Annotated in this window: 57 protein-coding genes (1 of these 57 cut by a window edge); 13 read left to right on the top strand and 44 right to left on the bottom strand. The window is 71.2% G+C overall.

Annotated features, from left to right (window positions below; all coding sequences use genetic code 11):
• From nuoH to ACZ4TR_RS37865, 12 genes are all read right to left on the bottom strand, one after another.
• Positions 1-1,006: the 5' portion of an NADH-quinone oxidoreductase subunit NuoH gene (nuoH, locus tag ACZ4TR_RS37920; protein ID WP_465292954.1), read on the bottom strand. It extends 344 nt beyond the left edge of the window; the window shows 1,006 of its 1,350 coding nt (coding positions 1-1,006); its start codon is at positions 1,004-1,006; the stop codon falls past the left edge of the window.
• On the bottom strand, positions 1,003-3,477 hold the full coding sequence (locus ACZ4TR_RS37915; RefSeq protein ID WP_465292952.1) for an NADH-quinone oxidoreductase subunit G: 2,475 nt from the start codon (positions 3,475-3,477) through the stop codon (positions 1,003-1,005). The genes nuoH and ACZ4TR_RS37915 overlap by 4 nt, the downstream gene beginning before the upstream one ends.
• Positions 3,474-4,769, bottom strand: coding sequence for an NADH-quinone oxidoreductase subunit NuoF (gene nuoF / locus ACZ4TR_RS37910; protein WP_465292950.1), 1,296 nt, complete (start codon positions 4,767-4,769; stop codon positions 3,474-3,476). The genes ACZ4TR_RS37915 and nuoF overlap by 4 nt, the downstream gene beginning before the upstream one ends.
• A complete protein-coding gene (gene nuoE, locus ACZ4TR_RS37905) occupies positions 4,769-5,626 on the bottom strand; it encodes an NADH-quinone oxidoreductase subunit NuoE (RefSeq protein WP_465292948.1) in 858 nt (285 codons plus the stop codon). The genes nuoF and nuoE overlap by 1 nt, the downstream gene beginning before the upstream one ends.
• Positions 5,623-7,005, bottom strand: a complete 1,383-nt coding sequence (locus tag ACZ4TR_RS37900; RefSeq protein WP_364514200.1) for an NADH-quinone oxidoreductase subunit D — start codon at positions 7,003-7,005, stop codon at positions 5,623-5,625. The genes nuoE and ACZ4TR_RS37900 overlap by 4 nt, the downstream gene beginning before the upstream one ends.
• On the bottom strand, positions 7,002-7,751 hold the full coding sequence (locus ACZ4TR_RS37895) for an NADH-quinone oxidoreductase subunit C (protein WP_465292946.1): 750 nt from the start codon (positions 7,749-7,751) through the stop codon (positions 7,002-7,004). Before ACZ4TR_RS37895 ends, ACZ4TR_RS37900 begins: the two co-directional genes overlap by 4 nt.
• A gap of 4 nt (positions 7,752-7,755) precedes the next feature.
• Positions 7,756-8,304, bottom strand: coding sequence for a NuoB/complex I 20 kDa subunit family protein (locus ACZ4TR_RS37890; RefSeq protein WP_155548771.1), 549 nt, complete (start codon positions 8,302-8,304; stop codon positions 7,756-7,758).
• Between the two features lie 4 nt (positions 8,305-8,308).
• Positions 8,309-8,728, bottom strand: a complete 420-nt coding sequence (locus ACZ4TR_RS37885; RefSeq protein WP_364514196.1) for an NADH-quinone oxidoreductase subunit A — start codon at positions 8,726-8,728, stop codon at positions 8,309-8,311.
• 505 nt (positions 8,729-9,233) lie between these two features.
• Positions 9,234-10,520: a geranylgeranyl reductase family protein gene (locus tag ACZ4TR_RS37880; RefSeq protein WP_465292944.1), complete on the bottom strand. Its 1,287-nt coding sequence runs from the start codon at positions 10,518-10,520 to the stop codon at positions 9,234-9,236.
• Between the two features lie 9 nt (positions 10,521-10,529).
• Complete coding sequence (locus ACZ4TR_RS37875) at positions 10,530-11,219, bottom strand: demethylmenaquinone methyltransferase (protein ID WP_465292942.1); 690 nt, start codon at positions 11,217-11,219, stop codon at positions 10,530-10,532.
• 20 nt (positions 11,220-11,239) lie between these two features.
• The gene (locus ACZ4TR_RS37870; protein ID WP_465292941.1) at positions 11,240-12,343 is read right to left on the bottom strand and encodes a glycosyltransferase family 4 protein; all 1,104 of its coding nucleotides are present in this window, start codon (positions 12,341-12,343) and stop codon (positions 11,240-11,242) included.
• A 1-nt stretch (position 12,344) separates the two neighbouring features.
• A complete protein-coding gene (locus ACZ4TR_RS37865) occupies positions 12,345-13,415 on the bottom strand; it encodes a glycosyltransferase family 4 protein (protein ID WP_465292939.1) in 1,071 nt (356 codons plus the stop codon).
• 177 nt (positions 13,416-13,592) lie between these two features.
• On the opposite strand from ACZ4TR_RS37865, the gene ACZ4TR_RS37860 reads away from it, so the two are divergent.
• Both ACZ4TR_RS37860 and ACZ4TR_RS37855 read left to right on the top strand, forming a co-directional pair.
• The gene (locus ACZ4TR_RS37860) at positions 13,593-14,429 is read left to right on the top strand and encodes an inositol monophosphatase family protein (protein WP_465292937.1); all 837 of its coding nucleotides are present in this window, start codon (positions 13,593-13,595) and stop codon (positions 14,427-14,429) included.
• Positions 14,430-14,459: 30 nt separating this feature from the next.
• Positions 14,460-15,017, top strand: coding sequence for a GNAT family N-acetyltransferase (locus ACZ4TR_RS37855; RefSeq protein ID WP_465292935.1), 558 nt, complete (start codon positions 14,460-14,462; stop codon positions 15,015-15,017).
• Here ACZ4TR_RS37855 and ACZ4TR_RS37850 read toward each other — a convergent pair.
• From ACZ4TR_RS37850 to menD, 3 genes are all read right to left on the bottom strand, one after another.
• Complete coding sequence (locus tag ACZ4TR_RS37850; RefSeq protein ID WP_465292933.1) at positions 14,983-15,438, bottom strand: DUF3592 domain-containing protein; 456 nt, start codon at positions 15,436-15,438, stop codon at positions 14,983-14,985. The two genes, ACZ4TR_RS37855 and ACZ4TR_RS37850, sit on opposite strands and share 35 nt — an antisense overlap.
• Before the next feature lie 22 nt (positions 15,439-15,460).
• The gene (locus ACZ4TR_RS37845) at positions 15,461-16,978 is read right to left on the bottom strand and encodes a M1 family metallopeptidase (RefSeq protein ID WP_465292931.1); all 1,518 of its coding nucleotides are present in this window, start codon (positions 16,976-16,978) and stop codon (positions 15,461-15,463) included.
• 210 nt (positions 16,979-17,188) lie between these two features.
• Entirely contained in the window at positions 17,189-18,874 is a 1,686-nt protein-coding gene (gene menD / locus ACZ4TR_RS37840; protein ID WP_465292929.1) for a 2-succinyl-5-enolpyruvyl-6-hydroxy-3-cyclohexene-1-carboxylic-acid synthase, read from the bottom strand.
• 90 nt (positions 18,875-18,964) lie between these two features.
• Here menD and ACZ4TR_RS37835 point away from each other — a divergent pair, with 90 nt between their 5' ends.
• Genes ACZ4TR_RS37835 through ACZ4TR_RS37820 form a run of 4 tightly spaced genes read left to right on the top strand, consistent with a single transcriptional unit; the run spans position 18,965 to position 22,137 of the window.
• Positions 18,965-19,888 (top strand): 1,4-dihydroxy-2-naphthoyl-CoA synthase, encoded by a 924-nt coding sequence (locus tag ACZ4TR_RS37835; RefSeq protein ID WP_329052659.1) that lies wholly within the window; start codon positions 18,965-18,967, stop codon positions 19,886-19,888.
• 1 nt (position 19,889) lies between these two features.
• Entirely contained in the window at positions 19,890-21,023 is a 1,134-nt protein-coding gene (gene menE / locus ACZ4TR_RS37830) for an o-succinylbenzoate--CoA ligase (protein WP_465293111.1), read from the top strand.
• A gap of 51 nt (positions 21,024-21,074) precedes the next feature.
• Positions 21,075-21,218 carry a hypothetical protein gene (locus tag ACZ4TR_RS37825; RefSeq protein WP_364514166.1) on the top strand — a complete coding sequence of 48 codons (144 nt, stop codon included), beginning with the start codon at positions 21,075-21,077 and terminating at the stop codon, positions 21,216-21,218.
• Positions 21,219-21,267: 49 nt separating this feature from the next.
• The gene (locus tag ACZ4TR_RS37820; protein WP_465292927.1) at positions 21,268-22,137 is read left to right on the top strand and encodes a 1,4-dihydroxy-2-naphthoate polyprenyltransferase; all 870 of its coding nucleotides are present in this window, start codon (positions 21,268-21,270) and stop codon (positions 22,135-22,137) included.
• Here the strand turns inward: ACZ4TR_RS37820 and cds1 are convergent.
• The 3 genes from cds1 to ACZ4TR_RS37805 are packed head-to-tail and all read right to left on the bottom strand — an operon-like array spanning position 22,134 to position 23,985.
• Positions 22,134-23,216 carry an L-cysteine desulfhydrase Cds1 gene (gene cds1 / locus ACZ4TR_RS37815; RefSeq protein ID WP_364514160.1) on the bottom strand — a complete coding sequence of 361 codons (1,083 nt, stop codon included), beginning with the start codon at positions 23,214-23,216 and terminating at the stop codon, positions 22,134-22,136. The genes ACZ4TR_RS37820 and cds1 overlap by 4 nt on opposite strands.
• Positions 23,213-23,500, bottom strand: coding sequence for a DUF4229 domain-containing protein (locus ACZ4TR_RS37810; protein ID WP_465292925.1), 288 nt, complete (start codon positions 23,498-23,500; stop codon positions 23,213-23,215). The genes cds1 and ACZ4TR_RS37810 overlap by 4 nt, the downstream gene beginning before the upstream one ends.
• An 11-nt stretch (positions 23,501-23,511) precedes the next feature.
• The gene (locus tag ACZ4TR_RS37805; protein ID WP_364514155.1) at positions 23,512-23,985 is read right to left on the bottom strand and encodes an Lrp/AsnC family transcriptional regulator; all 474 of its coding nucleotides are present in this window, start codon (positions 23,983-23,985) and stop codon (positions 23,512-23,514) included.
• Positions 23,986-24,266: 281 nt separating this feature from the next.
• Here ACZ4TR_RS37805 and ACZ4TR_RS37800 point away from each other — a divergent pair, with 281 nt between their 5' ends.
• Together ACZ4TR_RS37800 and ACZ4TR_RS37795 are read left to right on the top strand one after the other, a co-directional pair.
• On the top strand, positions 24,267-24,479 hold the full coding sequence (locus tag ACZ4TR_RS37800; RefSeq protein ID WP_072474890.1) for a BldC family transcriptional regulator: 213 nt from the start codon (positions 24,267-24,269) through the stop codon (positions 24,477-24,479).
• Between the two features lie 153 nt (positions 24,480-24,632).
• On the top strand, positions 24,633-24,818 hold the full coding sequence (locus tag ACZ4TR_RS37795) for a hypothetical protein (protein WP_284748096.1): 186 nt from the start codon (positions 24,633-24,635) through the stop codon (positions 24,816-24,818).
• 34 nt (positions 24,819-24,852) lie between these two features.
• Here the strand turns inward: ACZ4TR_RS37795 and ACZ4TR_RS37790 are convergent, their stop codons facing one another.
• From ACZ4TR_RS37790 to hemL, 7 genes are all read right to left on the bottom strand, one after another.
• Positions 24,853-26,241 carry a MinD/ParA family ATP-binding protein gene (locus tag ACZ4TR_RS37790; RefSeq protein WP_364514152.1) on the bottom strand — a complete coding sequence of 463 codons (1,389 nt, stop codon included), beginning with the start codon at positions 26,239-26,241 and terminating at the stop codon, positions 24,853-24,855.
• A 75-nt stretch (positions 26,242-26,316) separates the two neighbouring features.
• Positions 26,317-27,285 carry a c-type cytochrome biogenesis protein CcsB gene (gene ccsB, locus ACZ4TR_RS37785; protein WP_465292923.1) on the bottom strand — a complete coding sequence of 323 codons (969 nt, stop codon included), beginning with the start codon at positions 27,283-27,285 and terminating at the stop codon, positions 26,317-26,319.
• Positions 27,286-27,288: 3 nt separating this feature from the next.
• Positions 27,289-28,884 carry a cytochrome c biogenesis protein ResB gene (gene resB / locus ACZ4TR_RS37780; protein ID WP_465292922.1) on the bottom strand — a complete coding sequence of 532 codons (1,596 nt, stop codon included), beginning with the start codon at positions 28,882-28,884 and terminating at the stop codon, positions 27,289-27,291.
• Positions 28,881-29,654, bottom strand: coding sequence for a cytochrome c biogenesis CcdA family protein (locus tag ACZ4TR_RS37775; RefSeq protein WP_465292920.1), 774 nt, complete (start codon positions 29,652-29,654; stop codon positions 28,881-28,883). The genes resB and ACZ4TR_RS37775 overlap by 4 nt, the downstream gene beginning before the upstream one ends.
• 287 nt (positions 29,655-29,941) lie before the next feature.
• Positions 29,942-30,514, bottom strand: a complete 573-nt coding sequence (locus ACZ4TR_RS37770) for a TlpA family protein disulfide reductase (protein WP_465292918.1) — start codon at positions 30,512-30,514, stop codon at positions 29,942-29,944.
• Complete coding sequence (locus ACZ4TR_RS37765) at positions 30,511-31,137, bottom strand: histidine phosphatase family protein (RefSeq protein ID WP_364514140.1); 627 nt, start codon at positions 31,135-31,137, stop codon at positions 30,511-30,513. The genes ACZ4TR_RS37770 and ACZ4TR_RS37765 overlap by 4 nt, the downstream gene beginning before the upstream one ends.
• Positions 31,134-32,435 carry a glutamate-1-semialdehyde 2,1-aminomutase gene (hemL, locus tag ACZ4TR_RS37760; RefSeq protein WP_465292916.1) on the bottom strand — a complete coding sequence of 434 codons (1,302 nt, stop codon included), beginning with the start codon at positions 32,433-32,435 and terminating at the stop codon, positions 31,134-31,136. The genes ACZ4TR_RS37765 and hemL overlap by 4 nt, the downstream gene beginning before the upstream one ends.
• 61 nt (positions 32,436-32,496) lie before the next feature.
• On the opposite strand from hemL, the gene ACZ4TR_RS37755 reads away from it, so the two are divergent.
• Positions 32,497-32,973, top strand: a complete 477-nt coding sequence (locus ACZ4TR_RS37755) for a TspO/MBR family protein (protein WP_465292914.1) — start codon at positions 32,497-32,499, stop codon at positions 32,971-32,973.
• Here ACZ4TR_RS37755 and ACZ4TR_RS37750 read toward each other — a convergent pair.
• The 6 genes from ACZ4TR_RS37750 to ACZ4TR_RS37725 form a co-directional block, all read right to left on the bottom strand.
• Positions 32,970-33,464 (bottom strand): hypothetical protein, encoded by a 495-nt coding sequence (locus tag ACZ4TR_RS37750; RefSeq protein WP_465292913.1) that lies wholly within the window; start codon positions 33,462-33,464, stop codon positions 32,970-32,972. The two genes, ACZ4TR_RS37755 and ACZ4TR_RS37750, sit on opposite strands and share 4 nt — an antisense overlap.
• Before the next feature lie 87 nt (positions 33,465-33,551).
• Positions 33,552-34,754 (bottom strand): ABC transporter permease, encoded by a 1,203-nt coding sequence (locus tag ACZ4TR_RS37745; protein ID WP_465292911.1) that lies wholly within the window; start codon positions 34,752-34,754, stop codon positions 33,552-33,554.
• Entirely contained in the window at positions 34,751-35,455 is a 705-nt protein-coding gene (locus tag ACZ4TR_RS37740) for an ABC transporter ATP-binding protein (protein ID WP_465292909.1), read from the bottom strand. Before ACZ4TR_RS37740 ends, ACZ4TR_RS37745 begins: the two co-directional genes overlap by 4 nt.
• On the bottom strand, positions 35,452-36,741 hold the full coding sequence (locus ACZ4TR_RS37735) for an efflux RND transporter periplasmic adaptor subunit (RefSeq protein ID WP_465292908.1): 1,290 nt from the start codon (positions 36,739-36,741) through the stop codon (positions 35,452-35,454). Before ACZ4TR_RS37735 ends, ACZ4TR_RS37740 begins: the two co-directional genes overlap by 4 nt.
• An 82-nt stretch (positions 36,742-36,823) precedes the next feature.
• A complete protein-coding gene (locus ACZ4TR_RS37730; RefSeq protein WP_465292906.1) occupies positions 36,824-37,276 on the bottom strand; it encodes a nitroreductase/quinone reductase family protein in 453 nt (150 codons plus the stop codon).
• Positions 37,273-38,052 carry an SDR family oxidoreductase gene (locus ACZ4TR_RS37725; RefSeq protein WP_465292904.1) on the bottom strand — a complete coding sequence of 260 codons (780 nt, stop codon included), beginning with the start codon at positions 38,050-38,052 and terminating at the stop codon, positions 37,273-37,275. Before ACZ4TR_RS37725 ends, ACZ4TR_RS37730 begins: the two co-directional genes overlap by 4 nt.
• Before the next feature lie 108 nt (positions 38,053-38,160).
• Between ACZ4TR_RS37725 and ACZ4TR_RS37720 the strand changes: the two genes are divergently transcribed.
• On the top strand, positions 38,161-38,805 hold the full coding sequence (locus ACZ4TR_RS37720; protein ID WP_465292902.1) for a TetR/AcrR family transcriptional regulator: 645 nt from the start codon (positions 38,161-38,163) through the stop codon (positions 38,803-38,805).
• Positions 38,806-38,841: 36 nt separating this feature from the next.
• Here the strand turns inward: ACZ4TR_RS37720 and ACZ4TR_RS37715 are convergent, their stop codons facing one another.
• The 11 genes from ACZ4TR_RS37715 to ACZ4TR_RS37665 all read right to left on the bottom strand — a co-directional run bounded on the left by ACZ4TR_RS37715 (position 38,842) and on the right by ACZ4TR_RS37665 (position 49,880).
• The gene (locus ACZ4TR_RS37715; protein WP_465292900.1) at positions 38,842-39,186 is read right to left on the bottom strand and encodes a hypothetical protein; all 345 of its coding nucleotides are present in this window, start codon (positions 39,184-39,186) and stop codon (positions 38,842-38,844) included.
• Between the two features lie 13 nt (positions 39,187-39,199).
• A complete protein-coding gene (locus tag ACZ4TR_RS37710; protein WP_465292898.1) occupies positions 39,200-39,646 on the bottom strand; it encodes a hypothetical protein in 447 nt (148 codons plus the stop codon).
• Positions 39,643-40,200, bottom strand: a complete 558-nt coding sequence (locus tag ACZ4TR_RS37705; protein WP_364514105.1) for a hypothetical protein — start codon at positions 40,198-40,200, stop codon at positions 39,643-39,645. The genes ACZ4TR_RS37710 and ACZ4TR_RS37705 overlap by 4 nt, the downstream gene beginning before the upstream one ends.
• Positions 40,201-40,218: 18 nt before the next feature.
• Complete coding sequence (hemB, locus tag ACZ4TR_RS37700; RefSeq protein ID WP_465292896.1) at positions 40,219-41,190, bottom strand: porphobilinogen synthase; 972 nt, start codon at positions 41,188-41,190, stop codon at positions 40,219-40,221.
• A gap of 145 nt (positions 41,191-41,335) precedes the next feature.
• On the bottom strand, positions 41,336-42,868 hold the full coding sequence (locus tag ACZ4TR_RS37695; protein WP_465292894.1) for a bifunctional uroporphyrinogen-III C-methyltransferase/uroporphyrinogen-III synthase: 1,533 nt from the start codon (positions 42,866-42,868) through the stop codon (positions 41,336-41,338).
• Positions 42,869-42,951: 83 nt separating this feature from the next.
• Complete coding sequence (gene hemC / locus ACZ4TR_RS37690) at positions 42,952-43,881, bottom strand: hydroxymethylbilane synthase (RefSeq protein ID WP_465293110.1); 930 nt, start codon at positions 43,879-43,881, stop codon at positions 42,952-42,954.
• Between the two features lie 20 nt (positions 43,882-43,901).
• Positions 43,902-45,209 (bottom strand): glutamyl-tRNA reductase, encoded by a 1,308-nt coding sequence (locus ACZ4TR_RS37685; protein ID WP_465292893.1) that lies wholly within the window; start codon positions 45,207-45,209, stop codon positions 43,902-43,904.
• On the bottom strand, positions 45,206-46,132 hold the full coding sequence (locus ACZ4TR_RS37680) for a redox-sensing transcriptional repressor Rex (protein ID WP_465292891.1): 927 nt from the start codon (positions 46,130-46,132) through the stop codon (positions 45,206-45,208). The genes ACZ4TR_RS37685 and ACZ4TR_RS37680 overlap by 4 nt, the downstream gene beginning before the upstream one ends.
• Before the next feature lie 329 nt (positions 46,133-46,461).
• The gene (locus ACZ4TR_RS37675; RefSeq protein ID WP_465292889.1) at positions 46,462-48,048 is read right to left on the bottom strand and encodes a molybdopterin-dependent oxidoreductase; all 1,587 of its coding nucleotides are present in this window, start codon (positions 48,046-48,048) and stop codon (positions 46,462-46,464) included.
• A gap of 46 nt (positions 48,049-48,094) precedes the next feature.
• The gene (locus tag ACZ4TR_RS37670; RefSeq protein ID WP_465292887.1) at positions 48,095-48,349 is read right to left on the bottom strand and encodes a glutaredoxin family protein; all 255 of its coding nucleotides are present in this window, start codon (positions 48,347-48,349) and stop codon (positions 48,095-48,097) included.
• 19 nt (positions 48,350-48,368) lie between these two features.
• Positions 48,369-49,880, bottom strand: coding sequence for an AMP-binding protein (locus tag ACZ4TR_RS37665; protein ID WP_465292885.1), 1,512 nt, complete (start codon positions 49,878-49,880; stop codon positions 48,369-48,371).
• Positions 49,881-50,194: 314 nt separating this feature from the next.
• On the opposite strand from ACZ4TR_RS37665, the gene ACZ4TR_RS37660 reads away from it, so the two are divergent.
• The 3 genes from ACZ4TR_RS37660 to ACZ4TR_RS37650 all read left to right on the top strand — a co-directional run bounded on the left by ACZ4TR_RS37660 (position 50,195) and on the right by ACZ4TR_RS37650 (position 53,077).
• A complete protein-coding gene (locus tag ACZ4TR_RS37660; protein WP_284748123.1) occupies positions 50,195-50,887 on the top strand; it encodes a sigma-70 family RNA polymerase sigma factor in 693 nt (230 codons plus the stop codon).
• Between the two features lie 112 nt (positions 50,888-50,999).
• Complete coding sequence (locus ACZ4TR_RS37655) at positions 51,000-52,073, top strand: DUF5667 domain-containing protein (protein ID WP_465292883.1); 1,074 nt, start codon at positions 51,000-51,002, stop codon at positions 52,071-52,073.
• Between the two features lie 95 nt (positions 52,074-52,168).
• Positions 52,169-53,077 carry an HAD family hydrolase gene (locus tag ACZ4TR_RS37650; RefSeq protein WP_465292881.1) on the top strand — a complete coding sequence of 303 codons (909 nt, stop codon included), beginning with the start codon at positions 52,169-52,171 and terminating at the stop codon, positions 53,075-53,077.
• Positions 53,078-53,080: 3 nt separating this feature from the next.
• On the opposite strand, the gene ACZ4TR_RS37645 is transcribed toward ACZ4TR_RS37650, so the two are convergent.
• Both ACZ4TR_RS37645 and ACZ4TR_RS37640 read right to left on the bottom strand, forming a co-directional pair.
• A complete protein-coding gene (locus ACZ4TR_RS37645) occupies positions 53,081-54,115 on the bottom strand; it encodes a lysophospholipid acyltransferase family protein (protein ID WP_465292879.1) in 1,035 nt (344 codons plus the stop codon).
• Positions 54,112-55,158: an NAD-dependent epimerase/dehydratase family protein gene (locus ACZ4TR_RS37640; protein ID WP_364525722.1), complete on the bottom strand. Its 1,047-nt coding sequence runs from the start codon at positions 55,156-55,158 to the stop codon at positions 54,112-54,114. The genes ACZ4TR_RS37645 and ACZ4TR_RS37640 overlap by 4 nt, the downstream gene beginning before the upstream one ends.
• Positions 55,159-55,474 lie beyond the last annotated feature (316 nt).

Raw genomic sequence — 55,474 nt, 5'->3', positions numbered from 1 at the left:
TGAACTGGTCGTAGCGCAGGCGGGGCAGCGTGCCGCGCAGCCAGATGAACCCGAACAGCAGGACGAACATCTTGGCGAAGAACCACAGCACCGGCCACCAGCCGGTGTTGAGCACGTTGTTCCCGATCAGCGACAGCGGCCACGGGGCCATCCAGCCGCCGAGGAACAGCGTCGTCGCGAACGCCGAGACGATCACCATGTTGACGTACTCGGCGAGGAAGAACATCGCGAACTTCATCGAGCTGTACTCGGTGTGGAAGCCGCCGACCAGCTCCGACTCGGCCTCGGGGAGGTCGAACGGGGCGCGGTTGGTCTCGCCGACCATCGAGATCAGGTAGATCACGAAGCTGGGGACCAGGTAGAGGAACCACGCCTTGTGCTGCGCGCCGACGATGTCGGCCAGGTTCAGCGACCCGGCCTGCAGGATCACCGCGACGATCGAGAGACCCATCGCGATCTCGTAGGAGATCACCTGCGCCGCGCTGCGCATGCCGCCGAGCAGCGGGTACGGCGAGCCGGACGACCAGCCGGCGAGCACGATGCCGTACACGCCGATCGAGGAGCAGGCCAGGATCACCAGCGCGCTGACCGGCAGGTCGAGCAGCTGCAGGACGGTCCGCTCGCCGAAGATCGACACGACCGGGCCGAACGGGATGGCCGAGAGCGCGATCAGCGAGGGCACCACGCACATGACCGGCGCGAGGAAGTACACCTTGCGGTCGGCGGTGTCCGGGATGATCTGTTCCTTGAACGGCAGCTTGATCGCGTCCGCCAGGGACTGCAGGTAGCCGCCGGGGCCGACGCGGTTGGGGCCGGGCCGGTTCTGCATCCGGCCGACCGCCTTGCGCTCCCAGACGATCAGGAAGATCGTCAGGATCGGGCCGATCAGCAGGATGACCACGCACTTGAGCAGGATCAGCCACAACGGATCGTCCGCCAGCAGCGCAGCCCGCGTCGCCGCGTCCGGAACACTTCCGACGGCAGCTTCGCTCAGCAACGGTGTCACTGTTCACCCCCAGCGAGGTTCACCACGGCGCCGTGCCCGGCGCCGAGCGTCTTGAACACGGCGGAGCCGTCGGAGTTGCCCGGCAGCCACACGACGCCGTCGGGCAGGTCCGCGATCTCCACCGGCAGCGTGATCGCACCGCGTTCGGTGCTCACCTTCACGGTGGTGCCCAGCCCTTCGGCGGTCTTCGCGGACAGCCGCGCGACCGGCGTGCGCTGGGTGCCCTTGAGGTGCGGCTCGCCGTCCTGCAGGGACCCGTTGTCGATCAGCTGGCGCCAGCTCGACAGGACCGCCTGACCGGCACCCGGGGCTGCCGTGGCCCCGCCGGTTTCGGCGGCGACGTTGCCCCAGCGCAGCGCCGAGGCCGGGGCGAGCTTCTCGAAGTCGCCGCGGGCGGCGGCCGGCGTCTGCGTGAACAGGTCGGTGTCCATCTCGACGGCGAGGGTGTCGAGCACCCGGCAGTCCGGCAGGGTGCCGGTGCCTTCGATCGTGACGTCGAACGGGCGGGTGCGGCCCTCCCAGTTGAGGTAGCTGCCCGCCTTCTCGTCGGAGGCGGCCACCGGGAGCACGACGTCCGCGCGCTCGGTCACCGCGCTGTGGCGCAGCTCGAGACTGACCACAAACCCTGCGGCATCCAGCGCGCGCAGCGCCAGGTCCGGGTCCGGCAGGTCGAACGGGTCGACGCCGCCGACGACCAGGCCACCCAGCTCGCGACCCGAGGCTGCCCGCAGGATGCCGGTGGTGTCGCGGCCCGGCGCGGCCGGGATCGGGACGCCCCAGGCGTTTTCGACGGCGACGCGCGCGGCGTCGTCGCCCACCCGGTGCCCGCCCGGCAGCAGCGTCGGGACGCAGCCGGTGGCCAGCGCGCCCCGGTCGCCGGCGCGGCGCGGGATCCACGCGAGCCGGACGCCGGTGCGCTCGACGAGGTCGTGCAGCGCGGAGAACAGGCCGGGCACCTGGGCGGCGCGCTCGCCGACCAGGACGACGGCGCCTTCGCCGCGCAGGGCCTCGTCGAGGTCCGGCGCGTGCTTGGCGATGCCTTCGACGGCCGCGGCCTCCTGGCCGGGGACGCAGGCGAGCAGCTCGCCGAACGTCTTGCGCACCGACGCCGTCGTCCACTGTCCCAGGTGGACGACCCGGGTGCGGTTCTTGCGGGCCGCCTTGCGCAGCCGCAGGAACACGATCGGCGCCTCGTCCTCGGGCTCGAACGCCACGCACAGGACCGTGCGGGCGCGCTCGATCTCGCCGAACGTCACGCCGGACTCCGGCGTCACGCCCACGACGTGCGAGGTGAGGAAGGCCAGCTCCTCGGCCGAGTGCGGCCGGGCGCGGAAGTCGACGTCGTTGGTCTGCAGCGCGACGCGGGCGAACTTCGAGTACGCGTAAGCGTCCTCGACGGTCAGCCGGCCACCGGGCAGGACCCCGACGCCGCCTCCTGCCCGCGCCTCGGTGAGCCCGGCGGCCGCGGCGCGCAGCGCGTCGGTCCAGGACGCCTCTTCCAGCTCACCGGTCTCGCGGTTGCGGACCAGCGGGCGGCGGATGCGGTCCTCGGCACCGGTGTAGCGGAAGGCGAAGCGGCCCTTGTCGCAGATCCACTCTTCGTTGACTTCGGGGTCGTCGCCGGCCAGCTTGCGCTGGACCTTGCCGCGCCGGAAGTCGGTGCGCTCGGCGCAGCCGGACGAGCAGTGCTCGCACACGCTCGGCGCGGACACCAGGTCGAACGGGCGGGAGCGGAACCGGTAGGCGGCGCTCGTCAGGGCACCGACCGGGCAGATCTGGATGACGTTGCCGGAGAAGTAGCTCTGGAACGGCTGGCCGCTGGTCGTCCGCGACGCGAGGTCGAGGACGTCCGCCGTCTCCGCGGTGCCGATCTGCTGGTGGGCGCCGCGTTCGAGGAGCTCGATGAACGGGTCGCCGGCGATCTCGCTGGAGAACCGGGTGCAGCGCTGGCACAGCACGCAGCGTTCGCGGTCGAGCAGCACCTGCGTCGAGATCGGCAGCGGCTTCGGGAACGTCCGCTTGGTGTCGACGAACCGGGACTCCGTGCGGCCGTGGGCCAGCGCCTGGTTCTGCAGCGGGCACTCGCCGCCCTTGTCGCAGACCGGGCAGTCCAGCGGGTGGTTGATGAGCAGGAGCTCCATCACGCCCTGCTGGGCCTTGTCCGCGACCGGCGACGTCAGCTGGGTCTTGACGACCATGCCGTCGGCGACGGTCATCGTGCAGGACGCCTGCGGCTTCGGCATCGGCCGGCCGCCCATCTCGACCTCGACGAGGCACTGGCGGCAGGCGCCGGCCGGGGAGAGGAGCGGGTGGTCGCAGAACCGCGGGATGACCGTGCCGAGGCGTTCGGCCGTGCGGATCAGCAGCTCGCCCTTGGGGGCGATGACCTCTTCGCCGTCGATGACCAGCTTGACGTGGCCTTCGGGGACCGGCGTCTCTCGGGTCTCGGGCTTGTCGGGCGCGATCGTCATGCCTGCGCTCCCACGAGTTCGGGCTTGGTCTGTTCGTGCCGGTTCTTCTCGCACAGCGCGAGGAACTCCTCGCGGAAGTACTTGATGCCGCTCTGGATCGGTGACACCGCGCCGTCGCCGAGGGCGCAGAACGACCGGCCGAGGATGTTGTCGCAGACGTCGAGGAGCGTGTCGATGTCCTCTTCGGTGCCGTGGCCCTCGACCATCCGCTCGAGGATCTGCGCCAGCCAGTACGTGCCTTCGCGGCACGGCGTGCACTTGCCGCAGGACTCGTGCTCGTAGAACTGGGTCCACTTCATCACGGCCCAGGGCACCGACACGGTCTCGTTGAAGACCTGGACGGCCGTCGTACCCAGCATCGACCCGGCTTCCGCCGCGCCTTCGAAGTCCAGCGGAACGTCGAGGTGCTCGGCGGTGAACATCGGGGTGGACGAGCCGCCCGGGGTCCAGAACTTGAGCGGGATGCCGTCCTTCATGCCGCCCGCCATGTCCAGCAGCTCGCGCAGCGTCGTGCCGAGCGGGCACTCGTACTGGCCGGGCTTCTCGACGTGGCCGGAGATCGAGTAGATCTTCGGGCCGGGCGACTTCTCGCGGCCCATCTCGCGGAACCAGCCGGCCCCGCCGTTGACGATGAACGGCGCGCTCGCGATGGTCTCGACGTTGTTGACCGTGGTCGGCGCGGCGTAAAGACCCGCTGCGGCGGGGAACGGCGGCTTGAGCCGCGGCTGGCCACGACGGCCTTCCAGCGAGTCGAGCAGCGCCGTCTCCTCACCGCAGATGTACGCGCCGGCGCCGGCGTGCACGGTGATCTTGAGGTCGAAGCCCGAGCCGAGGATGTTCTCGCCCAGGTAGCCCGCCGCTTCGGCTTCGCGCACGGCCGCGTTGAGGCGGCGGATGCAGTGCAGCGCCTCGCCGCGGACGTAGATGAAGCAGTGGTTGGACCGCATCGCGTACGAGGCGATGATGCAGCCCTCGATGAGCGAGTGCGGGTCCGCCATCATCAGCGGGATGTCCTTGCAGGTACCCGGCTCGCCCTCGTCGGCGTTGATCACCAGGTAGTGCGGCTTGTCGAAGTTCGGCGGCATGAACGACCACTTGATGCCGGCCGGGAAGCCGGCACCGCCGCGGCCGCGCAGGCCGGAGTCCTTGACGAGCTGGACGAGCTGCTCCGGCGTCCCGGCCAGGGCCTTGCGGACGGCGGTGTAGCCCTCGAGGGCCTCGTACGTGCCGATCTGCCAGGAGTTCGGCGACAGCCAGCGCTTCGTGAGGACCGGAGTGATGGGATCGGCCATTACTTCTTCTCCACTTCCGGGAGAGGGACATCGGAAGCGACGGGCGCGACCCAGCCGCGCTCCTGAGCGAGCTGCGCGCCCCGCAGCGTCTCGACGGCCTGCGACGGGCCGTCGACGTCGGTGCGGTACTGGCGCTCGTCCTCTGGGAAGAACCCGGCGAGCTGCAGCTCGGCGCCCTTGAAGTTCGTCAGCGGGGCACCGCGCGTCGGGGCCGGGCGCTTGCCCGCCTGCAGCGCGTCGACCAGCGCGACGGCCTTCTCCTCGGTCTGGTTGTCGAAGTACTCGTAGTTGACCTGGATGACCGGCGCGAGGTCGCAGGCCGCGAGGCACTCGGCGTGCTCGAGGGTGATCGAGCCCGGCTCGTTCGGCGTGCCCGCGGTCTCGTTGTGCCCCAGCGGTTCCGACTCGGATCCGAGGTGCGTCTGGAGCTTCTTGTAGATCGCGTCGCCGCCCATGGCCGCGCAGAGCGTGTTGGTGCAGACGCTCACGAGGTGCTCGCCGCACGGCTTGCGCTTGTACATCGTGTAGAACGTCGCGACCGCGCTGACCTCGGCGTCGGACAGGTCGAGCTGCTTCGCGCAGAACGCGATGCCCTCCTGGCTGACGTAGCCCTGCACCGACTGCACGAGGTGCAGCATCGGCAGCAGCGCCGAGCGGGACATCGGGTAGCGCGCGATCAGGTCCTGGGCCCGCGCCACGACACCTTCGTCGAAGATGTCTTCGAGCGGCGTGTCTTCGATGATCCCGGCGGCCACCCCGGGGTCCGGCGCGATGGCGACGACGTCGGTGTCCGGCCCGGCCGCGGCGTACGTCGTCGCGGCGTCGTTGGGTCCCGGTTCGGGAACAGCTGAGGTCATCGGTCCACTCCCCCCATGACGGGGTCGATCGAGGCGATCGCGGCGATCACGTCCGCGACCAGGCCGCCTTCGGCCATTGCGGGCATCGACTGCAGGTTCACGAAGCTCGGTTCGCGCACGTGGACCCGCAGCGGCCGGGTGCCGCCGTCGGACACCAGGTGCGCGCTCAGCTCGCCGCGCGGCGACTCGACCGACGTGTACACCTGCCCCGCCGGCACCTTGAAGCCCTCGGTGACCAGCTTGAAGTGGTGGATCAGGGACTCCATCGACTGGCCCATGATCTTCTTGACGTGCTCGAGCGAGTTGCCCATGCCGTCGCTGCCGATGGACAGCTGCGCGGGCCAGGCGACCTTCTTGTCCTCGACCATGACCGGGCCCGGCTCGAGCTTCTCCAGGCACTGTTCGATGATCTTGAGGCTCTCGTGCATCTCGTGCACCCGGATCAGGTAGCGCGACCAGCAGTCGGCGCCGTTGTCCACGGGCACGTCGAAGTCGAACTCGTCGTAGCAGGAGTACGGCTCGGTCTTGCGCAGGTCCCACGGCAGGCCCGCGGACCGCAGCACCGGGCCGGTGACGCCGAGCGCGAGGCACGCGTCAACCGGCAGGTAACCCACGCCCTTGAGCCGGTTGCGCCAGATCGGCTGCCCGGTGAACAGCTTGTCGTACAACGGAAGGCGCTGCTTCATCGTCTTGATGAATTCGCTGACCTTCTCGTGGTAGTCGGCCGGCATGTCCTGCGCGAGGCCGCCGGGGCGGATGAACGCGTGGTTCATGCGCAGGCCGGTCAGGTGCTCCAGCAGGTGCAGCACCTCTTCGCGCTCGCGGAAGCCGAGCGTCATCGCGGTGGTGGCGCCGAGCTCCATGCCGCCGGTGGCGATGTAGACGAGGTGCGAGCCGATCCGGTTGATCTCCAGCAGCATCACGCGCAGCAGCTGCGCGCGGCGCGGGGCCTCGATCTGCAGCAGCTTCTCGACGCCGAGGCAGTACGCCATCTCCGTCGAAAGCGGGGCCAGGTAGTCCATGCGCGTCACGAACGTGACGCCCTGGGTCCAGGTCCGGTACTCGCAGTTCTTCTCGATGCCGGTGTGGAGGTAGCCGATGACCGACCGCAGCTGCGTGACGGTCTCGCCCTCCATCTCCAGCACGAGCCGGAGCACGCCGTGCGTCGACGGGTGCTGCGGGCCCATGTTGATGACCATGCGCTCGTCGTGCGCCGCGTCGGCGATGACGTCGTCCCAGTCGCCGCCGGAGACCGAGTAGACGCGGCCTTCGGTGGTGTCACGGGAGTCGGCGTAGTTGACGTTGTCGGTGCTGTCGCTGCCGGTCTCGGTGGTGCTCGTCCCGGTCGTGACGTCCGACAGGTTCTCGGTGCTGCTCACGAGTACGACCTCCGCTGGTCCGGCGGCGGGATCTCCGCGCCCTTGTATTCGACCGGGATCCCGCCGAGCGGGTAGTCCTTGCGCTGGGGGTGGCCGTCCCAGTCGTCCGGCATGAGGATCCGGGTCAGCGCCGGGTGGCCGTCGTAGACGATGCCGAACATGTCCCAGGCCTCGCGCTCCTGCCAGTCGGCGGTCGGGTAGAGCCCGACCAGCGACGGCACGTGCGCGTCCTCGATGTCGAGGGTGACCTCGAGCCGGATGCGGCGGCGGTAGGTCAGCGACGTGAAGTGGTACACCGAGTGCAGCCGCTGCGGGACGTCGACGCCGTAGTCCACGCCGGACACCGAGGACAGCAGCTCGAAGCGGAGACCGCCGTCGTCGCGCAGCACCTTCGCGATCGCGGGCAGGTGCTCGCGAGCGACGTAGAAGGTGATCTCGCCGCGGTCGACCGTCGTCTGCAGGATCGCCTCGGCGGGGATCTTGTTGTCCGACAGGGCCGCGTAGAACTCGTCGGCGAACTGGTCGAACCAGCCGCCGTACGGGCGCTCGGCGGGCGCGGGGCTGTAGGCCGGGAGCCGGACGCCGCCGTAGCCGGAGGTGTCGCCGGTGCCGTGGACACCGAACATGCCCTGGCGTTCGCGGCCGGTGACGACCGGTTCGGCCGCGCCCTGTCCCTGGGCCGTGAGGCCGGTTTCGGCGCGTTCGGCGCTGGACTGCTCTTCGCCGGGTTGCGGGTTCTCAGTCATCGCTCTACTTCTTCGCGTACTTGATCGACGACGCGACGAGCTCGGTGCGGGCCCCGCTGGCGGCGCGGATGGCGGCGCGGCGGGCGTTGATCGGCTCGTCCTGGATCTTGGCGTGCAGCTTGAGGATCGCGTCCAGCAGCATCTCCGGCCGCGGCGGGCAGCCGGGCAGGTACATGTCGACCGGCACGACGTGGTCGACGCCCTGGACCACGGCGTAGTTGTTGAACATGCCGCCGGAGGAGGCGCAGACGCCCATGGCGAGCACCCACTTGGGCTCGGCCATCTGGTCGTAGATCTGCCGCAGGACCGGCGCCATCTTCTGCGTGACCCGGCCGGCGACGATCATCAGGTCGGCCTGCCGCGGCGTCGCGCTGAAGCGCTCCATGCCGAAGCGGGCGATGTCGTAGCGGGAACCGCCGACGGTCATCATCTCGATCGCGCAGCAGGCGAGCCCGAAGGTGGCCGGCCACATCGAGTTCTTGCGCGACCAGTTGACGAGACCTTCGAGGCTGGCCAGCAGGATGCCGTTGGGGAGTTTCTCTTCGAGGCCCATGGGTCTAGTTCCAATCCAGGCCGCCGCGCCGCCACACGTAGGCGTACGCGAAGCCGACCGTCGCGATGAACAGCAGGATCTCCACCAGGCCGAACGTGCCCAGCGCGTTCGCCTGCACGGCGAACGGGTAGAGGAAGACCATCTCGATGTCGAACAGGATGAACATCATCGCGGTGATGTAGTAGGCCACCGGCATCCGCCCGGCGCCGACGAGCGGCTGCGGGGACGGTTCGATGCCGCACTCGTACGCCTCGAGCTTCGCCTTGTTGTACCGGCTGGGGCCGACGAGCGGGCCCAGCAGCACCGACAGCACGGCGAAGCCGAGCGCGAGGACGAACAGGATCACGATGGGCAGGTAGGGCTTCAGGCTGGGGGCCTCTTGCGCCAGCTGCACCGTGTCGGTTCGGGTCAGCAACGTCAGCACGGGGTCTTCGCCATCCTTTCCGCGCCGATGCGGTTGTGCTTGTGGTGGGAACCGCTTGGCCTCGTCGGCACCCTAAGGGACCTGGGTCACACCGCCGAGGGTCAGGGTCTCCTTACGGCCCGTGGCTGGACCTCAAGGTGCTTGTGAAATAGTTCACAAGCCACTCGTCGTGGATGTGAAGGGATTCACAAAGCATGGGGGGAGTGTAGGACGCGACTCACATTCTTGTCCCTAGGCCCCCGTGTTATAAGGGTGCCCTAACTTTCCACGCCAACGTTGTCACGGCTCGGCAACGCCGCCCGCGCGACCTGCGCGAAAGCCATCCGAGATCGCCCTTCGACCGGACAAACAGGGCGCTGACCTGTGACCTATCCCACTGACCGCACGGCCAACTTGTTAGGCCACCCGAGTGTCCGCGCGCGACCAACCCCGAGCTTTCCCTAGGAAAGATGCGTCTGGAGGGCCCTCGAGACGCATCTTTCCCAGGGAAAGTGACGGGTTCGGGTCAGCGGGGGGTGGGGGTGACGCGGGCCAGGGCCGAGATCAGGCGGTCGACGCCGTCGCCGCCCTTCGCGTCGTAGCAGCCCGACAGGCCCTTGTAGACCAGCGGCAGGAGCTTGTTGATGCGCAGCCCGTACTTCGTGCACGCGTGCATGATCTTCGGCTTGCCGATGATCTTCGCGAAGACGTTGCCCAGCTGGTAGTAGCCGCCCATCAGCTCGCCGACGGCGCGCGGGTACGCCTCCAGCGCCCGCTCGCGCGAAGGCCCTTCGCGGCGGGCCAGGGCCTGGACGACGACCTCCGCCGCGATCTGCGCGGACTCCATCGCCGCCGAGATGCCTTCGCCGTTGAACGGGCTGACCATGCCGCCCGCGTCGCCCAGCAGCAGGAGGCCGTCGCGGTAGTGCGGGGTGCGGTTGAAGCCCATCGGGAGGCCGGCGCCGCCGACCTTGCCGATCGCGTTCTCCTCGCGGTAGCCCCACTCCTCCGGCGTCCCGTCGAGCCACTGGCGCAGCAGCGCGCGGTAGTCGGTGTTCCGGAACGACGCCGACGTCGAGAGCATGCCGAGGCCGACGTTCACCGTGCCGTCGCCGAGCGGGAACGCCCAGCCGTAGCCCGGCAGCAGCTTCGGGTCGCGCGGGTCGGAGCGGTCCCACAGCTCGAGGTGACCCTCGATGAACGGGTCGTCGTGGCGCGGGCTCTTGTAGTACTGGCGCACCGCCACGCCCATCGGGCGCTTCTCGTTCTTCTGGATGCCGACGCTCAGCGCGAGCCGCGCGGACACGCCGTCGCAGGCCAGGACCAGCGGCGCGCGGTAGTGCACCGGTGTCCGGTCCGGGCCGACCTTCGCCTCGACGCCGATCACGCGCCCGGCCGGGCTGGTGATCGCGCCGGTGACCGTGGTGCGCTCGTAGAGCCGTGCGCCCGCCTTCACCGCCAGCTTCGCGAGCAGGTCGTCGAAGTCGTGGCGGGTGCGGGAAACGCCGTACGGCGGGTAGCTCGTCAGGTCCGGCCAGTCCAGCTCGAGCGTGAGGTCACCGGTGAGGATCCGCAGGCCGCGGCTGTGCACCCAGCCGGCGTCCTCGCTCGTGTCGATGCCCAGGTCGATGAGCTGCTTGACGCCGCGCGGGGTCAAGCCGTCGCCGCAGACCTTCTCGCGCGGGAACTCGGTCTTCTCCAGCAGCAGTACGTCGACGCCCGACCGGGCGAGGTAGGTCGCGACGGTGGACCCGGCCGGTCCGGCGCCGACGACGATGACTTCGGCGTCCTGGTCAGGGCTTCGACGACTCATGGCCGCAGTTTATGCGGGCTTTCGGGCGCGGTGGATCGCCACGACGCCGAATGTGAGGTTCAACCACTCGACGTCGGTCCAGCCCGCGCTCGCGATGATCTCGCCGAGCGTGCGCTGGTCGGGCCAGGTCAGCATCGATTCGGCCAGGTAGGAGTAGGCCTCGGGGTTCGACGACGTGTGCTTGCCGACCCAGGTGAGCAGCTTGAGCATGAACCGCCGGTGGACGAACCGGATCGGGGCGAACGGCGGCGTCGAGACCTCGCAGATCACCAGGCGCCCGCCCGGCTTGACCACGCGGGCGATCTCGGTGAGCGCGGCCTTCGGGTCGACGAAGTTGCGCAGGGCGAGGGAGATCGTCACGGCGTCGAAGCTCTCGTCGGCGAACGGCAGGTTCAGCGCGTCCGCCGCGACCATCGGGACCTTGCGGTGCAGCCCGGCGCGCAGCATGCCGAACGAGAAGTCCGCGGCCAGGCACCAGGCGCCGCCGCGGGCGTACTCGACGGTGGACACCCCGGTGCCGGCGGCGAGGTCGAGGACCTTCTCGCCGCGGCGGGCGTCGAGCACGCGGGCGGTGGTGGTGCGCCAGCGCCGGTCGAAGCCGAAGGTCATGAACGAGTTCGCCCGGTCGTACCCGGACGCGACGCCGTCGAACATCGCGGCGACTTCGTGCGGGTCCTTGTCCAGGCTTGCGCGTGACATGACCTGAGATTACGGGTACCTCAGCGGAAGGTGGCCAGCATCCCCGCCACCGCGGCGGGCCAGGTGAACTCCTCGGCCCGCGCCCGCGCCGCGGCCCGCCGCAGGTCCTCCGGGCTCTCCAGGAGGGTCGTCACGGCCGTGGCGAACGCGGGCGCGTGGTCGTCGACCGCCGCGCCGCACCCGGGACGCACGATCTCCCGCAGCGCCGACGACGCCGACACCACCACCGGTGTCCCGGACGCCAGCGCTTCCAGGGCCGCGAGCCCGAACGTCTCGTGCGGCCCGGGCGCCAGGGAGACGTCCGCGCTGGCCAGCAGCCTGGCGACGTCGCCGCGGCCGGACAGGAACCCCAGGAACGTCACCGGCAGGCCGCGCGCCCGGCGTTCCAGCGCGCGTCTCCGCGGCCCGTCGCCCGCCACCACCAGCCGGACCCGCGCGCCCGCCTCCGTCAGCTCCGCCACCGTGTCGACGCTGCGCTCCACGTGCTTCTCCGGCGACAAGCGTCCACAGTGGACGAGCAGGGCGTCCGCTCCCCCGGCGAGGCCGGCGCGCCAGCCGTCGTCGCGCATGGCGGGCCGGAACGTCGCCAGGTCGACGCCGAGCGGCACGCGGTGGACGTTCGGCGCCTCGATCCGGTCGAACTCCGCGCGGGCGAACGCCGTCGTGCAGACGACCGTGTCGTAGCTCGCGGCCATCCGGCGGTTCGCGACGTCGGCGACCCGGCGCGCCACCGGCTCGGGCAGCAGGAACTGCTCCAGCAGCCGGTCGAGGCGCTCGTGGGAGATGACTGTGCTCGGGACGCCGTGGCGCCGCGCCCAGCCACCCATCCCCCGCAGCGTCAGCCGGTCCGACACCTCCAGCCGGTCGGGTTCGAGCTTCCGCAGGACCGCGCGGACGCGGTGCGGGTCGACGGCGCGGTAGCCACCGGTGCCCGGGAGCTTCGGCGCCGGCAGGGAGAACCGGCGCACGCCGGTCGGCAGGACCTCGTCGGCGTACCGCGTGCCGGGCACCACCAGCGTGACCTCGTGCCCGCTCGCGACGTACCCGGCGCCGAGGTGGTGCAGCGCCGTGCGGAGCCCGCCCGAACGTGGCCCGTAGAAGTTCGCGAGCTGGACGATGTGCATGTCAGGCCGCGCGGGCGGCCCGGCCCTGCACGGCTTCGTAGTGCCCCATCAGCTCGCGGCACACCGCGGGCCAGGTGCGGCCCAGCACCACCTTGCGCGCCTTCTCGCCGAGCCTCGCCCGCAGCGCGGGATCGCGCAGGGCGTCGACCTTCTCGACGAGCGCCGCGCCGAACAGCTCGCGGTCCGCGGGAAGCAGGTAGCCGGTGCGGCCGGGCAGGACGAGGTCCTTCGGGCCCCCCGCGGCCGGCGCGAGGACCGGCAGGCCGGACGCCATGGCCTCCTGCACCGCCTGGCAGAACGTCTCGTGCGGCCCGGTGTGGACGAAGACGTCGAAGCTCGCGTACGCCTTCGAGAGTTCGTCGCCGTACTTCGCGCCGAGGAAGGCCGCGCCGGGCAGCTGTTCCTTCAGCGCGGGCAGTTCCGGGCCGTCGCCGACCACGACCACGCGGATCCCCGGCATCCCGGCCAGCGCGGCCAGCCGGTCGACCTCCTTCTCGGGCGCCAGCCGTCCGACGAACCCGACGAGCAGCTCGCCGTCCGGCGCCAGCTCGGCCCGCAGCGCCGGGTCGGCGTGGTCCGGGGAGAACCGCTCGATGTCGACGCCCCGCGCCCAGCGGTGCACCCGTGGGACGCCGTGCAGCTCCAGCTGCTCGACGGAGTCGCTGGACGGGGCAAGGGTCCGGTCGGCCCGCGAATGCAGCCGCCGCACCCAGCGCCACGCGGCCCGCGCGCCGATGCCGAAGCCGTACGCGGCGGCGAAGCCGGCGATGTCGGTCTGGTAGACGGCGATCGACGGAACGCGCAGCCGGCGGGCGGCGGCCAGCCCGCGCGCGCCGACCACGAACGGCGAAGCCAGGTGCACGACGTCCGGGCCGAACGCGGCGAGCGCGGTGAGCACCGTGCGCGTCGGCACGCCGATCGGCAGGGAGCCGACGCCGGGGAAGTCGAGGGCGGGGATCCGCACGACGGGAGCGCCGCGGTAGGAGTCCGGGCCGGGGCCGGGGGCGATGATCAGCACGTCGTGGGCGCGTTCGCGCAGGTGCTCGACGACCCGCAGGACGGAGTTGGTCACGCCGTTCACCTGGGGCAGGAAACTTTCGGTGACTATGGCGACTCGCACGTCTTGGACGATCGCACCCGATCCTGGCGGCGGCGTGACACTGCGGCCAACGCTGCCGGAACAGATCGGCCACGACATGTCATCTCAAGGTCGTGTCCCGGAAACCAGCGGGGCCCAGACTAAGCAGGCATGACCCTCTTGTCCTCCCGGCCGCCGCGGCCCGTCGAGCCCGGCTTGCTGTCGAGGGCGCTCGAAGTGGCCGGACGGCTGGCCAACGACGCCACCGACGTGATCACCGCGACCGCCGGCCGCGGCGCCCACCCGTCGACGCTGGACTCGCCCTTCGACTGGGTCACCGACACCGACCGGATCCTCGAGCGGCACACCCGGCGCGTGCTGACCGCGGAGTTCCCGGGCATCCCGGTAGTCGGCCACGAGTTCGGCGCGGACCACGGCGCCGACGTCGCCGAGTACCGCTGGGTCGTGGACTCGGTCGACGGCACGGCGAACTACGTGGCGGGGGTGCCGTGGTGCGCGTACAGCCTGGCGTTGGTGGACGCCGCGGGACCGGTGGTGGGGGTCGTCGCGGACCCGTACCGGGCCCAGATCTACGCCGCGGCGCGCGGACGAGGGGCCCGCGCGAACGGCAAGCCGGTCCGGCTGAAGGACCGCTGCGTGACGGCGGGCGCGCTGGTCTTCACGGAGTTCGCGCGCCGAGGCCCGTGGCCGGGGATGGGCGGCTTCATCGAGCGCGCGGCGGCGGCGCACACCGGGGTACGGGTGCTGGGGTCCGCGGCGTTGTCGATCGCCCAGGTGGCATTGGGCCACGCGGCCGCGGCGGTGCTGCACAGCTACCACGAGTGGGACGTGGCCGGCTCCGTCGCGATGGCGATCGAGGCGGGGGCGGTGGTGCTGGACCGCCACGGCGACGACACGGCCCTCCCGACCGACGGCCTGCTGGTCGCGGCGCCGGGGGTGGCGGACGAGGTGCTGGGCTGGTGGCAGGAGACGGCGCACGCCGGCTAAACGGGTTGCGCGCGCTGTGAGGATCGGGGCATGCCCACGCTGCACACGCCGCGGCTCACGCTCGTGCCCCTCGCCGACGAGCACCTCGAGCTGGAGTACGAGCTGGACTCCGACCCCGAGGTCATGCGGTACCTCACCGGCCGGGCCGCGACCCGGGACGAGGTCGAACGGGCGCACCGCCGCCGGATGGCCACCGCTCCCGGGTTCGGCTTCTGGATGGGCTTCGCCGGCGAAGACTTCGTCGGCTGGTGGATCCTGCGCCCGCCGCACGGCCCGGACCAGCCGGACGTCGAGGGCGAAGCCGAGCTCGGGTACCGGCTGCTGCGCCGGCACTGGCGGCAGGGTTACGCCCGTGAAGGCTCACGCGAGCTGATCCGGTACGGGTTCGAGGTGCTGGGGCTGGATCGCGTCTTCGCCCAGACGATGGCCGTCAACACGCCGTCCCGCGCCACGATGACCTCGGCCGGCCTCACGTTCGCGAGGGCGTTCACCTCGGCCGCCGACTACGACGATCCGGTCGAAGGGGCCGAGCACGGGGAAGTCGAGTACGAGATCACGCGGAAGACGTGGCTGGAGCAGGCGCGGTAGCCCGCTTGTCCAGCCGGCGGATCCACCACAGCAGCGGCCCGGCCACCAGCCACGTGAAGAAGACGAAGCTCCCCAGCGGCAACAGCGTCAACGTCGCCGACCGGCCGGCCACCCGGGCCAGCTCCGGGTCGGACGCGTCGTACTCGATCCGGACCAGCTGACCGGCGGCCAGGCCGTCCGGGTAGAGGACGCCGTTCGCCGGGCTGTGGACGATGCCGTCCGGGGTCTCGAAGTGGATGATCGTGCGGTCGAACGCCACCGAGTCCACCGTCGCGTTCGCCGTGCCGAGCTGGGCCGCGATCGCGCCGTCGTTGCGGATCGCCGCGAACAGGAGGCACACGCACATGACGGTGAGGAGCGAGGCGACGCCGAGGGCGGTCCACCACCCGACGCGCCTCACCCGCTCACCTCTCGTGCTCACCCGGCGAGCGTAGCGGTCTCGCTCAGTGCGTGTGTTCCGCGGCGAGATTCCGGTGGTTCGCCTGGATCTGGTCGAACGACTTCGGCTTCACCGAGGCCGAGGCCGCACGCGCCGTGAACGCGGCAGCGCCGTTCGGGCCCACCGCCGGCTTGCCCGCCGTGTACAGCCAGGTCTGGAACAGGTCGTGCAGCGGCTTGCCCGAGATCTTCTCGGCCAGCGCGATGAACTCCAGGATCCGGCCGTCCTTGCCCGCCTTCTGCGCGTGCCAGGTCTGCAGGATCTTGAAGAACGCCTCGTCGCCGACGGCGGTCCGCAGCGCCTGGAGCGTCAGCGCGCCCCGGTCGTACACCGCGTTGTCGAACTGGTTGTCCGCGCCCGGGTCCGCCGGGACGAGCTTCCACAGGTCGGCGTCGGCCGCGTTCGAGTCGTAGGTGTACTGCGCCAGCTCGGCGACCGTGCCCTCGCCCTCGTGCTCCGACCAGAGCCACTCGGCGTAGGACGCGAAACCCTCGTTCAGCCAGATGTCGCTCCAGCGGCCGAGCGAGACGTCGTCGCCGAACCACTGGTGGGCGTTCTCGTGCGCGATCAGCGTCGTGTTCGAGCCCGCGCGGAAGTTGCGGGCGCCGTAGGTCGGCCGGGTCTGGTTCTCCAGCGAGAACGTGATGCCGCTGGTCACGACACCGCCCTCGGCCTCGAACGGGTACGGCCCGAACTGGGTGCCCAGGAACTCGTTGATCTCCGGCGTGCGCTCGACGCTGGCCTTCGCCGCGTACAGCGAGTCGCCGAGGTCGGAGCCGTACGCCGTGATGAACGGCTTGCCTTCCGGGGTCGTCGACTGGTTCAGCTCGTACTGGCCGACGATGAACGACGTCAGGTAGGTGGCCTGCGGCTTCGTGCTGCGCCACTGCCAGCGGGTCCAGCCGGCGCGGCTCTTCGTCGTGCGCACCAGGCTGCCGTTGGAGACGGCGACGTTGCCGTCCGGCGCCTCGATCGTGACGTCGTAGGTCGCCTTGTCGGTCGGGTGGTCGTTGGCCGGGAACCACCACGCCGAGCTCTGCGGCTCGTCGATGCCGAGCACGCCGAAGGAGCCCTTCTTCCAGGCGTTGAGGCCGTCGACCGTCTCGGTGGACGGGGTGTCCGAGTAGGCGACGACGACGGTCGCGGTCTGGCCCTTGAGCAGCGGCTGCGCCGGGGTGACGACGAGCTCGCCGTTGCCGGTCTGGTTCGCGAACTGCGCGGGGCGGTTGTTCACGCGCACGCTCGACGCCTTCAGCGCGAAGTCGAGGTCGAACCGCGAGAGGTCCTGCGTGGCGGTGAGCAGCAGCGTCGTCGTGCCCGCCAGCACGTCGGTCGCGGGCTGGTAGGTCAGGCGGATGTCGTAGTGCAGCACGTCCGTCCCGCCGTTGCCGGCGTTCGGGTAGTACGAGTCACCGACGCCGGGCGCACCGGGCGCCGGGGCCGCACTGGCGGTACCGGCGAGCAGCACCGAGGCAACCCCGGCCGCGAGCACACCTAGGCCGGTGCGAGTTCTTGCACGCATTCGAATCCCTCCAACGGGTGAGGATCAGCGCGCTCGAACGTAGCCAGCCGGGCAGCACCCAGGTACCGGCGAAGGAAGGTTCTTGCCTACTGGGATCAAGATCGGAAACGGCTTGACGAGGTGGTTCCGCCCGCGATCAACCGGCCCCATGTGAGCCGACTCTCCAGGTACGCGAATCGACCCGCTGGGTACGCGAAAGCCCGGCGCAGGTCAGGCCGCCGAAACAGCCGAGCCGACCGCGGACCGCAGCCGGCCGTGCAGGTCCCGGTGCCGCGAGCGGTCCACCCGCACCTCGACGACCCGCAGCCCCGGCGCCGGGCGCAACGCCGCGCGGAACTCCGTCAGCGTCTCCGCCACCACGTGCGGCACCCGGTACCCCGCGCACAACGCGCCCAGATCCGCCCCGTGCGGTGTGCCGAACACCCGCTCGAAGCTCGCCGAATGCTCCGGTGCGCCCTGCTCCAGCAGGGAAAAGATGCCGCCGCCGTCGTCGTTGCACACCACGATCGTCAGGTCCGGGCGCTGCTCCGCCGGGCCCGTCAGCAGCCCCGACGCGTCGTGCAGGAACGTCAAGTCACCCAGGAGCGCGTACGACGGCCCGCGGTGGACGTACGCCGCGCCGATCGCCGTCGAGACGGTTCCGTCGATGCCCGCCACCCCGCGGTTACGGTGCACCAGGACGTCCGGGCGCAGCCGGCCCGCCAGCGCCACGTCCCGCGTCGGGTTGGACGAACCCACCACCAGCAGCGAGTCCGGGGGCAGCGCGTCCACCAGCTCGGACGCCACCCGCAGCCCCGAAGGCCACGGCTCCGCGTCCAGCACCGCCGAAACCGCCGAAGACGCCGCCGCGTCGGCCCGGCGCCAGCTCGCCAGCCACTCCGGGTCGGCCGGCTTGGTCGGCTCGTCGAACCACTGCCCGACCTGCCGGACGTTGTGCGCGGGCGCCGGCCAGTCCGAGTCCGGGCGCACCAGCAGGACCTCGATCGACGGGTCCGAAATCACCTTCTGGATCTGCCGGAACACCGTCGGCCGGCCGAGGCAGAGCACCTGCTCCGGCTTGTGCTTCGCGATGAACTCCTCGACGCCCAGCAGCCACGCGCCCGACGAGATCGCCGTGCCGCCGGACAACCCCAGCCCACCCGTCTCCGACACCACCGGCCAGCCGTGCTGCTCGGCCCACTCGCTGGCCGCCTGGACGCCGGTGTCGCACGCGATCACCAGGCCGTGGCGCGCCGAGGGCACCACGAACGACGGCAGCGCACCGAAGTCCGGCAGCTCGGTCCACCGGGAGCCGTCGGGACGGCCGTCGAGCGACTCGTACCACTCCCCGGCAGCACCACTGTCGTCCAGATCGGGCACGAGCGGCTCGCGGAACGGGATGTTGAGGTGCACCGGCCCGCAGCGCCACTCGCCGTAGGCGGCGTTCCACGCCCGGCAGATCTGGCTGCGCCAGTACGAGTTCTGCCCGGCCCGCCGCTCGGCGACGGCCAGCTCGTCGAAGTAGCGCGCGGCATTGCCGAACAACCGGTGCTGGTCGATGACCTGCGACGCCCCCGCGGCCCGCAGCTCGGGCGGCCGGTCGGCGGTCAGCACGATCAGCGGGACGCCGGCGCGGTCGGCCTCCAGCACGGCGGGGTGGAAGTTCGCGGCCGCGGTGCCGGACGTGCAGAGCACGGCCACCGGGCGGCCGGTGCGCGCGGCGATGCCGAGGGCGAGAAACCCGGCGCCGCGCTCGTCGATCCGGACGTGGAGCTGGAGCTTCCCGGCCGCCGCCGCGTCGTACAGCGCGATCGACAGCGGCGCGTTGCGGGAGCCCGGGCAGAGGACGACGTGCGAGACGGTGTTGCGGACGAGTTCGTCGACGATGACCCTGGCCTGCGCGGTGGAAGGGTTCACCGGCAGGCTCCGTCGCCCGCCGACGCACGCTTTACCGCGGAGGCGGCATCCTGCACAGCAGAAGTGTCCACAGGTCCTATTCTCCCAAACGTGGATGACGCCCGAGTTTCCGAGCTGTTCGACCCCGCCGCGTGGACCGAGGTCGAAGGTTTCGCCTTCACCGACATCACCTACCACCGCTCCGCTGAGAGCCGTGGCGGCAAACGCGTGGTGCGCATCGCGTTCGACCGCCCGGAGGTCCGCAACGCCTTCCGCCCGCACACCGTCGACGAGCTCTACCGGGCCCTCGACCACGCCCGGATGAGCTCCGACGTCGGCTGTGTCCTGCTCACCGGCAACGGCCCGTCGCCCAAGGACGGCGGGTGGGCGTTCTGCTCCGGTGGTGACCAGCGTATTCGCGGACGCTCCGGGTATCAGTACGCCAGCGGCGAGACCTCCGACACGGTGGACCCCGCGCGGGCCGGCCGGCTGCACATCCTCGAGGTCCAGCGGCTGATCCGGTTCCTGCCGAAACCGGTGATCGCGGTCGTGCCGGGGTGGGCCGCGGGCGGCGGGCACTCCCTGCACGTCGTGTGCGATCTCACGCTCGCCTCGGCCGAGCACGCGAAGTTCAAGCAGACCGACGCGGACGTCGGCTCGTTCGACGGCGGCTACGGCTCGGCCTACCTGGCGAAGATGGTCGGCCAGAAGTTCGCCCGCGAGATCTTCTTCCTCGGCCGCGAGTACTCCGCCGAGCAGATGCACCGGATGGGCGCGGTGAACGCCGTCGTGCCGCACGCCGACCTCGAAAAAGAGGCGCTGACCTGGGCGTGGGAGATCACGCGCAAGTCGCCGACGGCCCAGCGCATGCTGAAGTACGCGTTCAACCTCACCGACGACGGCATGGTCGGCCAGCAGCTGTTCGCGGGCGAGACCACCCGGCTGGCGTACATGCAGGACGAAGCCGTCGAAGGCCGCGACGCGTTCCTGCAGAAGCGCGACCCCGACTTCAAGGACGTCCCCTATTACTACTGAGCTGCTCCCGATCGAACTCGACGGCACTCCCGAAGCGCTCGAAGCGCTGAAGAGAGCCGTCGCGGACGCGCTGGGCGGCGGCCCGGCCGTGCTGCCGTTCACCGACCCCGCGCTGCGCGACGCGATGCGGCCGGCCGAGCCCGCCGAGCCGGACACCGCCGTGGTCATCGCCACGTCGGGCTCGACCGGCGCGCCCAAGGGCGTGCTGCTGTCGGCCCGCGCGCTGACCGCGTCCGCCGAAGCCACGCACGCCCGGCTCGGCGGCCCCGGCCACTGGCTGCTGGCCACGCCGGCGCACTACATCGGCGGGCTGCAGGTGCTGGTCCGATCGCTCCTGGCGGGCACCACCCCGGCGCTGCTCACCGGCCAGGGCTTCCGGCCGGACGGCTTCGCGGCCGCGGCGGCGAAGCTGACCGGCGGACCGCGGTACACGGCGCTGGTCCCGACCCAGCTGGTCCGGCTCCTCGACGACGGCGGCGCCGGGCTGGCCGCGGCGAAGACGTTCGACGCGATCGTGGTCGGCGCGGCCGCGACGTCCGCGACCCTGCGCGAGCGCGCGGCCGACGCCGGTGTCCGGATCGTGCCCGCGTACGGGATGAGCGAGACGGCCAGCGGCTGCGTCTACGACGGCTTCCCGCTCGACGGCGTCCGCGTCGACGTCGGCGGCGACCGGATCCGCATCGCCGGCGACGTCCTCGCGCACGGCTATCGCCTGCGGCCCGACCTGACCGCGGAGTCGTTCGACGGCGGTTGGTTCACGACGTCCGACCGTGGGGTTCGTCACGACGACGGCCGGATCGAGGTCCTCGGCCGGGCCGACGACATGATCAACACCGGCGGCGTGAAGGTGTCCGCGAACGCGATCGAGCGGGTGCTCGGCGCGCGGCCGGGCGTGCGCGACGCCTGTGTCGTCGGACTGCCCGACCCGGAGTGGGGCGAGGCCGTCGTCGCGCTGGTCGTCCCGGAAGGCGAACCCCCCGAACCGGACGAACTACGCGCCGCGGTCCGGGCCGAACTGGGCGCGGCGGCGACGCCGAAACGCGTCGAATACGGCGCTGAGCTGCCCCTTCGCGGGCCCGGCAAGATCGACCGCGCGGCGGTCAAGGCGCGCCTCCAGCCGGGTTCGCGCGGCTGAATGGCGGCACTTCGTTGACATGCACGGCGTGCACCCGCTTGGCTACCCACCATGACGCGCTGGATGAGAACCGCCCTCGTCGGGGCCGCCGTCGCACTGGGGCTCCTGCTTCCCGTGGGCGCCGCACTGGCCGATCCGCCCGCCGCGGACCCCAGCAGCGGCACGCTCACCTGGCAGCTGCCGACCACGGACTGACTTCCCGGGGTCCCGCTCGCGGGTGATCACCATGGCGTTGAATGGCGCCATGGCGAGCTTGAGCGACTGGATCGAAGGGGCCCGGCCCCGGACGCTGCCGAACGCGGTGGCGCCGGTGGTGGCGGGGGTCGGCGCGACGATCGCGCTGGACGCGTTCTCGTGGTGGCGCTCGGCTCTGGCGCTGCTCGTCTCCCTCTCGCTGATCATCGGCGTCAACTACGCCAACGACTACTCCGACGGCATCCGCGGCACGGACGAGCACCGCGTCGGGCCGTTGCGCCTGGTCGGGTCCGGGGTCGCCGCGCCGAAGGCCGTGCTGACGGCGGCGCTCGTCGCGCTGGGCCTGGCCGGCGTGCTCGGCCTGCTGCTCGTCGTGCTCAGCGGCCACTGGTGGCTGCTGGTGATGGGCGCGCTGTGCATCCTCGGCGCGTGGTTCTACACGGGCGGCAAGAAGCCGTACGGCTACTACGGTTTCGGCGAGATCGCCGTCTTCGTGTTCTTCGGCCTGGCCGGCGTCCTGGGCACGGTGTACGTCCAGGCCGGGCGGGTCAGCTGGGCCGCGCTGGCGTGCGCGGTCGCGGTCGGCAGCTTCTCGACGGCGGTCCTGACGGCCAACAACCTGCGTGACATCCCGACCGACGTCGAGTCCGGCAAGCGCACCCTGGCGACGCGTCTCGGCGACGGCGGAACGCGGCGGCTGTACCTGGTGCTGATCGCGGTGCCGTACGTGCTCGGCATCGTCCTCGGGATCTTCGACCCGCTGCTGCTGATCACCCTGCTGACGGCGCCGATGCTGCTGAAGTCGGTCCGGGCCGTCGGCGGCGGCGCCCACGGGCGCGAGCTGATCCCGGCACTGCGGGACACGGGCCTGGCGATGCTGGCCTGGGCGGTGCTGGCGGCCGTGGCGCTGGGCTTCTAGCTCTCCGGGAGGAACTTCCCGGTCGTCAGGAACTCCTCGAACAACGCCGTGTGCGGGGCGAGGTCCATGCCCTGGGCCTCGATCCATTCGTCGTTGTAGTACGTGTGCGCGTACCGCTCGCCGCCGTCGCACAGCAGCGTCACGACGCTGCCCGCCTGGCCGTCCTCGACCATGCGCGAGATGAGCCGGAACGCGCCGTAGAGGTTCGTGCCCGTCGAGCCGCCCGCCCAGTGCCCGGTGCGCTCGCGCAGCAGCCGGATGGCCGCCAGGGAGCCCGCGTCGGGGATCTGGAACATCTCGTCGATGACGCCCGGCACGAACGACGGTTCGCAGCGCGGCCGGCCGATCCCTTCGATCCGCGACGGCATGCCGGTCGCGTAGTCGAGCGCCCCGGTCTCCCAGGCACCGAAGAAGGACGAGTTCTCCGGGTCGACCACGCAGATCTTCGTCGTGTGGCGCTTGTAGCGAACGTACCGGCCGAACGTCGCGCTCGTGCCGCCCGTGCCCGCGCCCACCACGATCCAGGCCGGCACCGGGTGACGCTCCGAGCGCATCTGCGCGAACACCGACTCGGCGATGTTGTTGTTGCCCCGCCAGTCCGTCGCGCGCTCGGCGTAGGTGAACTGGTCGAGGTAGTGCCCGCCGCACTCGGCCGCGAGCCGCTCCGCCTCGGGGTACATCGCCGGCGCTTCGTCGACGTAGTGGCACTCACCGCCGTAGAACTCGATGAGCGCGATCTTCTCCTTCGACGTGCGCCGCGGCACGACGGTGATGAAGCGCAGCCCGAGCATGCGGGCGAAGTAGGCCTCGGACACCGCGGTCGAGCCGCTGGACGCCTCGACGAGCACGGTGTCCGGCCCGATCTGGCCGTTGACGAGCCCGTACAGGAACAGCGACCGCGCGAGCCGGTGCTTCAGCGAGCCGGTCGGGTGGACGGACTCGTCCTTGAGGTACAGGTCGATGCCCCACTCCGGGGGCAGCGGGAAGACGTGCAGGTGGGTGTCGGCGCTGCGGTTCGCGTCGGCCTCGATGATCCGGACGGCCTCGCGGACCCAGCTGCGGGCGTGCAGGCGGCTCATTCGGACCGGCCGGAGACGTCACCGCGCAGCTGCGCACGCAGGTCGGCGCGAGCCCGCGCCCGCTTCTCGTTGCGCTTGGCGAGGCCGGCCGTGACGCGGGCGTTGAGCGGGCGGAACAGCAGGAGTCCCAGCGGCAGCCCGACGACCAGGCCCACGACCAGCGCGACCAGCAGCGGCACGCCGACCAGGGACAGCACCCACGCGATCACCGCGACCAGCACGAACCGCGCCAGCAGGTACAGCGTCAGATCACGGGCCAGCTGCGGGGTCTTCTCGTCGCTCACACCAACGCAGGCTACGCGCCGCCCGCCCGGTCCCGCTGCAGGCCCGCGTTGTTCGGACGCCCCTCGAAGCGGGTCGAGAGCACGACGGTGGTGTTCGTCCGCCCGACGCCGGGGATGCGGCGCAGGCGCCCGAGTGTTCGCTCCAGCTCGTCGACGGTCGGCACGCGCACCTTGACGACGAAGGCCTCGTCACCCGCCACCGCGTAGCAGCTCTCGACCTCGTCGAGCTCGGCGAGCGCGTCGGCGACGTCGTCCTCCGTGGCGGTGTCGGTCGGGTGGATGCTGACGAGGGCGGTGACGCCGAGGCCGACCGAGTTCGGGTCGACGACCGCGTGGTAGCCGGTGATCACGCCGGCGGCCTCCAGCTTGCCCACCCGCTCGTGCACCGATGACGCGGAGAGGCCGACCGCCCGCCCGAGGTCCGCATAGGTGGCCCGTCCGTTGATACGCAACGCCGCGATGATCTTCCGGTCCAACTGATCCACGGGGATCACTCTATGCGGTTGGACAATCCCCCATTGGCACCACGCCTCGCGGCCGATGACCGGGCCCGACGGCATCCGGGCACGTCAAGTGACCGTCGATTTAGTTGCACAACGTAAGCAAACTGTCCGTTTTGACCTTTAAGGGCTCTTTACTCGCGGACAACCGTTCGAGTACCCGACGGGTGAAGTGCAACGATTGCCGTGTTGGCTACCCCGGCGGAACGGGCCAGAAGGGCCCGGACGCCTCCGGTATAGCAGTGAGGTCGTTAAGGAGGCGGAAAATGACCGCGACGATGGGCGGACGCCTGCTCACCCCTGGCGAGGTGGCAGCACTGTTCCGGGTGGACCCCAAGACGGTCACCCGGTGGGCGACGGCGGGCCGGATCGGCTCGATCCGGACCCCGGGCGGGCACCGGCGGTTCCGGGAGTCCGAGGTGAACGAGCTCCTCGCGGAGCTGACCACGGACGCCAGCGAACCGGCCCGCAAGGCCTGAACCATCTCGAGCGCCGGGCCGTGTGGGGTACGGGGGATTTCCCCCCGCCCCGCGCGGCCCTTCGTGTACCGGTCGTCACCCCGCTCGACGGGGTTCGAGCCGAAACCCGGTTCGACGGGTTAACCTCGGGGGACCCTTACGGAAGGATCCGGCATGCTCGCTCTGCTCGCAGCGGTCGGCGCGCTGGTCGTCGCACTGCTCCTGTGGCGGTCGTTCGCCGGTCAGCGGGTCGGGGTCACCTCGCCCCCGCGCCGCGCCCCGATCGCCCCGGACGACGACCCCGACTTCCTGCGCCAGCTGTCCGAACAACAGCGCAAGCGCCGGGACGAAGACGGCTGAGCTTTACTTTCGCTTGCCCGGACCCGGTGACGGCTCAGCGGTAGCCCTGGGAAAGCGGGGTGGCGAAGCCGTCGGCCACCGTCGCGGCCAGGTCCAGCAGGGCCAGGCGCGTGTCGCCGGACAGGCGGTCCAGCTCGATCTCCGCGCCCTCCTCCAGGTGCGGGTCGAACGGCACCTTGCACACCGCCCGGACCTTCGCCCCGAAGTGGGCCGACAGCTTGTCGAGGTCGACCGAGCCGCCCTTGGGCCGGACCGAGTTGATCACCGCGACCGAGCGCTTCACCAGCTCGCCGTAGCCGTGGGCCTCGAGCCAGTCGAGCGTCGCCGAGGCGCTGCGGGCGCCGTCGACCGAGCCGGACGACACGACGACCAGCGCGTCCGCGACGTCGAGGACGCCCTTCATCGCCGAGTGCATCAGGCCGGTCCCGCAGTCGGTGAGCACGATGTTGTAGAAGTGCTCGAGCAGGTTGACCGTGCGCCGGTAGTCGTCCTCGGAGAAGGCCTCGGAAACGGCCGGATCCTGCTCGCTGGCGAGGATTTCCAGCCGGCTGGAGCCCTGGGACGTGTACGACCGGACGTCGCTGTAGCGCGTGATGCGGGCCGCGTCGCGCAGCAGGTGGCGGACCGTCGCCGTCGTCTCCAGCGGGAGCTTCTGCGACAGCGTGCCGCGGTCCGGGTTGGCGTCCACCGCCACCACGCGGTCACCGCGCAGCGAAGCGAACGTCGCGCCCAGCGTCGTGGTCACCGTCGTCTTGCCGACGCCGCCCTTCAGCGACAGCATCGCGATCTTGTAGCACCCGCGCAGGGGCTGGTTGACGCGCGCGATGAGGTCACGGCGCTGCGTGTCCGCCGGGCTTTCGCCCGGGTTGATCAGCTTGCCGGAGCCCACGTAGATCGCCTTGCGCCAGCCCGACTGCGGCGGCCGCTTGACCTGCTTGACCAGGTGCGCGGTCGACAGGTCGTGGCCGTGGCCCGGCTGCTGCGGCGGCGCCGCGTGCCGGCCGCCCTGGGGCTGCGGCAAGCCCGAAGGCTGTCCCGGAGGCTGCTGCGGGTACTGGGCCTGCGCCTGGGCGTACTGCTGCGCCGGGTCGCCGTACTGCTGCGGCTGCAGCGGCGGAAGGTTCTGGTCGTAGCCGTAGCCCGGAGGCACCTGGTGCGGGCCCGACACCGCGGGGTTCACCTGGTGCGGCCCCGAGGCACCGGGAGGCACCTGGTGGGGCCCGGACACCGCCGGGTTCGGCGGCGGCGCGACCGCCTGCGTCGGCTGCACGTCGAAGGCCCCGGAGGTCTCCGGATGCGGGTGTGAGTCCGTCCGGTCCTCGGCGAACAGGCCGGCCTCCGGCCGCTGCGGGGCAGCGGCCGGTTCAGCCGGTTCAGCCTGTTCGGGGTGGCCAGGAGCCGATTCTTCGCTGGGTCCGGTCACCGGTGTAAACCTCCGCGCACTCCGCCCGACATCTTCCCCCTGAAGACGACGGTAGTCGGAGTACCCGCGGGTTGCTCAGCCCACCCCGGCGTACGAGTGCAAGCCCGCCGTGACGAGGTTCACGAAGAACAGGTTGAAGATCATCGCCGCGAACCCCACGATGTTGATCGCCGCGGCCCGGGCCCCGCGCCAGCCCGCGGTCGCCCGCGAGTGCAGGTAGGCCGCGTAGATCACCCAGGCGATGAACGCGACGGTCTCCTTGGGGTCCCAGCCCCAGAACCGGCCCCAGGCCGACTCGGCCCAGACCGCGCCGCAGAGCACGCCGAAGGTGAAGACGGGGAACGCGAAGATCGTCGTCCGGTAGGCGATCCGGTCGAGGACGTCGGCCGCGGGCAGCTTCGAGGCGAACCGGGCGAACTTCGTCTCGTCCTTTTCGTAGGCCGAGCGGAACAGGTAGAGCACGCTGGCGACGCCGGGCACCAGGAAGACGCCGGAGCCGATGATGGCCGCCGAGACGTGGATGACCAGCCAGTACGACTGCAGCGCGGGCTGCACCGGCGCCGCGGTCGTGTACAGCAGCGTGCCGTTGATGAACATCAGGATCACGACGGGCAGCAGCAGGAAGCCGGTCAGGTGCCGGACCGGGAACTTCTTCATGACGACGATCCAGGTGACCACCGTGATGAAGGTGACCGCCATGCCGTACTCGTACATGTTGCCCCACGGCGCGCGGTGCACGGCGAGGCCGCGCAGCACGATCGCCGACAGCTGCAGCAGCGCGCCGAGCACGAGCAGCGACGCGCCCATCTTGCCGATCCGCTCGGGCCGGCCCGCCGTGCGCTGGGCGGCCTGGACCTCTTCGACCGGCGGCCCGCCGGCGCCGACGAGCTCACGCGCCCGGAGCTTCGCCCGCTCGGTGGCCAGGCGCCCCTTGGCGCCGAAGCCCTGCTCGATCAGCGTCATCATCAGCGCGACGACGTAGATCGCCGCGGCGGTGGTGTAGAGCCAGTCGCTGTACTGGGACAACGTCTCGTCGATCGGCATGCCTCAGCCTTTCTGACCACTGATCAGGCGTTCACTGATCCGGTGGAACTCTTCGCCGTACCCGGCCTGGTCGGTGCGGGCCAGGCCGGCGACCTCGATCACGGTACCCGGGTCGTCGTCGGTCCCCGGCTTCACCCGCACCCACAGCCGCCGGCGCTTGACCAGCAAGGACGCGCCGAGGCCGAGGAACATCGCGATGGCGAAACCGAGCACGAACCCCTGCGTCGGGTCGTGGGAGACCTGCAGGGAAACCCAGTGGTTGACGCCGTCGAAGCGGATCTTCGTGCCGTCGTCGAGCTTGATCTCCTGGCCGACCTTCATGTTCTCGCGGGCGATCTTCTTCAGCCTGCCGTCGTCCACGAGCGACTGGTCGATCTCGAACACCGACTGGCCGCGCCCGGCGTCCAGGCCGAGGTCGCCGCGCATGATGTCGACGGCCACCGCGGGGTCGTTCAGCTCCGGCGCCGACGACGTCAGGACGTTGCCGTGCAGGAACGACGTCGGCGCGAACAGCCCGGTGATGGCGAGCTGGCGGGTCCGCCGCTGCACCTCGTCGGTGACGCCGGGCTGGTCGAACTTCGTCGCGCCCTCGGCGAGCATCGTGGTCGGGTCGACCGTGCGCCATTGGGTGTTCTGGGTGCGCTTGTCGCCGTTGGGGAAGGTCACCGTGAACTGCGGCGAGTAGCCCTGGCCGAGCAGGTAGACGCGGTCGCCGGCGGTGCGCAGCGGCGAGTTGACCTCGAGGCCGTACGGGCGCCAGGTGTTCGTGTCGAGGTCTTCGCCGGACTGGTACTGGATGTTCGCGTGGTAGTACTCCGGCTCGCCGGCCGGGGTGTACCGCACGGTGAAGTCGTTCACCTTCACGCAGAACGGGTCGAGGTCGGTGCCGTCGACGCGCAGGCCGGCGTTGAAGGAGTCGTAGTTGTAGATGCCGGAGTTGCAGAAGCTGTCGCCGTCGGCCTGGACGATGACCTGGCCTTCGTAGCCGTAGAGCTTGCCCAGCGCGAAGAACACGATCAGGCCGAGCATGCTGAAGTGGAAGAGCAGGTTGCCGGTCTCGCGCAGGAACCCGCGTTCGGCGGAGATCGTGCGGACGCCGCCGGCTTCTTCGCGCTCGACGCGGCGCCAGCCGGAGAGTTGCTTGTGGACGGCCGCGATCTCGGCGCTGACGTCGGACTTGCCGCGGCCGAGCCGGTAGTGCGGCATCCGCGCGAGGTTGCGCGGGGTCAGCACCGGCTTGGCGCGCATCGCCTTGACGTAGTCGAAGCTGCGCGGGGTCAGGCAGCCGACCAGCGAGATCATCAGCAGCAGGTAGATGGCCGAAAACCAGATGCTGGAGTAGACGTCGTAGAACTCGAGCTTGTCGAGCAGGGTGCCCCACCAGCCGTGGGCGGCGATGTACTCGTCGACCTTGGGGGCGTTGAGCTTCCGCTGCGGCAGGAGCGCGCCCGGCAGCGCGGCCAGGGCGAGCAGGAACAGCAGGACGAGCGCGGTGCGCATCGACGTCAGGCCGCGCCAGGTGTTGCGGACGAAGGCGAAGGTGCGCTTGGCGGGGGTGGGCCCCTGCGGTGCCGCGGGCGGCGCTTCCGTGGTTGTCACAACGGCAGCCTCAGGTCGACGGCGAGTTCGTTGCGGAGCCAGCCCATCAGATCTCCCCACACGCCGGTGACCAGCAGGACGCCGACGATCAGCAGCAGCGCACCGCCGAAGATCTGCACCTGACGGCCGTGCCGGCGCACCCAGTCGGTGGCGCGCACGGCCCAGCGGGCGCCGAGCGCGATGAGCAGGAACGGCAGCCCGAGGCCGAGGCAGTAGACGGCGATCAGCAGGTACCCGCGGGCCTCGGCGCCGCCGGTGGCGCTGGCCAGGGTGGTGACGGCGGAGAGCGTCGGGCCGATGCAGGGCGTCCAGCCGAGGCCGAAGATCGCGCCGAGCAGCGGAGCGCCCCAGACGCCGCCGCGCGGGACGTGGTGCGAGCGGACCTCGCGCTGCAGGCCGGGGATCCAGCCGAGGAACACGAGAGCCATGGCGATGGTGAGGACGCCGCCGATGCGCTGCAGGAGGTCCTGGTTGAGGGTGAGCGTGGCCGCGAGCCAGACCAGGGTGCCCATGGTGGCGACGAACACGACGGTGAACCCGAGCACGAACAGCAGCGCGGCGCCCACGACAGCCCAGCGGCCGTTCTTGCGCTCCTCATCGGCGCTGACGGCGGGGGCGTCCGCACCGACGAGCGCGGCGAGGTACGCGAGGTACCCCGGCACCAGCGGCACCACGCACGGCGAGGCGAAGGAGATGGTGCCGGCCAGCAGCGCGACGCCCGCGGCGAGCAGCAGCGGTCCGGAGATCGCCAGCTCGGTCACGGAGTTCACCCCGTTGAGGGTAGGCAGTGAGGTCCTGGTGAGAACGCCGGGGCCGCTTCACAGGACCTCGGTCACAGCAGATCAGGACCTTGGTCCCGGTCGTTTCGGCGGCCGCGCGGCGGTTCACCACCCCGAAGCCCGATTGTGACTACGGACGGCAGCACCGCGTCAAGGCGGGAAAGATGCCTTGACCCGGCACTCCCGTCCGTGTTCTGGCTTCGGATCGGGGTGGTGGGCGGGGTCTGGGTGGGTGCCGGTTCCGCCTTCGGCTGCCGGGGTGAGTCCCTCGGTGCCGGTCAGGCCGGTTCCGCCTCCAGGCTCTTCGTCACCGGGAGCAGGTCCTGGGCCAGCACCGGCCGCAGGAACACCGCCGCGACCCGGTGCTGTTTGTCCAGCACGATCGTCGACGGGATGATGTTGCGCGGGTAGCCGCTCAGCTTGAGCAGCACCCGGCCGTCCGGGTCGTAGATCGACGGGTACGTCAGCTTGCGGTCGCGGACGAAGTCCTGCGCCACCTCGCGCGCCGGGTCGCGGACGTCGATGCCCACCACCTGGATGCCGGGCGCCTGGCGGGCCAGCGACTCCAGCTCCGGCACCTCCGTGCGGCACGGCCCGCACCACTGGCCCCACAGGTTGAGCACGACGACCTTGCCGGGGAAGTCCGCCAGCGACAGCTGCTTGCCCTCGTTCATCAGGTCGTCGCCCGCCAGGACCGGGGCCGTCTGGCGCTGGGCGAGGTCGTAGGTGATGTCGACCTTGCCGCCCGGGGACACGAAGCTGAAGCTGCTCCCCTGCACCACCGCGTCCTTGCCACTGCTGCAGCCGGCCAGGGCCAGCATCGCGAGCGCGGCGAAGAAGACGCGTTTCATGCCCCGGTCACCTTCGGGTCCGTCGTGCCCGCGGGCTCGCTGTAGACGATCTCGCGCAGTTCGTCGCCGTCGAAGACCAGCGATGTCAGCGACGCCAGCGAGCACTGGCGGCGACGCGGGTCGTGCCACAGCCGCTTGCCCTCGAGGAACCGCCGGAGCGTCCAGATCGGCAGCTGGTGCGACACGCAGAGCGCCTCGTGACCCTCAGCCGCCTCCCGCGCCCGGTGCACCGCGCCGAGCATCCGGTGCGCGATCTCGACGTACGGCTCGCCCCACGACGGCTTGAACGGGTTGACCAGCTTCGGCCAGTGCCGGGGCTCCCGCAGCGCTCCGTCGCCGACCGCCACGTGCAGGCCCTCGAACTGGTTGCCGGCCTCGATCAGGCCCTCGTCGGTCGCGATGTCGAGCCGGTGCGCCGCGGCGATCGGGCCCGCCGTCTCCTGCGCGCGCTGCAGCGGCGACGCGACGACGTGCACGAGGTCGTGGCCCGCGACGGCCTCGGCGACCGTCAGCGCTTGGCGCTGCCCGCGCTCGGAGAGGTGATAACCGGGCAGACGGCCGTAGAGGATCTTCTCGGGGTTGTGCACTTCGCCGTGCCGCAGCATGTGAACGACGGTGGTCACTTGACCGCCTCCGCCGCCGCGCGAGCCGCCGCCGGCAGAGCCGCTTCGATCACCGAGAACGCTTCGTCGTCCATGGCCGCGTTGACGAACCAGGCCTCGTACGCGCTCGGCGGCCCGTACACGCCCGCGTCGAGCAACGCGTGGAAGAACGCCGGGTACCGCCACGTCTCGGACGCCTGCGCGCCGGCGTAGTCGCGCACCGGCTGGTCACCGAAGAACACGCTGACCAGGTTGCCCGCGTACTGGACGTTGTTCGCGACCCCGGCGGCGCTCAGTTCGCGCCGGAAGAGGTCGCCGAGGCGCTTCGCGTTGGCGTCGAGCGCCGCGTACACGGCGTGGTCGGCCGCGCGCAGCGTCGCGAGGCCCGCGGCCACCGCCACGGGGTTCCCGGACAGCGTCCCGGCCTGGTAGACCGGCCCGCCCGGGGCGAGCTTGGCCATCACGTCGGCGCGGCCGCCGAACGCCGCCGCCGGCAGGCCGCCGGACATCACCTTGCCGAACGTGTAGAGGTCGCCGGCCACGCCTTCGAGGCCGAACCAGCCCGCGGCCGACACGCGGAAGCCCGTCATCACCTCGTCCATGACCAGCAGCGCGCCGTGCTCGTGGGCCAGGTCGCGCAGGCCGGCGTTGAAGCCTTCGTCCGGCGCGATCGCGCCCATGTTGCCCGCGGCGGCTTCGGTGATCACCGCGGCGATCTCGCCCGGGTTGTCCGCAAAGGACTGCCGGACGGCGTCGAGGTCGTTGTACGGCAGCACCAGCGTGTCCGCGGCCTGGGCGCCGGTGACGCCCGGCGACGTCGGCAGCCCGAGCGTCGCGACGCCGGAGCCGGCCTGGGCGAGCAGCGCGTCGACGTGACCGTGGTAACACCCGGCGAACTTCACGATCTTCGACCGGCCGGTGAAGCCGCGGGCCAGCCGGATCGCGCTCATCGTGGCCTCGGTGCCGGAGTTGACCAGGCGCACCTGCTCGACGGGCTCGACCCGGCCGATGATCTCCTCGGCCAGCTCGACCTCGCCGATGGTCGGCGTGCCGAACGACAGCCCGGACGACGCCGCCGCGCGCGCCGCCTCGACGACCGACGGGTGCGCGTGGCCCAGGATCATCGGGCCCCAGGACGACACCAGGTCGACATAGCGGTTTCCGTCGGCGTCCCACAGGTGCGGGCCCTCGCCGCGGACCATGAACCGCGGGGTGCCGCCGACCGAGTTGAACGCCCGGACCGGCGAGTTCACCCCACCCGGGACAGCCGCCTTCGCCCGTTCGAACCATGCCTTGGACTGCTCGGTTCCAGTGCTCACGGTTCCAGTCTCGCAAACCCGCCTAGGATGGCCGGACGCCGCCCGGGGAGGGGAACAGCCGGTGACCGAACGTGCGTCACAGCGCAACCCGTGGCTGGTGCTGGCCTGCTTCCTCGGTGTCGTCGCCGTGGTGGCCGTGGTCGGCGCGCTGGCCGCGGCCTCGTCGCGTGAGGTCTACGCGCGGCTCGAACTGCCGTCGTGGGCGCCGCCCGGGTCGCTGTTCGGTCCGGTGTGGACGGTCTTGTACGTCCTGATCGCGGTGTCCGGCTGGCTGTACTGGCGCACGGACGGCGAAACCCGCGGGTTCGCCGCGTACGGCATCGGGCTGCTGGCCAACCTGCTGTGGACGCCGCTCTTCTTCGAGGGCGGCGCGGCGAAGGCGGCGCTCGTCGACATCATCGTGCTGGACGTCGTCGTGGTCGTGACGATCGTCCTGTTCGGCCGCCGGTCGAAGGCCGCCGCCGCGCTGCTCGTGCCGTACCTCGCCTGGATCCTCTTCGCGACGGCGCTCAACACCGCGATCATCGCGCTGAACTAGCGGGCGGCCTCCTGGGTGATGGCCTGCGCGGCCACGGTCCCGTCGTCGCCCGCCTGCCCCTGGACGACGACCGTCGAGCCCGGCTTGAGGTCCGAGAGCTTGCCCTGCTGGGTCACGCCGACCTTGGTCGAGTCCGATGTGGACACCTTGACGTCGGTGCCCTGCGCGGTCTTCACGTACACGGTGGTGCCGTCGACGTGGTCGACCGTGCCCGTGGTGCCGCGGCCGCCCGCCCCGCGGAAGCCGCCTTGCCCGGCGGTGCCCTGGGTACCGCCCTGGGCACCCGCAGCCGGCCGGGTGGGCGCCGAAGGGGATGAGGAGCCGAACGCCGCGTGCGTCCAGGCACCGCCGCCGAACGCGATCGCGAGCACGACCAGCCCGGCCAGCACCAGCGTGGTGCGGGAAAACGGCTTCGCGGCCCGCCGCATCTCCTCGTTCAGGTCACCGCCGACCGCCGGGTTGGCGATGATCTGCTCCGGGCTCGGCTCCAAAGCCGCACTTTCACGTGAAAGTGCGGGTCCCTCGTACTCACTTTCACGTGAAAGTGCGGGCTCGGTGGGGGAAGACATGGGGACTCCTTATTCGTGACGCAGGGCATCGATCGGCCGCAGCTTGGCGGCCCGGTTCGCCGGGAAGCTGCCGAAGAACAACCCGATCAGGGCCGATACCGCGAAGGCGAGCAGGATCGACGAAGGCACCACGACGGGTTTGATCCCGGAGATGGTGAACTCGCTGCCGATGAGCCCGATCGCGACGCCGAGCAGCCCGCCGAAGAGGCTGAGCATGGTCGCTTCGGCGAGGAACTGGCCGAGGATGGCCGCGCGGGGGGCGCCGATGGCCTTGCGGATGCCGATTTCGCGGATCCGCTCGGTCACCGTGACGAGCATGATGTTGGTGACGCCGATCCCGCCGACCAGCAGCGAGATCGCCGCGACCGCCGCCAGCAGCACGGTGAACGTCTCGGTCGCCGACGTCCGGGTCGCGAGCAGCTGTTCGGAGTTCTGGATCTGGTAGTCGGCGGCGCCGCCGAGCCGGATGCTGTGGCGGGCGTTGAGGATCGCGGTGATCTCGGCCTGGGCGAGCGAGACGGAGTCGGCGCTGGTGGCCTGGACGGCGATCTGGCTGAGGCTGCCGTAGCCGGCCAGCGAGTTCTGGACGGCCGAGATCGGGGCGATCGCGACGTCGTCGGCGTTCTGCAGACCGGTGCTGCCCTTGGCCTGCAGCACGCCGATCACGGTGAACTGGATGCTGTTCAGCAGCACGTTCTTGCCGACGGGGTCGGCGGTCCCGAAGATCGACTCCGCCGTGGTCGGGCCGAGGACGACGACCTTGCGCGCGGCCGTGACGTCTTCGCTGGTGAACAGCCGGCCCTGGGCGAGGTCGCGGTTGGTCGTCGCGAAGTAGGCGGGTTCGGTGCCGGCGACGGTGGAGATGTCGTACGACGTCTGCCCGTAGGTCGCGGTCGCCGTCGTGTTCACCACCGGCGACGCGGCTTTGACGTCCGGCGCGCCGACGGGGTCGACGAGCGCGTGCGCGTCCTGGACGGTCAGCGGCCGCGCCGACGCGCCCTGCCCGCCCCCACGCGCCGGGGACACGTTGACGACGTTGGTGCCGAGACCCTGGATGCTGGCCGCGATGGCCGCCGACGCGCCGTTGCCGACCGCGACCAGCAGGATCACCGCCGCGACGCCGATGGTGATGCCGAGCGTGGTGAGCGCCGAGCGCAGCTTGTTCGCGGTGAGCCCGCGCACGGCGAAGCGCAGGACTTCGAAGAAGTTCACGAGACCGCCCCCACCGCGCGGGTCACTTCGTCCGACACGATGAGCCCGTCGTCGACCCGCACGACGCGGTGCGCGTGCGCGGCGACCTCGTCCTCGTGCGTGATCACGACGATGGTGCGGCCGAGCCGGTTGAGCCGGTCGAACACGCCGAGGACGTCCTCGGTGCTGTGGCGGTCGAGGTTGCCGGTGGGCTCATCGGCCAGCAGCATCGCCGGGCCGGTGACCAGCGCCCGCGCCACGGCGACGCGCTGGATCTGCCCGCCGGACAGCTCGCTGGGCAGGTGCTTGGCCCGGTCGGACAGCCCGACCATGTCGAGCGCCGCGAGCGCGCGACGGCGGCGTTCGGACCGCCGAAGTCCACTGTAGACCAATGGCAGTTCCACATTGGACATCGCCGAGGTCCGCGGCACCAAGTTGAACGACTGGAAGATGAACCCGATCTTCCGGTTGCGCAGCAACGCCAGCTGCCGTTCGTTGAGCTTCCCGACGCCGAAACCGTCCAGCAGGTACTGGCCGGACGTCGGGACGTCGAGGCAGCCGAGCATGTTCAGCAGCGTCGACTTGCCGGAGCCCGAAGCGCCCATGATGGCGACGTACTCGCCGGGCCACACGGTGAGCTCGACGCCGCGCAGCGCGTGCACGGCCGTCTCCCCGGCGCCGTAGGTCTTGCGCAGCCCGGAGACCGCGATCACCGGGTTCACCCGCGGCCGCCGAAGCCGCCGCCGGTGCCCGTGCCGCGCTGGCCGCCGCCGGGGAAGCCCCCGGTCCCACCGCCGGGGAACCCACCGGTGCCGCCCGTCCCGGTGCCGGTCCGGCCGGTGCCCGTGCCGCCGGTCGAGGCCGTCGCGGTGAGCACGACGTTCTCGCCCTCGGTCAGCCCGGACGTGATCTGCACGGTGGACTCGCCGCGGATGCCGATCTGCACCTGCCGCGTGACGTTCCGGCCGTTCTCCTGCACGGTGACGACGTTGGTGGTACCGGCCGTCGTCACGGCCGCGGCCGGCACGCTCAGCGCGTTTTCGGCGGAGGCGACGGTGATCACGACGCTCGCCGACTGGCCGGGCCGCAGCCCGTCCGGCGGGTCGGTCAGGGCCAGCTGCGCGCCGTAGGACACGACGCTGCCGCTCGTCGTCGGCGTCAGGTTGATGCTCGAGACGGTCGCCTGGATCGGCTTGTCGGGCAGCGCGTTGAGCGTCACGGTGGCCTTCTGGCCCGCCTTGACCTTGCTGACGTCGATCTCGGCGACCGAGGTGTTCACGACGAGGCCGGTCAGGTTCGTGATGGTGATGAAGCCGCTGCTGCTACTGGTACTGCTCGACGTGGCGCTGTTCGACGAGCTGCCTTGGCTACCCTGGCCGCTCCCGCTGGAGGACGACTGGGAGCTGCTGCTCGAAGCCGAGCCGCTGGTGGACTGCTGCCCGACCGTGCCGTTGACCGCGGTGACGGTGCCGGCGCCGGGCGCGTAGAGCGTCGTGTTGTCGAGGGTTTCCTGCGCGGTCTGGACGTCGAGCTGGGCTTGGTCCAGCTTCGCCTGCGCGGACGTGACGCTGTTCGCGGCCGACTGCGCGCTGTTCTGGCTGTTCTGCCCGGTCGCCGGGGTGTCTTCGGCGTCCTCGGCGGAGTCCAGGTTGTCCTGCGCGACCGCGAGGTTCGCCTTCGCGACCTGGAGCTGCTTCGCCGCCTGCGTGCTGTCGATCGTGGCGAGTTTCTGGCCGGCGCTCACGACGTCGCCGACCTTCACGTCGATCGAGGTGACCTTGCCCGCGCTCGAGAAGTTCGCAGCGCCGGTGTAGCTGCTGGCGAGCGTCCCGGCGGCGGAGATGGTCTCGGTGACCGTCGCGCGGCGCACCGGGGTGCTGCGCGTCTGCGCCTGCGCCGTGCTCGGTTCGGGGCTGAATGCCTGGTATATCCCGAAAGCCGCTCCGGCCAGCAGTACGACCAGAGCACCGTTGATCACCCATGCCTTCGAGGCACGCACGCGCGTCATGCGGCAACAGTGTCGCCGCCGCTTAGCAATTGACTGTTCGTTCCCTGTGCGGGAGCTGTGTATCAGGTGGCGGCGGGCACGATCACGGCCGAGGGCGGAAGCTGATGCGCATCAGCCGGCTGTCAGCCCAGTCTTCGAGCCGGGTCGGCCGGATGGTGCCGGGGTCGTGGGGCTGATTGAGATCCGCCACGATCTCCGCCAGCACGGCCTGCCGTTCGGCCGGGTCGGTGACCGGCGTGGCCCGTGCCGGCAGATCCGCGCGGACCCCGTTCTTGAGGTGGAACGTGAAGTCGGGATGGGCGAGCAGGTTCGCATGCCAGCCGGTCGCGGCACCGCCGGCGCCGCTGCACAGATACGTTGCGCCCGCAGCCCGGTAGAAGAAGATCTCGATGCGGCGTGTTCGGCCGGTGCGGCGCCCCAGCGTCGTGATGTCGATGATCCTTTCCCTGGTGCCCGCGGCGGGGGTGATCTCGATGGCCCGCCGGATGGGGTCGGGCAGGTGGGACAACGACGCGTTCGTGCCCGGGGTGCTCATGCGGTCTCGGCCTGAAGGGCGGGGCCGAGGAGGAGTCCACCGTCGATGACGTACTCCGACCCCGTGATGAACGACGCGTCCGATGACGTGAGGAACAGGAGCAGCCGGGTGACGTCGGCCGGCTCCCCGAGCCGGGGGATGGCGAACGGCTCGGGTGAGTAGAAGTCGGCGATGGCCGCGACCGCGCCGGCTGCTGGTTCGTGGATGAAGGAGGTCGAGATCACGCCGGGGTGGATGGTGTTCACCCGGATGTGGTCGCGGCCGAGCTCGAGGGCTGCCGTTTGGGTGAGGCCTCGCACGGCCCACTTGCTGGCGACGTACGGCGCGTAGTGCGCCGTGCCGCCCAAGGCCATGGTCGAAGCGATGTTGACGATGGCTCCCCCTGCCGCGCGGCGCAGAGCGGGGGCGGCGGCCTTGATGCCGAGGAAGGTCCCGGTGAGGTTGACGTCGAGGATGCGCGACCACGTGGCCTGGTCCGTGTTCTCGATCGTCGCGGGCGGGTTCTGCACGCCCGCGTTGTTGACGAGCACGTTCAGGGCGCCGAAGGCGCTCTCGGCGGCCAGCACAGCGGCGGACCACGAGCTCTCGTCGGCGACGTCGAGGCGGGTGAAGCGAGCGCGGGACCCTAGCTCGTCGGCGAGAGCGGCGCCGCGGTCCGCGTCCAAGCCGCCGATCACCACGTTCGCTCCCTCCGCGTGGAAGGCGCGCACGTGGCTCGAGCCCTGGCCGCCGGTTCCCCCGGTCACGAGCACGGTCTGGTTGTCGAAGCGAGGCATCGGATGTTCCTTCGGTACGTGGAGTGGTGAGCCAGTCGACTCACCACTACCCCGACACTAGGTCGGCGACAGTGGCGAGTCAAGCCACTCACCTCGTATGCTGGGCCCATGAGCCGTGTCGTGACGACGTATCACCAGCGCGTTGCCCAGGAGAAGCGCGCGCTGATCGTGACGGCCGCGACCGCGCTGTTTCTCGAGCTGGGCTACGACCGGACGTCGCTGGCGCGGATCGCGGAGCGCTCGGGCGTCTCGCGGGCCACCTTGTTCAAGCAGTTCCCGACCAAGGCTGCGTTGTTCGACGCCATCGTGACCGAGGCCTGGTCGGCCGCCGGCGAGGAGGATCCGCCGCCGGCGGGCAACGTCGTCGACGGGCTCGGCATCATCGGCCGCCGTTACGCCGAGCTGCTGGGCCGTGCCCGGATGACCGACCTGTTCAGGATCGTCATCGCCGAGCTGCCACGGTTCCCCGAGCTGGCCCATGCGCAGTTCTCGCACGGGAAGATGCCCTACTTCGAGTCCGTGCGCAGCTACCTCTCGGCCGAGCACGAGGCGGGAACGGTGCGGGTCGAGGACGTGGACCTCGCGGCCACCCAGTTCCTCGGCATGATCTCCAACTACGTCTTCTGGCCGGCACTCCTGGTGCCGGGCTGGGAGGTGAGCGCCGAACGTGTCGCTCAGGTGGTCGACGAGGCCGTCCGCACCATCGCCGCCCGGTACGCCACGACTGGACCAGGGGCGTCCGCCAGCGACTGAGTCCGTCGGCCGCGACGGAGTCCTGCTGCTACACCCTCATCCGCGAAGAGCCGGCTTGGGGTGCCGCGCACGGACCGCGAGCGAGAGCTGACGCACCGCGTCGACCAGCAGGATCGCGGCGACGGTCCCGAGCCCGATGGCGGCGGCGAGCATCCCGCCGAAGTACCGGTGCGACTCGAGCGTGGCGCCGTCATCGGTGCGGGTGACGACGATGGCGGCCCCGCCGTGCCAGCAGGCGTAGGCGGCCCACCCGGCGGCGACGGCGAGCACGACCTCCACGACGGCGACGAGCGTTCGCCAGGGCTTGTGCAGCCGAGCTTGCGGGCCGGGCTCTTCGGACGGCCAGAGCTCGGCCCCGGTGGGCTGCGGAAGGTCGATCACGGAAGCGATTTTCTCATGCTTCCTTCGGCGTCGCCCGGACGAGCCGGTCGAGCGCGTCCTGGAGGGCTTCGACGTCCTTCGCCCACGCCAAGACGACTGTGCCGTCCACCAGCTCCACCGGCAGCGAGTCGTACTTGCGCGGCACGGACCAGCCACCGCCGAGCACCCGCGCCCCGACCGGGGCGCCGACGTCCTTCACCGACGCCAGCTGGTCCGCCGCGATCTTCTCGCGGCCCTGGCGCAGCTGCTTCGTCGTGACTTCCAGCGAGAGGAACCGGCGCCGCGCGTACACCCACGGCACCGTGATCACGCACAGCCCGGCGCCGACCAGCAGCCAGCCCACGACGTGCACCGGCCCGCCCGTCACCAGCTCGGCCAGCGCGCCGACCAGGGCGAACACCGGGCCCCACACGATGGCGGCCCAGCTCACGCCGGACTCGGCGTAGAGCCGGTCGCTCACGGCTTGCGGCCGGCCTTCGGGAAGTAGCCGGCCACCGACGGCAGGTACATCATCACCAGCGCGATGACGAACAGCAGCACCGCGACCAGCGTCAGGTAGTTGATGATCGGCGCGACGACCATGATCAGCAGCACCATGACGATCGGCAGGACGGTGAGCACCGTCCGGGCCGAGCGCGTGCCCTCGCGGGCCTTGTACGCGAAGAGCAGGAACAGCAGCGTGAACACGATCGCGCCGCCGAGCAGGTACCACAGCAGCGCCGTGACGCCGTCCGCGATCATCTGCGGCGTGTACTTCGGGTCCGTCGTGCCCTTGACGTACTGGTCGATGACCGCGGACTTGCTGGTCAGCAGCTGGACGTAGCTGAGGATCAGTACCACGCCGCCGGCGAGCCACAGCCAGAACGAGATCGCCACGGGCCGCGGCGGGTTCGCCTTCGGCGCCTTCTGGCCCGGCAGCACCGGGTCCGGCGAACGACCTTGTTTACGCCGTTCGTCGTCGGTGAGGCCCGAGAGGTCTTCGGTGTCAGCTTTTTCGGGATTACTGTCCGCCACGCGCGAGACTCTAGCCGGTCAGTCCAGCCAGGCAGCGGCCTCGGCGGCCCAGTACGTGAGGATCATGTCGGCGCCCGCGCGGCGGATCGACGTCAGCACCTCGAGGACCGTGCGCTCGCGGTCCAGCCAGCCGTTCGCCGCGGCCGCCTCGACCATCGCGTACTCGCCCGAGATGTTGTACGCCGCCACCGGCACCGGGGAGATGTCCGCGGCCGCCTTGATGACGTCCAAATAGGACAGTGCGGGCTTGACCATGATCATGTCCGCGCCCTCGGCGAGGTCCAGCTCGATCTCGCGCAGCGCCTCGCGGCCGTTGCCCGGGTCCTGCTGGTAGGTCTTGCGGTCGCCTTTGAGCTGCGAGTCGACGGCCTCGCGGAAGGGACCGTAGAACGCGCTGGCGTACTTCGCGGAGTAGGCGAGGATCGCCTTGTCGCGGTGCCCGGCCTCGTCGAGCGCGCGGCGGATGACGCCGATCTGGCCGTCCATCATCCCGGACGGCCCGAGCACGTGCGCCCCGGCTTCAGCCTGCGCGACGGCCATCTCGGCGTAGATGCGCAGGGTGGCGTCGTTGTCGACCCCGCCGTCGGCGTCGAGGACGCCGCAGTGGCCGTGGTCGGTGAACTCGTCGAGGCAGGTGTCGGCCATCAGCACGGTGGCGTCACCGAGCTCGTGCCGCAGGTCGCGCAGGGCGACGTTGAGGATGCCGTTCTCGGCGACCGCGCCGGAGCCCTCGGCGTCCCGCGTCTCGGGGATGCCGAAGAGCATGAGCCCGCCGACTCCGGCGTTGACCGCGTCGACGGCGGCCTTGCGCAGCGTGTCGCGGGTGTGCTGGACGACGCCCGGCATGCTCGAGATCGCCTTCGGCTGGTCGAGGCCCTCGGCGACGAACATCGGGAGGATCAGCTGGCGCGGCCGCAGCGTCGTTTCACCGACCAGCCGGCGCATAGCGGGCGTGGTGCGGAGCCTGCGGGGACGATGCTCGGGGAACACCCTTCCAAGTTACTCCGGCTCTGATCGTCGGAGTTCCGCAAGGGTGCCCAGAGCGCCCCAATGTGGCCTTCGGTGCGTCAGACGCACCCAAGGCGGCCTTCGGTGCGTTGAACGCAACGAAGGCCGCCTTGGGGCGCTGGGAAACTCAGGAGCGGCGGGCCCGCTTCGCCTTGCGGGGCGGAGGCAGGGCGCCTTCCGCACGCAGGCGGGCGGCGTGTTCAGCCAGCGCGTCCACCAGGTGCGGCACGTCCGCCTTCTCCGGCTGGACGTCGACCCGGAGCCCGAACTCCACCGCGGTCTCGGCGGTCTTCGGGCCGATGCACGCGACCAGCGTGCGGGTGTGCGGCTTGCCGGCGATACCGACCAGGTTCCGCACGGTCGAAGACGAGGTGAAGCAGACCGCGTCGAATCCGCCGGTCTTGATCATCTCGCGGGTCTCGGCGGGCGGCGGGGCGGCCCGGACGGTCCGGTAGGCCGTCACGTCGTCGATCTCCCAGCCGCGCTCGCGCAGGCCGGCCGACAGCGTCTCGGTGGCGATGTCCGCCCGCGGCAGCAGCACGCGGTCGACCGGGTCGAGCACGTCGTCGTACGGCGGGAACTCGGCCAGCAGGCCTTCCGAAGACTGCTCACCGGAGGGAATCAGCTCGGGGATGATGCCGAACGAACGCACCTTCTCGGCGGTGGCCGCGCCGACGCAGGCGATCTTCACGCCGGAGAACGCGCGGGCGTCCAGGCCGAACTCCTCGAACTTCTCCCACACCGCGCGCACCGCGTTGGTGGAGGTGAAGACGATCCACTGGTAGCGGCCGTCGACCAGGCCCTTGACCGAGCGCTCCATCTGCGCCGGGCTGCGGGGCGGCTCGACCGAGATGGTCGGCACCTCGTGCGACGTCGCGCCGTGGCCGCGCAGGCGCTCGGCCATCTCGCCGGCCTGCTCCTTGGTGCGCGGCACCAGGACCTTCCAGCCGTAGAGCGCGCGGGACTCCCACCACGACAGCTTCGAGCGGTGCCCGGCGGCCTGGCCGATCGTGACGATCAGCGGCCCGACGAGCTCGCCCGCGTCGTTGGCGACCTTCTCGAGCGTCGTGTCGAGGGTGCGCTGGGTGTTGATGGTGCCGTTCGCGGTGACCGCGACCGGGGTCGACGCCGGGACGCCGTTGCCGGTCAGCGCCGACGCGGCCTCGGCCAGGTGGGCCGACGTCGCGTGCAGCACCAGCGGGCCCGGCGAGGCGGCCAGTGCCGCCCAGTCGACGTCGCCGCGGACGTCGACCTCGGTGTGCGTGCCGCCCAGCGCGACGCCCGCGTAAGCCGGGACGGCCGCGCCCGGCGAGACGCCCGGGATGACGTCGAACACGGCGCTCGTGCGCGCGACCGCCTGCACCTCGGCCACCACGGCCGGGGTGGTCAGCGGGTCGCCCGCGATCAGGCGCAGCACCAGCCGGCCGGCCTTCGCCTCGGCGGTGAGGTCCTTGGCGACCTCGGCGGCCTCGCCGACGGCGGGCCGGACCTCGGCGCCCTCGGCGGCCATGGCCAGCACGGCCTGGGGCACGTCGGGGTCGGTCACCACGACCTCGGCCTTGGCGAGCAGTTCCTGGGCACGGACCGTGAGCAGGCCGGCGTCGCCGGGCCCGGAGCCCACGAACGCTACGCGCCCGGTGGTCTTTCGCGCGGGGGTCATCTGTGCGTTTCTCCTCTTGCGGCGGCCGTGCGGGATCGCACGAACGCAGGTCTCCTACGTCTTTTGGAAGCGCTCGGAAAGCGCTACTGAGCGGGACCGGAGAGGGCTCCGGCTCCGAGGTCCAGCAGCTCGGCGGCCAGGTCCTTGCCCAGCTGGGCGGCCTGGTGCTTGTCGGCCAGCGCGATGGCCCGGACCATGTCCACCGCGCCGTCCTCGCCTTCGGCCGCGGCGGTGCCGCGCAGCGAGATCCGTTCCACGACCTTGCCCTCGGCGTCGAGATCTTCGACGATCTCGGCGAGCGCGCCCACCGGCGCGCTGCACCCCGCCTCGAGCGCGGCCAGCAGAGCACGCTCGGCCGTCACCGCGGCCCGCGTGCCCTCGTCGTCCAATGTGGATGCGAGCAGGTGCTCGAGGTCCACGTCGGCGGCCCGGCACTCCACCGCCAGCGCGCCCTGGGCGGGCGCGGGCAGCATCTGGATCGGGTCGAGGGTCTCGGTGATCGCCTCGACCAGTCCGACCCTGGCCAGTCCGGCACGCGCGAGCACCACGGCATCCAGCTCGCCGTCGGTCACCTTGCGCATGCGGGTGTCGATATTGCCGCGAATCGGCACGATTTCCAAACCGAGACCCAGCGCGCGCAGCTGCGCGATGCGCCGGGCCGCGCCCGTGCCCACCGTCGAGCCCGGCGGCAGCTCACCCAGCGTGAGCCCGTCCCGCGCGATCAACGCGTCCCGCGGGTCCTCGCGCGGCGGCACGGCGGCCAGCGTGATGCCCGGTTCGGGAGCGGTCGGCAGGTCCTTGTACGAGTGGACGATGACGTCGACCTCGTTGCGCAGCAAGGCTTCCCGCAACGCCGAGGTGAACACGCCGACCCCGATCGTGGCAACCGGCGCGGACGATCGGTCACCGGGCGTGGTCACCTTGACGATCTCGACCTCGACGCCGGTGGCGCGCAGGGCGTCGGCAACGGTCCCGGTCTGGGTGAGCGCGAGCTTCGAACCGCGCGTGCCCATGCGAATGACTGTGGTCACTACTACTTCTTCTCTGGTGGGGGCTTCGGGCTCGCCACGGCGGCGGGGGCCTGCGGGTCGAGGCAGAACAGTTCGCGCAACGCGTTCGCGTAGTCGGTCTCGGCCGTCTCGGCGGCCAGCTGCTTCACCCGGACGGTCGGCGCGTGCAGCAGCTTGTCGACCACGCGGCGGACCGTGCGGCCGACCTCTTCGCGGACGGCGCCGTCGAGGTCCGGCAGCCGGTGGTCCAGCCGCAGCAGTTCGGCGTCGACGACCTCGGCCGCGCGGCGGCGCAACGCCGTCACCGTCGGGGTCACCTCGGCGCTGCGCTGCCCGGCGAGGTAGTCGCGCACCTCGTCGAGGACGATCCCGGTCGCCTTGGCCGTCTGGCGCTCGGTGGTCGGGGTGCCGGCTTCGCGCATCCGGCGCTGGATGGTGGCCAGGTCGACGACCCGCACGCCGGCCAGCTCGCCGACCGCCGGGTCGACGTCGCGGGGCAGGCCGAGGTCGCAGACCACGAGGTCGCGGCCACCGCGGGGCAGCACGTGCCCGGGGCCGAAGACGGCGTCTTGCGCGCCGGTGCAGCAGATGACGATGTCGGCGTCGCGAACCGCGTCGGCCACGTGGGACAGCGGGATCGCGCGGGCGGGCACGCCCTGCTCGGTGACGTTCGCGGCGAGCCGGCGGGCGCGGGCGTCGGTGCGGTTGGCCACGGTGATCTCACCGATGCCGGCCTTGCGCAGCTGCGACGCGCTCAGCGCGCCCATCGAGCCGGCGCCGACGATGACGGCGTGCTTGCCGGCGACGTCCCCGGCCGCGGCGAGCGCCTCGGACACGACCGACGCGCCGAGCTGGTCGAGCCCGGTCTCGGAGTGCACGCGCTTGCCGACGCGCAGCGTGGTCTGGATCAGCTCGTGCAGCGTGCGGCCGACGGTGCCGGCCTCGCGCGCGGTGGCGTAGGCGGACCGGACCTGGCCGAGGATCTGCGTCTCGCCGACGACCATCGAGTCGAGGCCCGAGGTGACCGAGAAGAGGTGCTCGACGGCCGCGCCGGCGTAGTGGACGTACAGGCTGTCGTAGAGGTCAGCCGGTTCCATACCGGCCTGGCGAGCCAGCACCGCGGAGACGTCGTTGAGGCCGCCGTGGAAGGTCTCGACGACCGCGTAGACCTCGATCCGGTTGCACGTCGAGACGAGCATGACCTCGCTGACGTGCTCGGCCTGCTGCAGTTCGTCGAGGACCTTGCCGATCTCGGGCGCCGGCACCGCGACGCGCTCGAGCGTGCTCAGCTCCGCGCTCCGATGCGAGAGACCGACCGCCAACACGCTCATGAGCGCACCACCATTCCCCGTCCGCTGTCCGGACCCGTGCCGTTCCGCCCGTTGCCGTTGCCATTGTCGGACGGCGTACCACTGGCGGGTAATCCGGAATTGCCCTGATTACCGGCGGCTGGAGCCTCACTGTCCGCACGGCGGGCCACATGGAACGAGAGTATCTGCAGCTCCACAGCCAAATCCACTTTGCGGACCTCGATGTGAGCAGGAACTTGCAGCACTACGGGAGCGAAGTTGAGGATGCACTGGACACCGCCCGCGACCAGGCGGTCACACACCGATTGCGCGGCGGTGGGCGGGGTGGCGATCACGCCGATGGAGATGCCGCGCTCGGCGCACACCCGCGGGATGTCGTCCATGTGCGACACCGGGAGGCCGCCGACCGGCACGCCGATCAGGTCCGCGTCCAGGTCGAACAGCGCTTCGACCGGGAAGCCGCGCCCCGGGAAGCCGCCGTAGTTGGCCAGCGCGTGACCCAGGTTGCCGATGCCGACCACGGCCACTTTGTGCTGCCGGGTCAGGCCGAGGATGCGCTCGATCTGGCTGACCAGGACGCTCACTTCGTAGCCGACGCCGCGGGTGCCGTAGGAACCCAGGTACGAGAGGTCTTTGCGCAATTTCGCGGAATTGACGCCCGCCGCCTGGGAGAGTTCCTCGCTCGAAACGGTCGTCGCGCCCTGCTCGGACATCCCGGACAGCACGCGGAGGTAGACGGCGAGGCGGGCGACCGCGGCTTCGGGGATCTGCTTCGCCCGGACGGCCTCGGGGGGATCCCCCGCGCGGCCGTTGCCGGCGGCGGGGACGGCCGGGATTTCGGCGGTCGGCGCGTTGTCGGCGTCCGGGGTGTCCGGGCGGCGCGGCCGGCGCGGCGGCCGGCCCGGGGAGCCCGCGTCGTCGCGCCTCCCCCGCTGTGTCACCACGCCGTCGTCTCCTGCTCGCTGTGCACCCGGCGGCCATCGCCACGGCCTTGCCGAACTGTGTCTTGACCCAGGGCGCGGGGTCCGGTTCGATGCGGACCGCCCGGGGGCGATGGCCCTACGGTAGACCACTTGTGAACGCGCGCACAAAGTCACTGGTCGGAGGCGGTTCCCGGCCGCGACGGATCATGACACGGCGTCAGAATCCTTGTCCGCCAGGCACTTCCGGGCCCGGTGGGCGCCCGGGGTGATCGAGAGCGGCCGTCGCGACCGGCCGCGACGCGGCGAGCGGCCCGCCGGACACGGTGAACGGCGCCGGGCCGCCGGCGCGGTCAGTGCGCGTCGAGGGTCACCGAGTGCCAGCCGGTCGCGCCGTCCGGGACCGGGTCCGCGCGGTTCTCCGTCTGCGTGTAGCCGTCCTGGTCGGTCGCCCGGACGAACGCCTGGTGCGTCCCCGTCGGCACGTCCAGCTCGATCCACCACATGCGCCAGGTGTCCTTGCTCACCTCGGCCGAGAGCGTCGCCGGCTGCCACGCGCCCTGGTCGAGCCGGACCTCGACCTTCGCGATGCCGGTGTGCTGCGCCCACGCCGTGCCGGCCAGCCGGACCTTGCCCGCGGTCACGCCCGCGAAGCCGGTCGGGGTGTCGATCCGGGACTCCGTCTTGATCGGCGCCTGCTCGGCCCAGCCGCGGTTCAGCCAGTACGACTGCCGCGCGTCCCACTTCGTGAATTCGAGGGATTCGACCCATTTCGTCGCGGAGACGTAGCCGTAGAGACCCGGGATGACGATCCGCGCGGGGAAGCCGTGCTCGATCGGCAGCGGCTCGCCGTTCATGCCGATCGCCAGCATCGCGCCGCGCTGCGGGTCGAGCGCGACGTTCGCCGGGGTGCCGCACGTCCAGCCGTCGACGCTGGTGGCGAACATCTGCTCGGCGCCCGGCTGTACGCCGGCTTCGTCGAGCAGGTCCACGAGGTCGACGCCGAGCCAGGTCGCGTTCGAGATCAGCGGCCCGCCGACCTCGTTGGAGACGCAGGTGAGCGTGACGCGGCGCTCGACCAGCGGCCGGTTGCGGATGTCGGCGTAGGAGAAGGTGACCTCCTTGCCGACCATCCCGTGGATCTTCAGGCTCCAGTCCTCGGTGCGGATCTGCGGGACGACCAGCGCGGTGTCGATGCGGTAGAAGTCGCCGTTCGGCGTGAGGAACGGCGGCGAGCCCAGCTTCGCGAAGTCGGCGTCCGCGGGCAGCGGCGGCGCGGTGCGCGCGGGGACGAGCGGCCCGACCGCGGCCCGGGAGTCCTCGGCGTTCGAGCTCGTCCCGGCCACCTGCCCGACCACGGCGGCGATCCCCGACCCCGCGGCCACGCCGACGCCGGCCTGAAGGAACTTCCGCCTGGACGCCCCCGAAGCCGCACTTTCACGTGAAAGTGCGGCCCCCTGGTGGGCACTTTCACGTGAAAGTGCGGCCCGGTGCAGCATCGTGAAGACGACGAGCCCGGCGACCAGGGCGGCGACCGGCGCGAGCAGCGAGACCTGCCCAAGGTCGCTCCGCGCGTAGACGGCGGCGACCCCGGCGGCGCCCAGCAGGAAGACGAGGACCTGCCCGGCACGAGGCGTCCGGCGCGAGAGCTGGCCGGCGAGGAGAGCGAAGAGCACGAGCACCACGGCGAGCCCGACCTTGAGGATCGGCTTGTCCCAGGTGCCCAGCGTCCGCTCGGCCCACTTCACGATCCCGGTCGGACTGTGGTCGATGACGTAGTTGGCGACCGCGATGAACGGCGAAGCGGTGTAGCCGACGAAGCCAGCGACGAGATGCCCGACCCCGAGCGCGGCGGCCAGGGCGAGAAGCCCGATGAGGGTGGCGACGGGCAGCGAAAGCCGCCTGGGCGCTTCGGGCGGCGCTTCCTGCAGAGTGCTCACGCCTCCATCTTCGGAGCCCGCGCTCCGGAAGGCTGCCCGATCCGCCTTACGGACGTGTTACGGCTCGGGCCAGCGCGCGCCGCAGCCGGTCCTCTTCCACCCGCCAGTACCCGTGCTCGGCGCCGTCGACCAGGATCACCGGGACGCGGTCGCCGTACTCCGCGCGCCACTCCGGGTCCGTGTCGACGTCCTCCGTCTTCCACGTGTGGCCCAGCTCGCCGCAAATCCGGGCGACGTCCGCCTCCGCGACCTCGCAGAGGTGGCACCCCACCCGGCTCATGACCGTCACTTCGTGCGCCATGCCGTCCTTACTACCGCACCTACCGCAACCGCATGCGGCGGAGCTTGCCGGTGGCCGAGTGCGGCAGCGACTCGGCGAACTCCACCGCGTGCGGCACCTTGTACCCGGCCAGGTGGGCCGTGCACTGGTCGACGACCTGCTGCTCGGACAGCGACGCCCCGGCGACCGGCACCACGAACGCCTTCACGGCCTCGCCGCTGCGCTCGTCCACGACCCCGACGACGGCCGCCTCGGCCACCTCCGGCAGCCGCCCGATGACCTCTTCGACTTCGCGGGGGAAGACGTTGAAGCCGTTGACGATGATCAGGTCGTTGGCCCGGTCGACCAGGTGCAGGTCGCCGTCGACGTCGAGGTAGCCGACGTCACCGGTGCGGAACCAGCCCTCGTCGTCCGGCCCGTGGCCGCCGTCGGGCCAGTAGCCGGAGAACAGGTTCGCGCCGCGGATCGACACCAGCCCGGTCTCGCCTTCGGCCTCGAAGACGTCGTCGACGTCGTCGGGGTCGAGCGGCACGGCCTGGTCGGTGCCGTCGCTGTCGACCAGCCGCAGCTCCACCCCGGGCAGCGGCCGCCCGACCGAACCCGGCTTCGGGTAGCCGGTGACCAGCGTCGACGTCACCACCGGCGCGCATTCGGTGAGCCCGTAGCCCTCGTAGACGTCGAGGCCGGTCGCCTCGCGGATCGCGCCGAGCACCTTCGGGTGCAGCGGCGCGGCGCCCGACGTCATCCGCCGGACGGTGGCCAGCCCCCGGCTCAGCTCCTCGGTCCCGAGCGCGGCGAACTCGGAGTACATCGTCGGGACGCCGGTGATCGTCGTGACGCCGTGTTCGGCGCAGTCGTCCAGCGTGCGCTGCGCCTCGAAACGCTCCGACAGGACCGCGGTCGCCCCGGCCGCGACCGCGTGCAGCAGTCCGGGGCCGAGGCCGTAGACGTGGAAGAGCGGGATGGTGATCAGCACGCGGTCGTCGTGCTCCAGCGCCCCCTCGACACGGCTGATCTGCTCCAGGTTCGCCAGCAGCGCGCGGTGCGACAGCATCACGCCGCGCGGCGGGCCGGTGGTCCCGGAGGTGTAGGAGACGACGGCGATGTCCTCCCCCGCTCGCCCCGCATCGACAGTTTCGATTGCTCCATCCGGGTCGGATTCCGGAGTGAGACCGATCACGCCGTCCGGCAGCGCCTCTTCGGCGTCGCGCGTGATGACAACCTTGGCACCGCTGTGCTCGAGGAGCTTCTCGAGCTCGGGTCCCGGCGCTTGCGGCGACAGCGGCACGACCACCGCGCCGGCGCGCAGCGCGCCGAAGAACGCGACCGCGAAGTCCACCGACGTCGGCAGCCGCAGCGCGACCCGGTCGCCGGGCTCGACCCCGCCGTCCGCGAGCCGCCTGGCCTGCGCCTGCACGGTGGCCTCGAGCCGGGCGTACGTCAGCCCTCGGCCGGTGCCCGTCTCTCGCACGGCCGGATGGTCCGGCCACGTCGCCGCGGCCCTGGTGAGCAGCCCGCCGACCCCTGACTGCGTCCCCTCTGGAGCACTCATCCGCGGTCCACCTCTCCTCGCCCGGACCAAACCGTTGCAAGTCTGTCATTCGAAGCGACGTCATGGGTGCTGACCGCGAGCGTCGCGTTTCTGCAACCCCGGAGCCACTACCTACTTCGCGGTAACAACACGTATGCTGCACTGCGTCGGGGTGGTGTTGATCACCACCGCGACCGGAGAGAGGGAGTCGCCGTGACGAACTTGCCTGCCCACGAGGCCGTGGGGCACGCGAGCCGCCAGGCCCCTGCTCGCCGGAGTTCCGGGGGTACCGTGGCCCAGCACAGGGCCGAAGCCGCCGCCGGAGGTGCCGCCCGATGACCGTGCCGACCGCCGTGAGCCGCGGGCCCGTCTTCATGTTCGCCGAACGCGTCTTCGGCCGATCGCCGTCCGTGCCGATGAGCAGGCAGGCGGTCGACGAGGAGCGCGCCGAGGCGGCGAAGGCCGAAGCCTGGGACCTGGTGCGCGCCGCGCAGGACGGTGACTCGTCCGCGTTCGGCCGGCTCTACGACCGCTACGTCGACGTCGTCTACCGGTACGTGCTCTTCCGGCTGGGCGACCGGGATCTGGCCGAGGACGTCACCAGCGAGACGTTCCTGCGCGCGCTGCGCCGGATCACGTCGGTGAGCTACCAGGGACGTGACGTCGGCGCCTGGTTCGTCACCATCGCCCGCAACCTCGTGCTCGACCACGTGAAGTCGAGCCGGTTCCGCCTCGAGGTCGTCACCGACGAGGTGACCGAGCCGGGTTCGGCGCCGTTCAGCGTCGGCGCGAGCGTCCAGGCGGGCCCGGAGCAGGAGGCGATCAGCCGCGCCACCCGCACCGAGTTGCTGCGCTGCGTCGCCGAACTGGGCGATGACCAGCGGGAATGCATCATCCTGCGGTTCCTGCAGGGCCTGTCGGTGGCGGAGACGGCCGAGATCATGAACCGCAACGAGGGCGCGATCAAGGCGCTCCAGCACCGCGCGGTACGCCGTTTGGCACAACTCCTGCCCACCGGATTGCGCTGATCCCGCGAAGTTTTCGGCCCGTTGACCGAAACCGGTAACCCTGACGCCTTCTTAATCGTTACTCCTGCCAGACCGGTGTCAGGACCGGCCACGGCCCGGATGGAGCTGCGCAGTGAGGTTTGCGCGTGAGCGAGCCGAGATCGATCGGTTCGCGCGTGCCCTGGAGCCGTCCCCGAAGCAGCGGGACGGCGAGTTCGCCGACGAACTGGCTCTCGTCGGCGCCCTGCGCGAGCTCGGTGCGGCCGGGGCCCCGGACCTGGAGACGCGGCAGCGGATCCGCGCGGAGATCGCGGGCCGCCTGGAGACGGCGGCGGCCACCCCGCGTCGGAGGTGGCGGCCGCGGACCGCCGACCTGGTGGCCGCCGCGCTCTTCCTCGTGCTCGTCCTCTCCGGCCTGACCCTGGTGCTCTCGCGGAACGCGTTGCCGGGTGACCCGCTCTACGGCGTCAAGCGGGCCGGTGAGTCGACGGCGCTGGGCTTGACCTTCGGCGACCAGGCGAAGGCCCGGAAGCACCTCGAGTTCGCCACCAACCGCGTCACCGAGCTCAGCGAACTGGCCGCGCAAGGCGCGAGCGAAGCGGACTACCGGACGGCGTACGACGACTTCGCGACCGACCTTCGCGCCGGCGTCGCCCAGATGGCCGCGGTGGCGACCAGCGACGGCAGCGGCACGCAGGCGCTGTCCGACGTCCGGCTGTGGGCGCGGAACCAGGCGGCGCGGCTCACGGCCGGCCAGCCGAAGCTCCCGGCGGCCGCGGCGACGGTGTTCGGCGACGTGCGCGACCTGCTCGGCAAGGTCCAGGAGCGCACGAGCGGCCTGGTCGAGCGGATGAACTGCTACCAGATCACCACCGGCGCGTCCGACGAACTGGGCCCGCTCCCGGCGACCGGCGAGTGCACGCAGCGGCCGGTTCCTTCGTCCGGCGGCGAGCCGGCATCGGCGTCGACCGAGCCGTCGACGGCCGAAAGCACGTCCCCGGCTCCGACGGGCACGCAGCTGCCTCCATCGGACGCCGCGACGACGCCCGGCATCCCCGTGCCGACCGGCGGGGTCACGCCGCCGCCGGTGTACGGCCAGGACCCGACGACCACGCAGCGGCCCCCGGTGACGTCGACCACCCAGCCGCCACCGCTGGTTTCGCTCCCGCCGCTGCTCCCGGGTCTGCCGCCGATCGTGATCGGCTGAGGTCCGGGCCACACCCGCGACGGCGCGGTGGGCGGCTCGCTACGCTGTGCGAAGGACCCGGACGTTCGCAGGGACGTCGCCAGACGTGGGCAGACGTGGAGGCGGTGTGCGTGTCAGCTTGGCGTGGCAGGGATAAGAGTCAGGAGCTGGAACGGCTCGCCGCGCTCGCGGGCGAAGCGTCGGCCGAGGCCGCCCACGCCCGCGTGGTCGCCGAGCCCCCCGCTCCGCCCGCGCCCCCGGACCTGACCGCGGCCGCGTTCTTCGACGTCGACAACACGATGATGATGGGCGCGTCGATCTTCTACTTCGCCCGCGGTCTCGCGGCGCGCAAGTTCTTCACGTCGTCGGACCTCGCCGGGTTCGTCTGGGGCCAGATCAAGTTCCGCCTCGGCGGCCGCGAGAACAAAGAGGACATCCGGACCCACCGCGAGCGCGCACTGTCCTTTGTGGCCGGACGCACGGTGGCGGAGCTGACGTCGATCAGCGAAGAGATCTACGACGAGCTGATGGCGGACAAGATCTGGTCCGGCACGCGCGCACTGGCGCAGATGCACCTCGACGCGGGCCAGCGGGTCTGGCTGGTGACGGCGACCCCGATCGAGCTGGCGGCGATCATTTCCCGCCGCCTGGGGCTGACGGGCGCGCTGGGCACGGTGGCCGAGACACGCGACGGCGTCTACACAGGACGCTTGGTGGGTGACCTCCTGCACGGCCGCGCGAAGGCGCACGCGGTGCGGGCCCTGGCGTCGCGCGAGGGCCTGAACCTCAAGCGCTGCACGGCATATTCGGACTCGGCGAACGACATCCCGATGCTGTCGGCGGTGGGCACCGCGGTGGCCGTGAACCCGGACGGCGGGTTGCGGGACGTGGCGCGAGCGCGTGGCTGGGAGATCCGCGACTTCCGGACGGGCCGGAAGGCCGCGAAGATCGGCGTGCCGTCGGTGCTGGGCGCGGGCGCTCTGGCCGGCGCGGTGGCGGCGGGCATGGCCTACCGCCGCCGCTGACGCTCAGCCCCGGAAGACCGACTTCCGCTGCGAAAGCCGCTGGTACAGCGTCTGCTGGATCGTCTCCCGCACCTGGTCCGTCAGCTGGAACACCAGCATCGGGTCCTCGACGGCCTCCGGCTCGAACTGGTCCGTCCGGATCGGCTCGCCGAACTCGATGCTCCACTTCGTCGGCAGCGGGATCGCGCCCAGCGCGCCGAACAGCGGGAAGAACGGCGTCACCGGGAAGTACGGCAGCCCGAACATGCGCGCCAGGATCTTGATGTCGCCCAGCTTCGGGTAGATCTCCTCGGCGCCGATCACCGACACCGGGATGATCGGGACACCCGCGCGCAGCGCCGCCGACACGAACCCGCCGCGGCCGAAGCGCTGGAGCTTGTAGCGCGAGGAGAACGGCTTCCCGACGCCCTTGAAGCCCTCCGGCCACACGCCGACCAGCTCACCGTTGCCCAGCAGGCGTTCCGCGTCCGCGTTGCAGGCCAGCGTCTGGCCGGACTTGCGGGCGAACGAGCCCACCAGCGGCACCTGGAATACCAGGTCCGCGCCGAGACCGCGCAGGTGCCGGCCGCCCGTCTCGTCGTGGACCGCCACCGCCGTCATCAGCGAGTCGAGCGGCACCGTGCCGGAGTGGTTCGACACCAGCAGCGCGCCACCTTCGAGCGGCAGGTTCTCGACGCCGAACGTGTCGACGCGGAACCACTTCTTGTACAGCGCGCGCAGCGGCGGCAGGAACACCGCGTCGGTCAGCTCGGCGTCGAACCCGAACTCGTCGACCGTGTAGTCGCCGGTCAGCCTGTCCCGGATGAAGCCGAGCGCCGAGCGCGCGGCGTCCGACAGCGGTTCCTCGGGGGCCGGCCGGTCCGCGCCCGGGAAGGCGACGACCGGCGCGTCCGCGCGCGCGGCTGCCTCCTCACGGAGGTCGCGGTCCGCGTCCGGCTTCTCCCGGCCCGGTCCGTGCAGGGGGATGACCTGCGCTTCGGCACCGCCCACCGTCTCCGCCTCGCTTCCGAACTCGTCCACGTCGTGCGGTCTGCTCATCGGTTCGACTGCCCTGTCGCAGCGGCAACGAGAACCTTGCCGGCCAGGCCCGCCAGCTTGCCGCCGTCGAGCACCGGCCGGAGCCCGCGTCCGGCGATGTAGTCGTCGAACGCCTCACGCGTCGTCCACCGCGGGGTGTAGCCGAAGTCGCTCTTCAGCTTGGCGATGTCGACGACCCGGCCGAAGTTCAGCAACCGGACCTGGTCGGCGGAGAAGTCCACGACGCGAGCGCCGCGCAGAACCTTGCCGACCGACGGCACCACGCTCCGCGGCATGGGCAGCTCGACCCGGCCTGCCCGCCGGATCGCCTGCGAAAGGGTGAGTACCCCTTCCGCGCCGACGTTAAAGACGCCGGGCTTGTCGTTGAGGGTCGCACGTTCCAGCACGGCCAGCGCGTCGGAAGAGTGCAGCAGCTGGATGCGGGCGTCGTAGCCGAAGACGGTCGGGACGACCGGAAGCGCGAAGTAGCGCGAAAGGACGGTGTCGGTCGCCGGGCCGATGATGTTGGCGAAGCGGAACAGCGTCGTGGTGATGTCGGGACGGCGCCGCACCAGGCCGCGCACGTACCCCTCCATCTCGACGGCGTCCTTCGCGTACCCGCTGGTCGAGGTCGGGATGAGTTCGGAGTCCTCGGTGAACACCGCCTGCGAACGGGCGCCCGCGCCGTACACCGCCGCCGTCGACTTGACGACCAGCTTGCGGACCAACGGCGAGCGCTGGCACGCGGCCAGCAGCCGCATGGTGCCGATGACGTTCACTTCCTTGATCGCCGTGCGGCGACCCGGCCCGGCCGGGTGCGCGGTGCAGGAAGCGTGCACCACCGTGTCCACATTGGCGGTACTGATCACCTTGGCGATCAAGGGGTTCCGGATGTCCGCGCGGACGAACTCGGCGTGACCCATGCGCTGCAGGACCGTCTTGTCCGGAGCGACCGTGTCGACACCGATGACCCGTTCGAAATCGGGGTTGTTGCCCAGCCGGGCGAGCAGTTTCCCGCCCAGTTCGCCGGCTACCCCGGTGACGAGCACGATGTTCGACGGCATGCGACTCCCTGCGGCGTAGGGCGTGGTGGGGGTGGACGATCACCCGAAGTGCGCGGGCCTGCACTCACTGGAAGCATCGCGCGGACACCATTGAGATGTTACCGCTCTTCAGTGGTAGCTCAGGGGTGTCTTACGTGCTATTAACCGCTATTCCCCCGGAAAGCGACGAACGCCTCACTCGAACGGGGGGGAACCGGCCCACCACATGGACGTGGGGGGGGGGGGGGGGGGGAGGGGGGGGGGGAGGGGGGGGGGAGGGGGGGGGGGGGGGGGTGGTGGGGGGGGGGGGTCGTGGGCGGAGACGAGTGGGTGTGTG

The sequence above is a fragment of the Amycolatopsis sp. NPDC028719 genome (assembly GCF_055565395.1).
The sequence above is the reverse complement of the archived record's forward strand: the minus strand, read 5'-3'. Positions and strand labels throughout refer to the sequence as shown.

Bases quoted from the DNA above. Each gene is read 5' to 3' on its own strand.
- ACZ4TR_RS37770 (WP_465292918.1), bottom strand. From the start codon at position 30,514: ATGAAACGCGTCTTCTTCGCCGCGCTCGCGATGCTGGCCCTGGCCGGC.
- ACZ4TR_RS37875 (WP_465292942.1), bottom strand. From the start codon at position 11,219: ATGTCACGCGCAAGCCTGGACAAGGACCCGCACGAAGTCGCCGCGATG.
- ACZ4TR_RS37895 (WP_465292946.1), bottom strand. From the start codon at position 7,751: ATGACTGAGAACCCGCAACCCGGCGAAGAGCAGTCCAGCGCCGAACGC.
- ACZ4TR_RS37685 (WP_465292893.1), bottom strand. From the start codon at position 45,209: ATGAGCGTGTTGGCGGTCGGTCTCTCGCATCGGAGCGCGGAGCTGAGC.
- ACZ4TR_RS37860 (WP_465292937.1), top strand. From the start codon at position 13,593: ATGACCCTCTTGTCCTCCCGGCCGCCGCGGCCCGTCGAGCCCGGCTTG.
- ACZ4TR_RS37855 (WP_465292935.1), top strand. From the start codon at position 14,460: ATGCCCACGCTGCACACGCCGCGGCTCACGCTCGTGCCCCTCGCCGAC.
- ACZ4TR_RS37725 (WP_465292904.1), bottom strand. From the start codon at position 38,052: ATGCCTCGCTTCGACAACCAGACCGTGCTCGTGACCGGGGGAACCGGC.
- ACZ4TR_RS37645 (WP_465292879.1), bottom strand. From the start codon at position 54,115: ATGAGCAGACCGCACGACGTGGACGAGTTCGGAAGCGAGGCGGAGACG.
- ACZ4TR_RS37695 (WP_465292894.1), bottom strand. From the start codon at position 42,868: ATGACCCCCGCGCGAAAGACCACCGGGCGCGTAGCGTTCGTGGGCTCC.
- ACZ4TR_RS37800 (WP_072474890.1), top strand. From the start codon at position 24,267: ATGACCGCGACGATGGGCGGACGCCTGCTCACCCCTGGCGAGGTGGCA.
- ACZ4TR_RS37880 (WP_465292944.1), bottom strand. From the start codon at position 10,520: ATGAGTCGTCGAAGCCCTGACCAGGACGCCGAAGTCATCGTCGTCGGC.
- ACZ4TR_RS37915 (WP_465292952.1), bottom strand. From the start codon at position 3,477: ATGACGATCGCGCCCGACAAGCCCGAGACCCGAGAGACGCCGGTCCCC.
- cds1 (WP_364514160.1), bottom strand. From the start codon at position 23,216: ATGAGCCGCCTGCACGCCCGCAGCTGGGTCCGCGAGGCCGTCCGGATC.
- ccsB (WP_465292923.1), bottom strand. From the start codon at position 27,285: ATGCCGATCGACGAGACGTTGTCCCAGTACAGCGACTGGCTCTACACC.
- ACZ4TR_RS37720 (WP_465292902.1), top strand. From the start codon at position 38,161: ATGAGCCGTGTCGTGACGACGTATCACCAGCGCGTTGCCCAGGAGAAG.
- ACZ4TR_RS37730 (WP_465292906.1), bottom strand. From the start codon at position 37,276: ATGAGCACCCCGGGCACGAACGCGTCGTTGTCCCACCTGCCCGACCCC.
- ACZ4TR_RS37640 (WP_364525722.1), bottom strand. From the start codon at position 55,158: ATGCCGTCGAACATCGTGCTCGTCACCGGGGTAGCCGGCGAACTGGGC.
- ACZ4TR_RS37795 (WP_284748096.1), top strand. From the start codon at position 24,633: ATGCTCGCTCTGCTCGCAGCGGTCGGCGCGCTGGTCGTCGCACTGCTC.
- nuoF (WP_465292950.1), bottom strand. From the start codon at position 4,769: ATGGCCGATCCCATCACTCCGGTCCTCACGAAGCGCTGGCTGTCGCCG.
- ACZ4TR_RS37660 (WP_284748123.1), top strand. From the start codon at position 50,195: ATGACCGTGCCGACCGCCGTGAGCCGCGGGCCCGTCTTCATGTTCGCC.
- ACZ4TR_RS37890 (WP_155548771.1), bottom strand. From the start codon at position 8,304: ATGGGCCTCGAAGAGAAACTCCCCAACGGCATCCTGCTGGCCAGCCTC.
- nuoE (WP_465292948.1), bottom strand. From the start codon at position 5,626: ATGACCTCAGCTGTTCCCGAACCGGGACCCAACGACGCCGCGACGACG.
- ACZ4TR_RS37845 (WP_465292931.1), bottom strand. From the start codon at position 16,978: ATGCGTGCAAGAACTCGCACCGGCCTAGGTGTGCTCGCGGCCGGGGTT.
- ACZ4TR_RS37670 (WP_465292887.1), bottom strand. From the start codon at position 48,349: ATGGCGCACGAAGTGACGGTCATGAGCCGGGTGGGGTGCCACCTCTGC.
- ACZ4TR_RS37825 (WP_364514166.1), top strand. From the start codon at position 21,075: ATGACGCGCTGGATGAGAACCGCCCTCGTCGGGGCCGCCGTCGCACTG.
- ACZ4TR_RS37870 (WP_465292941.1), bottom strand. From the start codon at position 12,343: ATGCACATCGTCCAGCTCGCGAACTTCTACGGGCCACGTTCGGGCGGG.
- hemC (WP_465293110.1), bottom strand. From the start codon at position 43,881: ATGGGCACGCGCGGTTCGAAGCTCGCGCTCACCCAGACCGGGACCGTT.
- ACZ4TR_RS37735 (WP_465292908.1), bottom strand. From the start codon at position 36,741: ATGACGCGCGTGCGTGCCTCGAAGGCATGGGTGATCAACGGTGCTCTG.
- ACZ4TR_RS37820 (WP_465292927.1), top strand. From the start codon at position 21,268: ATGGCGAGCTTGAGCGACTGGATCGAAGGGGCCCGGCCCCGGACGCTG.
- ACZ4TR_RS37665 (WP_465292885.1), bottom strand. From the start codon at position 49,880: ATGAGTGCTCCAGAGGGGACGCAGTCAGGGGTCGGCGGGCTGCTCACC.